We start from the raw sequence: 57671 nt of genomic DNA, 5'->3' as shown, positions 1-57671 counted from the left end.
TTTAGAGTAGAAAATTTATTTCACTTGGAGAGAATTTTAACAAATCTTAGTGGAATTTATTTTAGCCTTTCTTTATTTTTGAAGATTATTTTTTTTATTTCTCCGATTATCGTAGTGCAATCTTTCCAATTGTATAAAAAAGAAATGGAGATTTTAAATTTTAAATCCCTTCATCCATTGGTTCTAATTAGCCTAATTATTTTGTTTTCAGTGCAATTTAGTTTGTTTGGTGTTTTTGAACATAGAGAATTTTTCTATTTTCAATTTTGATTTTTTTTCAATTAGATTTCCTTTTTAGATAGTGGTTTTGATCTTTAGTAGAGTTTTTAGTATTTCGCGTTTAGTGCAGTTTTTGCACTTTTCGTGCAAAAATGTGGGATCTCCACTCTTTTCAGTAAAGTGTATGTTTTATACCAATTGTTCACCTTTTCTGCACAAATGTGGGAACTCCACTTTTTTGGGGGATTTCAAGAGATTACGCATTTAGTGCAGATTTAGGACTTTTTCTGTAAAATTATAGCTCTATGTCGCAATAGGCAAAGGGCAGGTGATAGGAGGAATAAAGTTTTAATTCAAGTAAAAAAAACTATAAATTGAAAAACCTCACTAAAAAAGAGGTGTTCCCACTTGAGTGTAGCAAATCTTCAGGCAAGTACACTGATTACGAAGTGGTTATGAATTTAAGAAACCTTAATATTATTGAAGGCAGTCCTCCTAAAAGTTGCCATTCACCAGCTTCTTCACTTACAATATACTTATATTATCACAAATATTTTTCTCTATTCCGACCTTAAAATACAGAAAAGCCGAAATAATCATTTGTAGATGTTCCGATTATTGTGCTGTTTGCTGATGTGGCGGCCGTAGTGGTTACCCCTGAACTTCCAGTTGAGTGAAAAATATAGGCTACTCCTTGACCTACTATGCCAGCATTACGGGCATAAGCTCCCACTGTCACATCAGCGTAGCCATCACCATTTACATCTCCCATGGAAACAGAGTAGCTAAAAGTATCACTTGAGGATGTGCCGGCTATAATAGTGCTTGCCGATGCGGCCGCGGTGATGGTTACACCAGAACTTCCAGCCGAATGAAAAACATAAACAACTCCTTGGGCAGCTCCTGCTCCTGCATTTCGCCCATACGCACCAATGACCACATCAGCATAGCCATCACCGTTTACATCCCCCGTGGTAACGGAAAAACAGAAGTTATCAGATGCGGTCGTGCCAGAAATGATAGTGGTTGCCGAAGCGGCGGTTGTAATGGATACCCCAGAGCTTCCAGTTTAATGAAAAATATAGCCACGTCCTTGATTTGACCCAGCACTAAAGCCTCTTGCACCCACGATCACATCGGCGTAGCCGTCCCCGTTCACATCACCCGTGGCAACAGAACCACCAAAAGCATCACTTGCAGATGTCCCCGCGATGATAGTGGTTGCCGATGCGGCAGCAGTGATGGTTACCCCAGAACTTCCAGCTGAGTGAAATATATAGGCAACTCCCTGGCTTACCCCGGCACCAGCATTACGTGTGTAAGCACCCACGATCATATCGGCATAGCCATCGCCGTTTATATCTCCCGCTGCAACCGAATAGCCAAATTGATCGCTTGCAGCCGTGCCAGAAATAATTGTGCTTGCCGAACCGGCAGCTGTGATTGTCACACCGGAACTTCCAGCCGAATGAAATATATAGGCAACTCCGGCAGTACCATTACGATTTCTTGCACCAACAATAACATCGGCGTAGCCATCCCCGTTCATATCACCCGTGGCAACGGAATTGCCAAATTGATCACTTGCAGCCGAACCAACAATAGTTGTGGTTGCCGATGCGGCAGCAGTGATGGTTACCCCAGAACTTCCAGCTGAGTGAAATATATAAACTGCCCCTGCTGCAGAATTACGATTATAAGCCCCCGTTACCAGATCCGCGTACCCATCACCATTGATGTCCTTGTTTGTGCCCTTTCTCACAGTAATTGCCGTGGTTTCACAGGTTCCGCTGGAAAGAGTCGCTTTGATTTTCAAAGTATGTGAGCTATTTTGCTTCCAGGTAGAACTGCCGCTCGGCAGTTTGTAACTCTAGCTTGAGGTTCCGGTTGCTGATGCGTAGGTTCCGCTATCGATACTCACTTCGATCTTGGTAGTGCCTGATTCGGCAGTACCGATCATGAACCCAGTTTCCACAATGCGTTTGTCTTTGATATTCGTAATGTTTGCCTGGGCTGAAGTGCAGGTGGTTGTTCCACCGCCCCCACTGCCGGACAACAGTAAAATCCAAAAGGGAGGTATATCTTTTTTTTTCTTAGAAATGAGATTACAGGAGGAGAAGTTAAAAAGAAGTGCGGAAATCGTAAAAAAAATAATTAGTGTTGTAAAATTAACACGTTGAATTAAGCCCTTTTGTCTGTCTGTCTGTTTGTTTGTTTGAAAAAGATCATATCATCTCCTTTTTGCTTGTTGAATAATAAAGTTTTTCCCAACTGGATCAAAATTTGATACCGGCAGTATGCGTACTTTTTTTCAAAAGCAATTTTGTTATAAGACTTCGTTTACCAATTTTTGAAAGTTCATTATTAATTGTCAAGATTTTATAAAAAAGTAGGAAATAATTTCATTAAAATTTTTAATAAGTTAATTTTTAACCGCTATTTCAAAAAATCTTCCAATCGAAAATAAATTTCAGAAATTTCTTTAGAAGTAAAAATCCCATCTTTTGAATTTTTTGTAAATGAGTATTTCTCATTGGCTGGATCGGAATGGTATTTGAAAGTTGTATTTTGTAAGTTTACGATTATGTATTCGGGTGCAACAATTTTTAAATAGATTGAAGACTTGGCTCTGTTGATTTGTAGTGACAAGTTTGCAAGTGAACTTTTCTTCATAGATTCAGCCTTACTCTTAAGTATTTTCAGCCGATTTTACCAGACCTAATCTCGTTTTAAATTTTTAGCTTAACTTCGGTTTCAATTTGAAATAAAATAAAATAAAATACTGATCATCTATATGGAAAGTTAAAGTAATAATTATCGAAATAGATTCTTATAAAATCCAAACCTTGAACTTAAATTGGAACAAAATAAGTCAGAAAATCTGGGGTGGACTATTGGTTGAACAACCGGACTTATCATCGCTCAGACTGGAATCTTAGCAACAGCCATTAAATTTTTCAAATAGCAATATCGAGCCTTGAGTTTTTTTTAACGAATTAGGCAAAAAAATTCGTTGCTTACCGAGGTGTTAAGCGGATATAAAATTTGTGTTATCAGTAAGCACAATCGAATCTTATAGAGCAAATATAAAATAAAACTTCAATTCCTACAAATTCAGTAGTAGTGAAAAATGCAGTTATCCGGAGGACTGCATTTTAAACGGGAACTCCAATTCGGAGGACTGATGACTGAGGTCTGAAGACTGGAATAGTGGAGTTGGAAATCTTTCTCTAATAGGTTTATCTTTTACGATAGAGGTTTTGATTTTTAGTATAGTTTATAGTATTTCGCGTTTAGTGCAGATTTTACACTTTTCGTGCGAAAATGTGGGATCTCCAATTCAGAGGACTGATGCCTCAAGTCTGAGGTCGGAAATCGTAGAGGTAGAATCTTTGCAAATAGGTTCATCTTATAGGATGAGGTTTTGAGCTTTAGTAGAGTTTTTGAAATTTCGCATTTAGTACAGATTTTTCACTTTGTATGCAAAAATGTGGGAACTCCACTTTTTGGGGGGATTAAAAAAAGATTTCGCGTTTAGTGCAGATTTGGGACTTTTCTATAAGCTAAAAATTTTCCAAAATTGCAAAATTTTTTCTAAAGCTAGCTTTTTATATAAAGGAGAGTAGAAAAATTTACTTAAGGAGAAATTATGAATCCTAAAAATATGTAGAAACACAATCGAGCTTGCTTGTTCCAGCAAAATATATGGACGAGTTCAATAGAAGAACAACGGGTTTTTCGAGACGAAAATATTTGCACGCATTGCTGAACAGATACAGAAACGTGATTCTTTGGGGGACTTTTGAGAAGATGGATAGAGTGAAAAAGGCTTACCAAGAAGTCGGACAGAATTTGCAGAAGAAGAATTTTACCCCGAATAACGAGGACTGGATTGAGCTTGGCATTCTTGCAGATTGGCTTGGTACCACAAAGACCGCTCTTTTTACACTTTTATTGGTGCTTGACCTTGCCGAATGGGACATAATTCTCCCCACCAGATTCTTCGAGAATGGAGTTCCCACCCCGGTAACCACGATTGCGGGGGGAGCTTACCTCTCCAAGAGAAAAACTACCCGATATAATAGACTAAAACGACATAAACCCGACGAATAGAAGAAAACAACCCCGACGAAAAAAAACAAAAAAAATCGGAAAAATCAAAAAAAAGTTTGTACTATTTAGCCGTAAATAATATTATGTCACATAATTTCGATCTGAGGAAAATATGCCTGAACAGCTACAACGAATTTTAGAACAAATTAAAACTCTACTGAATAAAATTGATAGTACGAAAAAGATCATACTTGGAACAGTATTTGGCGTGATAATTGTTGCGGTGATTATATTGTCCAGTATATCTCTTCAAAAGAATTCCGTGATATTATTTAAAGACCTCCCAGCCAAAGATTTCTCTGAGATAACGAAGAAATTGGATGCTATGGGGTTTAAGTATTCAGCGAGCGATACTTCAATCATTAGTGTTGAATCCGACAAGAGGCAAGAAATTATAACAAGACTCGCTCAGGAAAATTTAATTCCTGCAGGTGTTCAAGGATGGGAATTGTTTGATATAGAAAAATTCACTGAAACCCAGTTTGACAAAGACATAAAAAAATACCGAGCCTTAAAAGGTGCAATAGAGAAATCTTTAATGACTTTGCGGTCAATAGAGAAGGCAGATGTAAATATTGCCTTTCCAGATGCGGAGCTATTTGAAAATAATCAGTCTCCAGTCAAAGCCTCAGTGATACTCCATTTTATTCCGGGGGTAGACTCTCTGTCCAAAAAGGAAGTTAAGGGAATTGTAAATCTTGTAGCGAGAGCTGTTCCGAAATTAAAGTTAGAGAATGTAAGTGTTGCTGATGCCGATGGAAAGATCATCAGTGATTTTGAAGAAGACTTAGAAAAAGAAAAACTTGAATTGAGGATTGTTCAAGAAAAACTCAGGATAGAAGAAGAGCAGAGAGTAAAAAGATTAATAGATATTAGAAATACTTTAAGGTGGAGTCTTGGCGGTGAGGATCGAGTGGATATTACAAGGTTTGAGTATGTATTGAATTGGGACAAAGAAACATTTAAAGACAATTCAGTCTCCCCTGTAGTAGCCATACCGGATGATCCAAATACACCATACTCTGAGTTAAAATTAGTGGATGGCTATTCATTAAAAGTATCGTCTAAAGAAACTTCTGAAAAATTTGCAGGCAAGGGATTTACACCAGATGGGCCCGCAGGAACTGAGCCCAACCTGCCTCCAGGGTATAAAGATACAGATTACCAGAAAGCAGAATATACAAAAAATGAAAACATTAACAATTATGAATTCAACAGAAGAGTTCGTGATGTTCAAAAGCAACCTTGGAAGATCGAGAAAGTTTCTTTGTCTGTTGTAATAGACGGGGTTTGGACTAAAAAAGAAAAAGCAGACGGGACTGGATTTGATCGAACCTACCATCCTGTTACTGATGATGAACTGAGATTAATAAAGAAAAATTTAGAAGCAGCAGTCACTTTAGATAAAGCTCGTGGAGATCAGATTAGCGTAATTACAATCCCAAGAGATAGAACTTTACAGTTTGCTCAAGAAGATGCAGAATTTGCAAAGCAAAGAGCCATGAGAAATATGATTGTGGCATCACTTATCATTTTGATTGTCCTTGTATTGGTTGTGCTACTATACAGAACTATTAAAAAAGAAATGGCTCGAAGAAGAAGATTACGTGAAGAAGAACTTGCAGCTCAACAACAGATGATGAGAGAGGCAGCTCTTCGAGTAATGGAGGAAGGGGGGGCTGAGGTAGAGCTATCTTTAGATGAAAAACTCCGTAGAGAACTTCTCGAAAATGCGATTAACTTGTCTAAGGAAAAGCCTGAAGATGTTGCACAGTTAATTAGAACATGGCTAAGTGAAGAGGAAGGCAGTTGAAAACAATTTCTTCCAGAGTAAAAAATAAATCAGCGATACTACTTGGGATGCTTGGGGATTCACTTCCCCAAGAAGTGTATTCTTATTTAAAACCTGAGGAAATAGAAAAACTTCTCGGAGAGTTGGATTCTGCGGGTGCAGTTTCCAAAGAAGACGAGAACAAGGTTCTAAAGTTATTTGGAAAGCATTTTCAAAATCCAATTTCTACACCAAAGAAAGAGAATACAGATTTTGCGAGAGAGATATTAGCAGAGATTGAGAAGATTGTAAAAGATGCTAAAAAGGAAGAATCTGTAGTTGAATATTTAAAAAGGACGAAGAAGAAAGAACTTTCTAAGTTAGTGCTTGGTGAGTCTGCGAAAATTGTTGCCCTGATTATGTCATATACAGATCCCGAAGAGTCTTCTCTGCTTTTTGAAGAGTTTTCGGATAGTTTTAGAGAAGAGGTGTTAGAAGAGATACAAGCATTAGATTTTTATTCAGATAAAAATGCAGATGAGTTAGAGAGGTTTGTTAAATTTAAAAAAGCATTGATTGAGAGAGAGCTATCTCCTACCGTAAAAAATCGAAATGGCCGAAAGGTAGCTGACATTTTAACAAAGGTTAGTCCAAATATTTCGGGTGATCTAATCTCTAAAATTAGGGAAAAAAATCCCGAGTTTGCCGAAAATATAACAGAGCACTATTTTGATATGAATGATCTTTTGAAAATCGGGAGAAATTCTTTGACTAAATTTCTAGAAAAATTTCATCCTATTGTAATTGCCTCTGCCTTGAAAGGTGTTGAGACTTCTTTAAAAGAAGAAATTTTTTCTTTAATTGATAACTGGTTGAGAAAAAGCGTAAAATGTGAGATGGATTCAATGGGACCTATTTCTCTCGCTGAAATTGAAGAAGCTCAAAAAGGTATTCTGGGTGCACTACGATTGTCGGTGGATTCCGGTTATATCAAAATATGGAAGATAAAATAGATGAGTAAACTTGTATTCAAACCTGTTCAGATTGCTGATATCCAAGATCAAGTAGAGCTTATAATCCCCGATAAATACAAAAAATTTCACAGAGATGAAGAAGCAGAAGAGTTCGAGGTCGATCAAGAAGGAAATGTAATCGAACAGTACCAGGGACCTTCCATCGAAGAAATTGAAGCCGAGCTTGATAGGTATAGACAGGAAACGGAAGAACAGGTTCGACAGTTATTAGAAGATGCAAGAAAAAAAGCCGAAGCAATAGAAGAAGAAGGAAAGACTCGTGCTTTCCAGATGATACAGGATTCAAAAGAAAAGGTAAAATTAGAAGAAGACTCCGGAAAAGCAAAAGCCGATCAAATCATGGATCGCGCTAAATTAGAAGTAGAGAGAATGATCAAAGAAGCCGAGATGAAAGTTGCCGAGGTAGAGCACGAAGCCTATCAGAAAGGGTATGATGGCAGTAGGAGCATTTCAAAAAAAGGGCAAGGAAGTTAGGCTTATCGACAGATTAGTACGATAGTCTGAAAAGCAATAGATATTCGTGAAGATATAATTAAAGCATCCGAAAAGCAAATGGTGGAAATGATACTTATCATCGCAAGAAAGGTTATTAAAGATGAAATCATAGAAAGGAAAGAAATTGTACTTAACAATATTCGAGAAGCGCTTAAGAGAATCAAAGACAGAGATAGAGTTGATATTCGTGTGAATTTTGCTGACCTTGAACTTACTGCGGCTCATAAGGACGAGCTTATAAAAATGATGGAATCATTGAGAAAGGTAAATATTTCCGAAGACTCAAGAGTGGATCGAGGTGGAGTCATTATCGAAACCGACGTTGGTGCAATTGATGCACGTATCAGTACACAATTAAAAGAAATCGAAGAAGCAATCAGAAACGCTGAGCCAATTTAAAATTAGACGTTATGCGACATACTTCTTTTATAAAACTTAATGAGACATAAACCCGAATGATTGAGAAAAAATTTACAGAAAAAGTAGATGTGCTCTCCAAATACCAATTGGTTTTAGACAAAACTGAAACTATTCGGAAAAGCGGGCAGGTAGTTGAAGTGGTCGGAAACGTAATTTACTCTCAAGGTCCACCAGATTCAAGAATTGGTGAAATTATGGATGTCGAAAAATTTGACAAAAAGGGTTATCTACAGTGTGAGATTATAGGATTTGACGGTCATAAATATACACTTATGCCTTTTGGTGAAGTAGAGGGAGTTTTTCCTAAGGCTTTTGTTTTTTCCTCAGGAAAAAAACTACTTGTAAATGTTGGAGATGAGCTTTTGGGAAGGGTTTTGAACGGGGCAGGCAAACCGATTGACGGGAAGGGGTTAATTTTTACTAACGAAGAAAGGCTTCCTGATAACGATGTAGCCAATCCTCTTGAAAGACCAATTATTAAAAATATTTTATCAACTGGGATTCGTGCGATAGACGGAATCCTAACTGTAGGCAGGGGGCAAAGAATTGGAATTTTTTCGGGTTCGGGTGTAGGGAAATCCAGCTTACTCGGAATGATTGCAAGATACACAGATGCAGATGTGAACGTGATTTCGCTTATTGGAGAGCGTGGAAAAGAAGTAAATGAATTCTTGGAAGTAGATTTGGGAAGAGAGTCTTTAAAAAAATCGGTAGTAGTAATTGCAACCTCGGATAATCCAAAAATTCAACAAATGAACAGTGCACTGATAGCAACTTCCATAGCAGAATATTTCAGAGACAAAGGGCTTCATGTCAATCTACTCATGGACTCATTGACAAGATTTGCACAAGCCAACAGAGAAATCGGTGCGTCTTATGGAGAGCCTGTAATTACAAGAGGATTTGGTCCGAGTGTATTTGCAAAATTGGCAAAATTAGTAGAGAGAACAGGAACTTCAAAGACAGGTGGAACAATTACTTCATTCTATACAATCTTGACAGAACCGGATGAAATGAATGATCCAATTGCAGATGCAGTGAGGGGGCTTTTGGACGGGCATATAGTTTTGACAAGAAAACTCGCAGAGAAAAATCACTATCCTGCTATTGATATTCCGGCTTCAATTTCAAGAGTAATGCCGCGAATTGTATCGGAAGAACAACTGATGTTTGCAGGTTTAACAAGAGAGTTGATTTCCATTTATGAGAATAGTGAAGAGTTGATTAAGTTAAATGCTTATGTGAAAGGCTCTGATCCAAAGACAGACATTTCAATTGAGAAAAAAAACATCATAGACGAGTTTTTAAAACAAAAAATCGAAGAAAGAAGTTCTTATACAGCAACACTTTCCTCTCTCAAAAATATATTTAAAGAGAACAAGGAAGAAGTATTTTGAAGAAGTTTAAATTCCATTTAGAAACTGTTTTGAGACTTAGGAAAATGAAGTTGGATGAAAAGTTCCGGGCACTTGCAGAAATTGTAAGTGTAGTGAATTCATATAAATTGCAGATTCAGGAAAATGAAAAAGAAATTGAAATATCCAGAATGCAATTAAATGAATCTGTACAAGCAGGAGCCGACCTAACTAATTTTCGAGCGTTCGATGCCTATATGAAAAGGCTGTACGTAGAAATTGAAAACTATTTTGTGGAAATAGAAAAACAGAATTCTGCTTTGAATCAAGCAAGAATAGAAGTAAATGAAGCGATCAAGCAAGTCAGAATCATAGAAATACTAAAAGAGAAAAAAATTAAAGAATTCAATGATATGGTTTCTAAAGTTGAAAGAAATGAAACTGAAGAATTCAACACGATAAGTGCATTAAGGAGAAAGCCAAATGGAGATAACAAGGATAAATTTTTCGGTTTTGTCGGATCTGCGACAGAAGAGTCAGATGACCATGAGCGAGAATTTACAAAAAAAGAATCAAGTGAGTTACAAAAACTCTACAATAGATTTGCATAATTCGTCAGAAAATCGTGGGGCTTTTTGGAAACTTTTTGAAAAAAATCTTACTGAAACAGAAGTTTTAAAAAAATCTCTTGTTTCTTTGGATTCCAATGTAGCAGAGCTTCATAGAAAAATATCAAAAATGGATTCAAAATTTAAAACTGAATAGTTATAAGGAGATAGCGTATGAGTGGAATTACTGAAAAAGCAAGAGCATTCTATTTAATTGTATTAATTTTATTTTTAATATCAATTGGATTTTTTGTATTTGATTACTTTCAAGTGATCAATGCAGATGAGATATTTCCATTTTTGTCCAAGAAACCTGCCATAGTAAATCAAGATGAAGAGTCTCCCACTGAAATTGAAAAAATAGAAATACGGAAGAGTAAAGAAAGATTATCTGAAGAAATTGAAGAAGTTGAAAATATCAGAAAATCACTTGCGATGGAAAAAGAGAAATTAGAAGCAGAAAGTGAAAAATTAGAGCAAATGAAACTCGGAATTCGTCAAAAAGAAAAAGAAGTCAAAGAAAAAGAAGAGGCTGAAAATTCTAGAAAGAATAAAATTAAAGTGTTAGCGAATAAGGTTGCTAACATGCCTCCAGATTCTGCGGTAGGGATGTTAAAAAATTGGCCGGACAGCGACATTATCGATGTGTTTAAACAGATGGATAAAGACGCAGAAGAAGAGGGAAAACAAACGATCACTACATATCTATTAACATTATTTACACCTGAGAGAAGGTCGGTGATTACAAATAAATGGTTGGATAGTGAGTCTGATAAAGTAGTGGATGAAAAGATCAGTTTTAGTAGCGAGGAAAATAAATCAAATTGAAAACGGTTGTAAAACTTATATTTGGAATTCTTATATTTCAAACTTTACTATATTCAGAGAAGAAAACGCCCTTGCAAAAAGTTACTATGAGCGATAGTGTTTATAATAACTTTAAATTAGCTAAAGGAAAAATTATTGAGGTTGAAGGAGAGGTTATTCATGTATTGTATTCGGGTCAATCTGTTCGATTTGTAATGGCAAAGAATTTGAAGAACCCGGTAGTGATTGAGTCTTATGACCCGGAATTAATAAACGGTGCAAAGGTGGGGTACGGTTTTCGGTTGTGTGGGGTGTTTTTAAAACATAGGAAATTTACAATTCAAGAAAAAAAAATGAGACTTCCAGTAATTTTGGTAGAAAGCAAAAAATGTTCGGAAGGGCAATAAGATAAGTTTGTATTTTTTTTTAAGATGAGACATAGTATTTATAAACAGGAAGATAAATATTTAAAGATTTTTTGAGAAATAACGATGTTCTTTAAGGGAGATCGTTATGAGCCTTGTAAGGGAAGTTGGTCATTCAGATTTTTTGAAAAAGGAAGAAGCTCTTCCATCATCACAATTAAAAAAAGAGAATTCTGGAAATAGTTCTTTTTTAAATATACTAAAAAATATTCAGTCCTCTGCACAAATACTTATTAGCGATACTAATATAAAAGCAAATGAAAGACTTTCTAATGAAAAACACGAGTTTGAAAACTTAGAGAATCCTATAGTCAAAAAAGAAGAAATAGAAAATAAAAAAACAGAAACTTCCTCTGATGATAAACCTGACACATTAGAAGAAGAGAAAGAAGAAAAAACAAATTCTAAACAAAATAGATATTCTATTTTTAAAGGACAGATTGAAAAGGCTGCATCTAAATTGACTGAGGTACTGGTGGCAAAAGAGCCTTCTGAAAACTTAGAGAAGTCAGAGTCAAAACAGGAAAAGCAATTTGATTTTCGAGAATTTGTAGAGAATCTGTTGTTTGAAAAAAAAGTCTCTAAGACAGATGAAATAAAAATAGATAATAACATTTCCGACGAAACAATTTCAGAATTTGAAGATTCAGAAAATGAAGACGATTTTTTAATAGATGATCCTCGGTTTTTCAATTTAGAACTTTTTCAATATTCGCAGGAAATTCTCGAAAAGGATTTTTCAAATGATTCAATTGCAGGTGAAGAATCTATAGATGAATTTGAACATAGAGAAAATCCGAATAATTCAGAAACCATAAAAATATCATTTAAGCAAGATATTTCTTCTCCAAAGAACAACGAAGGGTTAAACGATTTTTTAGACAGTGAAGATGAATCAAAAACAATTGAGATGAAATCGGAAAAACTCCAAGAAGAAAAATCACTCATAGAGAATGGTGCATCTGAAAAAAAGAATAATACACCTGAAAAAGAAGTAAATGTTTCATTTTTAGATAAATCGAAATGGCAAATTAAAAGAGAAAAAGAAGAAATACACAATTCTGAGAGAGTGAAGTCAGAAAACTTGGAAGCCAAAGGCATAAACTCCTTAAAAGATTTTAATTCATCTAATGAAAAAGAAAGAGGTAGTTTTGACGATAAAAGATCGGGTCAGTTCTTTTTTCATAGTACCGTGTCTTTGAAGGACAAATCGACACAAAAAATACAACCCAATGAAGAGATGTTGAAATCTGAAAAGTTTCAGAAGTCACTGAATAATTTAGTGCGTCAGGCGAAAGTGCATATTGTTGAAAATGGAAAAAGCTCTGCACAAGTATCTTTACATCCAAAGGAACTGGGAAAAGTTTTATTGAATGTAACAATTGAAAAAAACAGAGTAGAAGGAAAAATCGTGGTGGAATCAGAAACCGTAAAAGCTGCGGTAGCTACTGAAATGGCAAATCTAAAAATTGAGTTGAAATCTGTTGGTTTGAGTTTAGACAATCTTCAGATAGAAGTAGGTGGCAATGGGAATTTTATGAATTTTGCAAAAGACGATAACTTTGCAGAAGAAAAAGAGGGTAGTTTTAGAGGTAACAATAAACTACAAGAAAAATCTATAGAAGAAAATGGCATTCTGGTTGAATCACTTTCTTCAAATATTTTGGATATAAAAATTTAATTCCTTGGAGAAATAATTCATGCCTGATATACAAACAACTCAAAATTCTGAAGCAGCAAGAGCTAGGTATTTAGATTCGGATAAAAGATTCGATCTAAAAAAACATCTTGAGAATTTAGATAAGGAAGAAAAGGGAGGGTTGAAAGGAATCGAAATTCGATCCGGTCAAAAGCAACTTGGAAAGGATGATTTTCTGAAACTTCTAATCACACAATTGTCCCATCAAGACCCTACAAGCCCTGTGAAAGATCAAGATTTTATTGCACAGATGGCGCAATTCTCCAGTCTAGAGCAAATGAAAAATATTTCTTCTGGAATTTCTAAGATGGAGTCAAGGCAGAGCTATTCTTTAGTAGGGAAAATAGTGTCCGGTCCTGATTTTGTGAATGGCGAAAGTATTGTTGGTATAGCGGGAGCTTTATTTTTTGATTCGGATGGAAAAACTTTTGTCCGTGTAAACGGGAAAACAATCGATGTAAATCAGATTACTCTCATTTCTGATCCTGCAATATTAAACAAAGAAGAAAAACCTGTTTCGGTATCGTTTCCTAAATCTGATAAACACGACCCAAAGTCGCCTAACGTCCAAACTCAAGGGAGAGAGAAAACTGAAGTTATGAAAGAAGACGCTAAAGTGAATGAAGCAAATGAAAGTTCCAATAATTTAAAAGAGAAAACTTTGGAAGATTGGAACTTCCCGGGCAAAAACAATTCTAGTGGAAAAATATATGAATAAAAATAAAAAATTTTGGAGAGGTAAAAATTTATGATGAGATCTCTTTATTCCGGAGTGTCTGGATTAAAAAACCATCAGGTAAGAATGGATGTGATTGGAAATAATATTTCGAATGTAAACACCCATGGGTTTAAAACGGAAAGAGTCACGTTTCAAGACATGATTTCACAAGAGCTTATGGGCGCATCTGAGCCAAAGGAAAACATTGGTGGTGTGAACCCTCATCAGGTAGGGCTTGGTGCTCTAATTGCAACGATTGATAAAATTATGACTCAAGGAGCTTTGCAAACAACAGGAAAGAACACTGACGTTGCAGTTTCTGGTGAGGGATTTTTTATCGTGAAAGATGGAGATAAATCTTTTTATACTCGCGCAGGCTCATTCAACGTGGATAAAAATGGGAACTATGTGAACCCTGCCAATGGTTTAAAGGTACAAGGATGGAACAGTCGTTTGGATGAGAATGGAAATAAATTTATCAATTCATCTGCATCAGTAGAAGACATTGTAATTCCACTATACTCCAAAGAAGCCGCTAAGGCAACTAAGCAGGTAGATTTTCAATCTAACTTAAATTCATCTGTTCTATCTGTTCCATCAGATGCCACAGAAGAAGATCGTTTGAAATTTATAAATGACCCCGATCCAAAAAAAAGAAGAGGGCATGTTACTTCCATTAATGTGTTTGATGATCAAGGAAATGAAAGGCAACTCAGAATGGAGATGTGGAAGGTTAGGGATAATGTTTGGAAAGCAAGAGTATCTTTAAATGAAGCCTCTCAGGTTTCGATTGATGTCGCTGCGACAGGTGGACAAAATACACAAGTGCCCGGAAATACAGAAATCGAACTTGGATTTTCTCCCGATGGCAAACTTGTATCGGTTGGTGATGGAACAGACACGCAAAATACCGGAAAGCTGTCGGCTAACGTATCATTTCGGATTGATGGAAATCCTGCTGTTCAAACTTTTTCTTTAAATTTAGGTGAAGCCAACAAGATTACAGGTGTTACTCAGTTTTCTTCTGACTTTACTACAAAGGCGGTAAAGCAAGACGGCTACCCTATGGGTTATATGGAATCATTCTCTATAGATAATTCTGGAACAATTACTGGAGTTTTTTCAAATGGAGTGAAGCAGCCCTTAGCAAGAATTGCAATGGCTACATTTACAAATCCTGCCGGATTGAATAAAGCCGGAGATACCATGTTTAGCTATTCCATAAACTCAGGTGAGCCTAATATCGGTGAAAGTGGAATTGCAGGTAGAGGAAAAATTAATGCGGGTCTGTTAGAAATGTCAAATGTAGATCTTTCTGATCAGTTTACAGACATGATTGTAACTCAAAGAGGGTTTCAAGCAAACTCTAGAACGATTACAACATCAGATCAGATGATTCAGGAAGTGCTTGGTCTAAAACGATAATAGAAGAAATAAAATAATTTGAAAAATGCTTTAATAGATGACGCGTCTGCAAAAAGTCTTTCTTGGAAATAGATACGATGAAATACTTAGAAAAATCGACATTTACTAGCGTTGCCCGGCTCTTTGCTATCAAAGGACTGGGCAGTAGCGTCATAGAAAATTCTATTAAAGCACTTTTTTTTAAGAAATAAAAGGGAATAGGAGAAAAATTTAAAATTCTATCGAAATTTCAAAATTTTATGAATAAATATTTAATAAAATTTAGAAAATTAGACATGTCTAATTATTGAATTAAATCTTATAAAAAAAATAATGGTTTTTAGGAGATTATTGGAGAAAGAATATGAAATATAAAATCGAAATCAATAAACTAAAAAACGGTTATATTGAAGCGAAACTTATTGATACAAATACCAATAACCCGATTGAATTTAGAATTTGTGATACTGACGAGTATGTTCAGTCTCAAATTGCAGATTGGCACAAAAGGTTTAGAATGAATGAACCTACGGATGATGGCAAATAGACTAATTCTTTTTTTTGTTGTTTTTTCTTTATCCTTAGGGTGTTCATCCTTCAATCGTATTTTTCAAAAAGACAATTATAATTACTACTCAACTGAATTTCAGTGCTCGGATAAATCAGGCTGGCACGATGCAGCTAAATTTGAAGCCTTTCACACAATTTGGAATTTAGTAAGAGCCACATACAGAGAAGAAAATAAAAAAATAAAAAATTCGGATGTAGTCATTGTGGGCAATAGTTTAGTTCACCTATTTTTACCGGAGTTAGTAAAACAAGAATTTCCCGGAGTCAGTATTGTTCAAAGAGGAATCGGTGGAGATATGAGTGATTTACTCATCGAAAGGATTTCGGATAACGTACTCAATCTAAACCCTAAAACCATAATTATTGAAATTGGTGGAAACGATCTGATAAACGGAAAATGTCTATCCTATCTTGAAAAAAATATTTTAACTCTAATCGAAAAAATTCGTAAGGAAGGCCCTGCTGTAAAAATCATTTTTATTTCAGTCCCTCCTACAAAAAATATTTCCTTAAATTCTATTGTGCCCGTTTACAATCTATTTTTATCCGGTCTCCCTAAGAAGTTTTCATCTTTATATTTTGTTGATGCTTGGAGTGAAATGAGAGAAAAGGATTTACCTATTATCAAGGAAGAGTTTACCAGACCCGGAGATAAAATTCATTTCAACGAAAAAGGATATGGAGTCTGGGGTCGTCTCATTCGGCCACTTTTGTAAACCCTTATTCCTTCGATAGTCTGACAAGTTTTTCTAAGATTTTCATAGAGTCCAAAGGGGTTGTCTCATTTAGATTCAATTGCTCTAATGTTTTTAGTATTTCTTTTGTAGAAGGATTTTGGTCATCGTTTTTTGTTGGGAATAACAATTGCTCGGTGGTAGAGTGAAATTTGATTTCGCGTTTTTTAGATTCTAGTCCAATTAAAATATCTCTTGCTCTTTCTATAATTTCTAAAGGGATTCCTGCAATCTTGGCTACATAGATACCAAAAGATTTTTTTGCTTTTCCTTTTTTTACTTTTTTTAAGAATATAACCTCATTATCTTTATCCGTTGTGTCTAAATACAAATTAAAGATTCCTTCTTCTCTGTCTAATTCAGTCAACTCATGGTAGTGGGTTGCAAAAATAGTTTTTGTTCTAACTTCGTTTATCTTATTTTTACTCAAAAATTCCAAAATTGACCATGCTATACTCAAGCCATCGTAAGTTGAAGTTCCCCTTCCTACTTCATCAAATAAAATTAAACTCTCCGAAGTTTTGTTGTTTAGGATATACGCAGTTTCTTTCATCTCCAAAAAAAATGTGGACTCTCCCTCTGTTAGATTATCCCCTGAACCGATTCTTGTAAATAATTTATCAACAATAGAAAGATTTGCGTTACTCGCTGCAACGTACGATCCAATTTGAAATAAAATTTGGTTGATTGCAATTTGACGCATAAAGGTAGATTTTCCTGCCATGTTGGGTCCGGTAAGAATGGCGATAGCATTTTTCTCTCTGTCTAAGTCTAAGTCATTTGAAATAAATTTTTCCCCAATTGGAAGATAGTTTTCTACAACAGGGTGTCTTGAGTTTGTAATACTGAGTTTTCCTTGGTCGTTTACTTCCGGGCGAATCCATCTATATTCATCTTTGCACAAAGAGAGAGAAAGTGTGTAGTCTAATTCACCAAGCTCTTCAGAAAGTGAAAGAATAGAGTGAGATTCAGAAAGCACTTTTGTGACCATTCGGTCAAATTCTTCTTTTTCAATTTCTTGTATATCGGTGTCTGCACTTAAAATTGTTCTTTCGATTTCTTCTAACTCAGGGAATGTAAATCTTTCAGAGGTAACTAAGGTTTGCTTTTTTAAATATTTTTTTGGAGCTGACATTCCTTGTGCTCTGGACAACTCGACAAAATACCCAACGATTTTGTTGTAACGAATTTTTAAAGTGCTAAGACCAGTAGAAATTTTTTCTTTTTCTTCTAACTCAATGATCCAATCTTTTCCTTTCGTTTTCGCCTCTCTAGATTTATCCAATTTTTCATTAAAGCCCGATTTAAGAAAAATTCCATTTCCTAGTACAACTGGAATCTCTCCTTCGTGTAATCTTTCTTGGATATAATTTTTTAATTTATCTAAATTGGAAACAGGAAACTGAAATGGATAGTCTATTTCATTCAAATTTTTTGAAATCAAAAATCCGGTCTCTATGTTTTGAATGATTGTACGAAAATCTCTCGGAAGGGCTTTTTGTCCTCTAAACCTAGAGAGTATTCTTTCTAAGTCGGAAATTTCTGAGAGTAGATTTTTGATTTCGTTTTTTACTCTTTTGTTTTGTTCAAACTTTTGGATTTTTTTCCATTGATCATGGATTAGATTTAGAGATCGGGTAGGAAAAAGAATTTTTTTCTTTAAGACTCGTTTTCCTTTTTGAGTTTTGCATTTATTCAGTATAGAAAATAGGGAGTGGTCTTTTTCGTTTTGTCCTTCAACTAAGTTTAGATTTCTCACCGTATCTTCGTCTATTTCTAAAGTTTCTGTTTCGTCCATGAACTTTGGATTGTTAAAAGTAAAATCAATATTTTGATAATTAAAATTCAAATAGGCTTTGAGAATTTTCTCTATTAAGGTAAAATCATTCATATTCTCTAAAGAATCTTTTTCTAAAATGGGATCGTTTAAAATAGAGACCATTGCCATCTCATTCGGAAAATTTATATCCCAGATATTCTTTTGAGAATTCAGAATTACTATTTCCTTAGGAGAAAATTTAAAAATATAAGATTTGAGTTTGATTATATTATCTGAGTGTATTTTTATATACTCTAATTCAGACGTAGAAATATCAGCCAAAGCTAAGAAATTATATTTGGTGGAAAAAAAAATAGCACATAAGAAGTTGTTCTGATAACCCGAAAGAAGGTTGTCTTCTATAACTGTTCCAGGAGAAACCACTCTTACAACTTCTCTTGAAAGTAATTTTGTATTTCCGTCAGTTTTCTTTTGCTCACAGATAACTATTTTTTTGCCTGCACTTAGGAGTCTTGAAATATAGTTATCGGCTGCATGATAGGGGAGTCCACACATGGGTATTTGATTTTGTCTTTTAGTGAGTGCGATATCTAAAATAGAGGAAGCGATAATTGCGTCATCTAAAAACATTTCATAAAAATCTCCCATACGAAAAAATAAAATTCCATCAGGGTATCTTGATTTAATTTCAAGAAATTGCTTCATTGCCGGAGTGTTTAGTGCTTCAGAATCTTTTTGCATTTTTGATAAATGTGCTAATTTTCTCCTTGTCTTTTATTCCTCTTGTCCTTTCTACTCCACTTGCAACATCTACTCCAAATGGCTTTAACAACTTCACGGCTTCAGCTACATTTTCAGGAGTTAGCCCACCTGCAAGAAAGTAATTTCTCCTAACGTCCTTGATATGACTCCAGTCAAAAGTCTTTCCTGCTCCTCCACCTTCTCCTTTTGTGTAAGTATCTAAAATAAGTAGCTCAGTTCGAAATTGAGTTAAATCGCTGTCTGAAATTGAGTTTTGTACTCCAATAGAATAAATTATAGGAGTGTCTAACTTCAAGGTTTCTGTTTTTATAAATTTGTCTTCGGCAATCAACTGAACATAGTCACACTGTATTTGATTGCAGGTTGAATAAATTTCTTCGGAGGTATTTTCGAAAAACAGATTTACTATTTTCATATTTTTCTTTTCGGAGTGCTTAAAATATTCTTGGATCGAATTTAAAATTTCTAAAGCAGTTGACAACGAGATTTTTCGCGGGCTTTTTGGAGAAAAATTTAAGCCAATAAAATCAGCTCCTTCTTGCGCACAAAACACGGCTGTGTCTATATCCATGATCCCGCAAATTTTTACTTTAGTTTCTTTTGGCATAGATTTCTTATCTGAAAAATTAGATTTAAGATGGGTAGAAAAATTTCTACATAAAAAAATCGTTTATGATAAATTTTCTTTAATTGGTTTTTTTTTCTTAGAGTGAAATTCTAATGGCATTATGGTATTGAAAAAATTTCAAACTGAATATGGTAAAATTCATATACAAATTTTAGGTCAATCGGATTGGAAAATTGATAACAATTCCAAAATGGAAAATACGCAATTTATAGGCATTAGAGATTTTATTCATAACGCTGTAAATCATCCACACGACAAAATGTATTCTGCAAGGCAAGTTCATGGTGGTAGAATTCTGAATAGCTCTGAATTGCAATCCAATACAGAAGAGGAGGGAGATGGCTTGTGTAGCTACCACACGAGTCATCTTTTGTATATAAAAACTGCAGATTGTCTCCCATTGTTTTTTTGGTCAGATACAAATCCTGTTTTTGGAGTTTTGCATATCGGTTGGAAGGGTGCGAGTTTGCATTTTGTAGAAGACTTTTTTTTAAAAATGAAGATTGAAATGCCTGAGATTTCTTTTTGGAATATTTTATTCGGTCCAAGTATATCTATGAAAAATTATACAGTACAGGAAGACGTTGCAGTATATTTTCAAGACGGTGTAAACTCTCTTCAAAAATTTACTGATGGGTTCAAGTTAGGTGTGAAAGAATACGTGAATGAAAAATTAGAGAACTTGCCTTGTTCGTTTCATTTTTATGATTTAGGAATTTGTACTTACGAGGATAATAATTTTTTTAGTCACAGAAGAAAATGTTTAGGAAGAAATTTGAATTTAATTTGGACTACTTAAAAAATAGAATCTTCAAAAAAACAAAGAAATCAAATTGAATGAGGGGCAATGAATTTTACTATAATTGATGTATTTGTGATAATAGGATATTTTGGATTTGTTTTGTATATTGGATTTATATATAGAACAAAAAATACCAGTACCTCAAAAGATTTCTTTTTAGCTGGAAAGAATATGTCGTGGCCTTGGATAATGCTTTCTATAGTTGCGACGGAAACATCTTCTCTCACTTTTTTAAGCGTTCCGGGAATGTCTTTTAAGTCTAACTTTGCCTTTTTACAGATTGTATTCGGATATATTGCGGGCAGAGCATTTGTAGGCTATGTAATTCTTCCAATGTATTTTAAGGGGGAATATTCAACTGTTTATGAATGGGTCGGGATTCGTTTTGGTAAGTCGGTTCAAAAAGCGATGTCTTCTATATTTTTGATTACAAGAGTATTGGGAGATGGGGTGAGACTGTACGTTACCTCTATTCCTATCGCACTTCTTTTAAAAGCATTCTTACCGGATTTTAGTGAACACTCTATTGGAATTATGACCTTATTATTAATTACAATTGCTACCTCTCTTTACACGGTATTTGGTGGTTTCAAATCTATTGTGCTGACTGACTCTTTTCAATTTTTTGTGTATATCGCAGGAGGAGTTTTTGCTTTTTATTTAATTTCAAACTCTCTTTTAAACTCCGAAACTTTTACCGGTTTGTTTTCCAAAGGTATTTCGGATAGTAAGCTGAAAATTTTTCATTTTGATTACGAGAATTTATTCAAAGAGCCTTACTTTTTTTTAAACGCATTTTTCGGAGGAGCTTTGATTTCTATTGGATCGCATGGAGTAGATCAGATGATTGCTCAGAGAATTCTTGCTTGCAAAACAAAAGAAGAGGGAAGACTTGCTTTAATCGGATCAGGTATCTTGGTGCTCTTACAATTTGTATTATTTCTTTCAATTGGTTTCATGCTATTTTATTTTTATAAAAATACTGACCTTATACCGGATAAGGTTTTCTCAAAGTATATTTTAGAGAATATTCCTACAGGTATCTTAGGGTTGATTATCTCTGCAATTTTAGCAAGTGCTATGTCCACTCTATCCAGTACAATCAATTCACTTTCTCTTTCTTTTCTTGTGGATATAAAAAGTACTTCAGTTGAGTCCGGAGATATTAATGTAAAAGATTCCAGACTTGCCAGTCTCTTTTGGAGTGTATTGTTATTTTTTAGTTCCCTATTTCCTTTTTATTTATCTGGAAACTACCAAGAAGGACTACTCGAATTAGGTTTAAAAATTGCATCCTTTACTTTTGGTCCGATGATAGGATTATTTTTTCTTGGAGTGTATTTTAGTAAGCGCACCAAAGTTTTCCTTCACCCAAAAGGCATACTTTTTGCTCTATTTTTTGGGCTTATCTCCACAATGGTATTTGTGCATATTTGGAAACCTGCATTCACATTGGTGATTCCATTTGGAATTATTTTTTTCTATATTTACTTGATTGTATTTTTTGTAATTTTAAGAAGTCGAAATCGGAAGCTCTTATCCTGAGATTAAGGATTCAAGATCAGAAGTTTCAAAAAAACTCACCCCTGTTCTCGAATCTTCTAAATAGGCAAGAGTTCCTTCTACATAATCATCTAAATAGTGCTTAGTATTTTTATAATTTTTTAATATTGATTCTAACTTTAATTTTTCTTCTTCGGTAAGTCTATTTTCCACTAATAGTTTGGATAAGGCAATTACCCCAAATGAAGATTTGTATTCATCGTTGGAATTTGCGAGTTCAAGAAGTTCACCCACGTCTATATCGCTAAATGAAGGTAGAAGTCCCGAAACCAATTCAATTGCACCGATTGGAATTCCCCTATCCATCGACTTGATATAATTTATAACAATCCGGTACGCCTGACTGTCTCCGATATGACTTAGAGCATAAAATATTCCTGATAGTAGCTTATTGTGTAAAGCCCAAATGAGTTTTCCTGAATCAGCATCTCTCATAATTTGATAAATCGCCGACCAGACATCTTTATCGTTTGCTTTGGCTCTTTTTTCGAATTCTTCGAAGACTTCTTTCGTGAAAATACCTTCAGATTCTTTTTTTAATAGGTCGATTATTTCAAGGCTATTTGAGGGGAGCTTGATTTTACCAGATTTCATTTCGGTCAATTATAGATCAGGCACTAAGTTTTTGCAAGAAAAAATATAATAAATCACCGATACTTTTACTAATGAAACAAATTTTTGCTACAATAATCAAGTTTCTTCTGAGTGTATTTTTCTTTTTAAGTGCGATACTCGTGACATCATTTTTAGATGCCCAGAAGTCAGTTTACTTTGAAAATTCTATATCGTCTGAATTATTGGCAAAAAGAGATATAGGCATAGAGCTTCCTTTTCCTGAAATTGAAAAAAATATTTTTAATAAACCGGAAAAAGACGAAAGTGGAGCTATAGTAAATTTATTACCCAATGATATACAAAATAAAAATATTATTGAAAAAGAAAATTCTGATATTCAACCCAAAAAACACCATAAAAAAAATGAACAAATAAAAAAGGAACTCAATCCTTTAAAATCTAGGACTCAATCCAAGGAAGAGATTTCAAAAAAAGAAAAAACAAAAGAGCCCAAAATTCAATCGAAAGAAAAAGAAGTCGTAGTAAAAATAGAGAAAGCGACAAAACCTACCGAAATAAAAAAAAGTATTGAAAAAAAAGAAGATTTGAAAATTGAAAAATCGGCAGAAGAGAAACAAAACGAAAGTCTTTCAAAAAAAGAAGAAGAACCTATTATAAAAATCAAGAAGGAAGAAAAAGAAAAAAAGTTCCCGGAAAATTTGCCAAAGTACATTCAAGGAATTTATATTACAAACCAGACTTTGTTTGATAAAGAGAAATTTTCCGAGATTCGGAAAAAAGTTAAGCTATTTGGAATCAATACTTTAGTAATAGATGTTCAACCTAAGGCTATCCCAAAAAAAATTTTAGACGATATTCATAAGGATAAAATTTATACAATTGCAAGAGTTGTTAATTTTGATGGTGGTTTGAAAACAGAACAGCCATCACAGAAAAAAAAAGATGCTCTAAAAAGTGCGGTTGTGTTTGCATGTGAATCCGGGTTTCAAGAAATCCAATTTGATTATATAAGATATTCAGATACAAACCACAAGGGTTTGAATATCGGAAAAAAATATCTGAATATAGAAAAATTTATAGAGGAATTAAAAACTGCTGGGAGGGGTTGTAATAAAGATTTGTTGTTCGGTGCGGATATTTTTGGGAGAATTCCATTTGTAAAGCACGATAGGATAGGGCAAAACTTAGAAAGGTTTTCAATATCGGTTGACGTACTCTATCCGATGCTTTATCCATCTCATTTTTATGGAGATAGAAAAAAAATTAACAATCCATACAAAACAGTTTTCGACGGAGTTGTGAATTCTTTTAAGAGATCTAAAAAAGATACAAGAGTCGTGCCTTACATTCAAGGTTTTTCTATGTCGATCAAAGGCTCTAAATTAGATTTAAAGGATTATATCTTGGCACAAATGAAAGCCGCCAAAGAAAGCAATAGCAACGGATTTATAGTTTGGAATGCAAAGAACGATTACAGAGAAACTTTTAAAGCAATACAAAAATTGAATTAAAAAAGTTGAATTTTATTTTCCTACACAAAACTTGCTGAAAATTCTACCTAAGATTTCCTCAGTTTCAATTTTTCCGTTGATTTTTCCTGTCTCTAAAATTGCATAATCAATTTCTTTAACGGTGATTTCCGGAGGGGCATTTTTTTGGATAAGTTCAAAAGTATTTTCTAGGTGAAATATAATTCTACTTATGTGGTGTTTAATTCTTTCTTCGATTAGAACATAGTCTTCCGTCGGCTCGTTCTTTTTTAGTTTTTCGGTAATTTTTTGAATCAGTGTATCAATTCCTATTCTTTTTTTACAGGAGATTTCAATACAGTCAAAATGAGTTTGGTCTAAAAATATTTTTTGGTCGTACGAAGGACTTCGAATGTCTATTTTATTTGCGACAAGTATTGAGTTGGTGAGTTTTTCTTTGTTGTCAGAAAGAAATTTTCTCCAGTCTATTTCGCATGACGTATCTATTAGAAACAATCGGATGTTGGCATTGGAAAACTCTTTTTCACTTTTTTCGATGCCTGCTTTTTCTATTGTATCTGAAGTTTCTCTGATTCCTGCTGTATCGACCAATTCAATTGGGATTCCCTCTAAATAGATTTGTTCAGAAATAAAGTCTCTGGTAGTGCCGGGGATTTCGGATATGATTGCACGGTCTTTACCTATAATACAGTTTAGTAAACTCGACTTCCCGGTATTGGGAGCGCCATAGATAACTACTTTTGTTGTAGAAATAATCTTGTTGGCTATTTCTGACTTTCTTAAAGTTTCCTTGCAAATGTTTAGAATCGCATGAATTCTTTCTTTTCTCTCTTCCATAGATTCGTAAGTCAAGTCTTCTGTAGAAAAATCAATTTCTGCTTCGTATTCGCTTTTTAGAGAAATCATTCCGCTTCTAATTCGGGACGTTAGTCTGCTCATTTCTCCGGTTAGATTTTTTTGTGAGAGTTCTAACTCGAACTTGGATCTGGCTGAGATGAGTCTCCCGATTGCTTCTGCCTCACTGATAGAAATTTTTCCGTTAAGATACGCCCTCTTGGAAAATTCTCCTTTTTCCGCAGGTCGAACATGGAGCTGAAAAATTAAATCCAACACTGAATTGAGTAGAATCGGATTTCCATGAAGGCTAATCTCTAAAAGGTCTTCTCCTGTAAATGAATTTGGAGCCTTATACCAAATTGCTATTACTTGGTCTAAGATTTTATCTTTTTCATAGACCTCACAATAAATAGCATTTCTTTTATTTTTTTCAAAAAACTCAGAAGTGAGAGTTTGACCATTTTTTTTTAATATTTTTGTAGCAACATTTATAGTCTCACTTCCACTAACTCGAATAATTCCGATTGCACTCGGAATCTGGGATGTTGATATTGCTGCTATTGTTTCAATCAAATTCTAAATCAGATTCTGCATCTTCCGGGAAATGATTTTTTGTTTTTTCTAAATCTTTGTACTTGTGTTTGTCTTTAGAAGGTATAACTCGAACTTTTTTAAATGTACCGTTTCCTTCGCTTCTTGTAAAGACTCTTGAGTCGTCTTGAAGAGTCATGTGTATAATTCTTCTTTCATAAGGATTCATAGGCTCTAAGAGTTTGGATTTCCCTGTTTTTGCGACACTACTTGCGATAGATTTTCCGAGTCTTTTCAGTGCCATTTCTCTTTTGTCTCTGTAGGATTCAATGTCTAAAACTATCTTTCTGCCGTGTCTGATTTTAGAGTCAACCATTAGATTAAGTACAAATTGGAGCGCGTCTAACGTACTTCCTCTTTTTCCAATTACGATTCCGGATTCGTCACTGGACAATTCGATATAAATTTTTCCGTCAACATCTCCCATTCCTACAACTTCTGCTTCGATCCCCATTTTCTTTAGAATGGTGATAGTGATTCCATGAATAATTTTTTCTGCGGGAATATCTGTTGAATTGATAAAGGTTCGAACAATAGCGGGTTTTTTATTTGTGATTCCGAGAAACCCACCTTTTCCTGAATCTACTATCTCAAATTTTACGTCTTCATCATTCAGTCGTAAAGTTTTTAAAGTAATTTCCTCGGCTTCTGATTTTGATTTTGCTTCAGTTTCAAATATGTAATTTAGCATATTTTCTCCTATTTATTTAGATTTCTTTTTAGATTCAGGTCCGAATTTATTCGTCAAGACCTGCTGAATGATGGACAGAAAATTTTGTAGTGTCCAGTATAAAGTCACACCGGACGGCATAGACCAGAAAAAGTAAAGCATGATGACAGGCATAAGATACATCATCGTTTTCTGATTAGGGTCGGCAGAGACAGAAGTCATTTTTGTTTGAATTGCTTGAGAACTAACCATGATAAGCGGAAGGATATTTAAACTGATGACTCCAATTCCAAAATCTGCAATAGTATATACAGTGTCCGGCTCGCTAAGATCTGAAATCCATAAGAATGGAGTTCTCCACAATTCGATAGTATCACTGAATGCAGTATAGAGAGCAATAAAAATCGGAATTTGAATAACCATTGGTAAGCATCCACTCATGGGGTTTGTGCCATTCTTTTTGTAAAGCTCCATAATTTTCTGTTGTTTGACAGTTGGGTCTTTCGCATAACGCTCATTAATTTCTTTAATCTGCGGGCTTAGCTCTTGCATTTTTTTCATGCTCTCTGCTTGCTTCTGATTTAAAGGATAGAAAGCCAATTTGAATAGAATCGCAAAAAGAATTATACTCCAACCATAATTGGAGATAGTGTATTTATAAAGTTTTTTTAGAACCCAGACTATACCGTTTCTAAAAGGTGTAGTTAGACCTTGGTTGAAAGATTTGTCTAATTTATCGCTTAGACCGGAGAAGGGAGTATTTTCGGTTTCCAAAGGATTTAGAGTTTTGTCTCTAAAAGCCATTCCATCTGCTTCCCTGATACCAACATAAGCACCAAAATCCATTGAATAAGATTTACCTGATTCAATCGTAATATTATCATAAGAGGCGACAACACCGGTATCGTTATTTTTCCTGTTGTCTAATAACACTCCAGAAGGCTTATGCTTTAATGGGTCTAAGACTGCAATAAAATACCGACTACCTGTTCCAAGAAAATCTAAACCATCAGAAGGGTTAGAAATGAGTTCAAAGTGTTTTTCTTCTTCAGTTTTTTTGCTGCCGAAAAAGTTAGAAAAAAATCCTTCCCCTGATACACCATCAATCATATCCTTAAACGATCCGTTCAAATAGTAAAATCGGAAATAGTGGACTTGGTCTTTTTCTAAGATATGATTTCCAGGTCTAGTGGGTCCAAGGCTTCCGAATGATCTAAAAAAAACGTTATCCTTAGAGTCAGCTAAAACTATCGTATTTTTATCTTTGTTGTTTATAGTCAGTTTAAATTTGAAATAGTTTTCTTCTGGAAAAAATTTATATTCTTTTGTAATTGAATATTTTTTATCAGGTGAAAGAACCTGAAAAGTAAGTGTTTTGTTTTGTTCATCAAAATTTGAAATAAAATTCAGTGTATTAAAAGGAGAGGAAGCGATTTCATCTTTTGTAAAAGAAGGGTTAAAATCAAAACCCTTTCCTCTGGAAATTTCGATTGCTTTATACTGATTTCCCTGAAACTCAATCATTTCTTTGTCTGATTTTATGATTCGAACTTCTTCATTATTTAAGTCTTTGTAGTTACGAATGTAAAATTTTTCGATTCTTCCTCCAAGAGAAGAAAACTGCACTAAAAAAGAAGATGTAGCTAAATAGAATTGTTTGATTTCGGATTTGTTAATTGAAATTGGGGAAAGATCAACTTTTTTTAGAGTTTCTTTTTCTTTTGGTTTTTCTATATCTTTTGGTTTAACAGTCTCGCTAAGTGTTTCTTTTTTTTCTGCAGTCTTGGGTGGTGGCGGCAAAGTCGGAAATAGGAAATAGTTTAGAGCCATCCAGACTCCGAGGCTCAGTAGTACTGCTAAAAATAATCTGCTTTGTCTGTCTTCCATTATTTGTGTTCCTTATGTTTGCAATTTTGGGATACGTACGGCAAGGGATCAAAATATCCCTTGGATAGTGGGTTGCATCTGAGGATGCGCTTTATAGTAAAATAGGTCGCCATAAAAAAATTGTAATTTTGATACGCTTGCAAAGAATACTCTGAACAAGATGGATAAAATCTGCACACCCCCGGCAGAATAGGAGAAATAAAAGTTTTATAAATTTTAATAAGAAGGATGGCTAATTTATTCATAAGTTAAAAGTAGTAAGGCTTGTTTTATTTTTTTTACTCTAACAGAATATTCCAATTTAGTAAAATTTGCATTGCAGATAATTGCAATATCATATCCTTGGGGAATATCGTCTTGTATTTCTTGAATAACAGATCTTTGCATACGTTTTATTCTGTTTCGTTCAACTGCATTTTTAGCACTGCGGTCTGCACAGAACAGAAATCTGTTTGAAGTTGTTTTGTTAGTTATAAACAAAATCTTAATAGGAAATTTTTGAATTTTTTTTCCTTTTGTAAAAATAAAACTAATTTCTGTTTTGTTTTTCAGAGCCGAAGGCTTTTTATTCAATAAATCCTAGAATTTTTTCCCTGTTTTTTCGTCAGAAACAGTTAGCTTATGACGACCCTTTCTTCTCCTTCTGGAAAGTACGGCTCTTCCCGCTGCACTTGCCATTCTGGAACGAAATCCATGGGTTCTAGCTCTTTTGATTTTACTCGGTTGATATGTTCTTTTCATAATTCATCCTGATTTCCGGCTAATAAAGCCGGCTATAATTGCAATATAAGCCAGTCTCCAAAAACTTGGAATACTGTCAATGTATTATTTTAGAGCATTTTTCAATAATTCTCGTTGCTCTTGGGTAGTCATTTCTTTGCCAGATTGCTCCATTCTGGTTCTGTGGTAGGTTTGCTTCTTACTTAAATTTTGGATTCTATCCAATTCTTTCTTTAATTGTTCTTTTTCGTTTTTTTGTAATTTTTGAGCGTATTCGTGCTCCTTATGCTCTGTTTCTGTCTCTGAGCTATCGAGGCTCAATTCTTCATTGTGTGAGTTTCGGTTTTGGTTATTGTCTTTGGGATTTCTTTTATTTTCTGAAACTTCGTTAGTGTTTTTTTTCTCATCGGGATAGTTGGATTTTTTCTGATTGGGGTTTTGAGAGTTTTCTGATTCTAAGTTTCGGGACGATGGGTTGTTTGAAAATTTTTTATTTTGCTCAGATTTTGTTTGAGTATTTTCACTATTATCGTTTTCTCTTTTTTTATTTTGTTTAGAAATGTCATCTCTGTTATCAGAAAGTGAATTATTTAGTTTTTCTAAAAAATTTTGAACATTTTTTATTTTTTCTGCAATCGTCTTGCTTAGTGAGTCTTTATCTTTCGAGTTTTCCTGACCCTGATTTTTATTTTGTTTTGTGTTTTGGGAATTATCATTTTTAGATTCCTGATTTTCTTTTTCCTTGACTGGTTTCAATGAGCTATTTTTATTTATAGAAGAATCTTCATTTTCTTTGGAATTTGTGTTTTCATTTTTTTCGTTATTCTTTGTATTTTGGGAGTTTGAGTCTTCTGGGTTTTTAGGCTCTTTTTCTTTGTTGCTATTTTCTTTTTTGCTTTCAGATAGATCTTGATTTTTGTCTTGTGAATCTTTGGATTTTTCTTTGTCAGACGATTTTGATTTTGAATCATCATTTTTATCTTCGCCCTTAGATTTCTCTTGTAAGCATTTGTCTTTCAGTGTTGCAATACTGTTCTGAACAATTTTTAGGCTCTCGTTGGAATTTTCAATCAGAGGGTCATCAAGGAATTTAAAAAAGCCTTTCATTTTTGAAATTTCTTCAAATACTCTAAGCGATTCTTTCCAAAAAATCATTACTCTTTCTGTATTGCATTTTTCAGGATTGAATTCGCTTTTTCCCCATTCAAAAAGAGTGATCCCGTCATTGAATTTTGCAGGAAGATAATCTCTTTCGATTTCTGACACTTTTTCAAAATAATCGTGTGCTAAGGAATATTCCTTTTTTTGCATTGAATTAATTCCAAGATTGGTAAAAGGGATATGCTCTTTATATCTATAAGAAATAGATTTTTGAAAATTCAAATCGGATTCAGTGAAATTTTTTTTAGACGACTCGATAATTCCTTTATCGTTTAATTTATTTGCCTTGATACAGCTTAGTGAATTTATACCAAAAATAATTATAAATAAGAGAATGATTCCGCTTGAAGCTACTATTATTTTAGTTTTCATAGATATATTTCTTTTTTCTAAAAAGTATAAAAGAATAAATTATAAATAAAATAGATGAAGCTCCAATAAGGAACCGAGAAATGCTTTTATTTTCTGTGGATGATTTTTTTCTTATCACTTTCCCATCTTTGAATTTTAGATAGTTTTTAAATTCATCAACGTATTCGTGATTTTCTAAAATTATATATTTGCCTTTAGTAAAACTTGTGATATTTTTTAGATCCCTGTCTTCTCTTTTTGTAGTGATACTTTTTATAGTTTCTTCCTTTCTATAAACTTTTTTTTCTCCTGTGGAGTCATCATTTTTACTATGTTCATTTTCCTCGTTTTGAATATCGTAGTAATGCAAGAAGTATCTTATAGAGCCTCCTTTTTTCGTGCCTATCCCAATAGCGTGAATTCTGACTCCGAAATTTTTTAAAGTTTCTAACTCCTCTAAATAGTTTTCTTTTTCTCTTGTTACGATTTCTCCATCGCTTATAAGCAATATTTGGATATCCTTTGAATCTGATTTGGATAGTAAGTCTATTAATTTCTGAAATATTTTTTTATAGCTGCTTCCGCTCCACTCAAAACGATGAATTTTTATGGATTGTATAATAGTTTTTGCCAAAGTTATATCTTTTTGAGGAGGGGTAAGAATCACTGCTTCATTGCTAAAGCTCATCACTCCATAAAAATAATTTGGGTATAGGTCTATAAAATCTTGCGCAACTTCTATGCTTTGAGAAAATCTGTCGTAAGGCTTTTTTTTTGTAATTGGATGATCTATTGTGTCCCCTGCCCACATACTTTGAGATGCGTCTATGATTATCATAAATTCACCTGAAGACTTTATCTCTTCTTCTTTGCCGGAAATTACTGGATCTGCAAAAGCCAAGATTAATAAAACTCCAGAAGTGTAAACAAGAAGAAAATAGAAATACAGTTTGTAGGATTTTTGTAGAGAAGTAAATACATTTGTAAATCTTTCGGATACGTTAGCATTAATCCACAGAACAGAAGTTCTTGTCTGAATCAATATCCATACTATTAGGAAACTAAAGGGTATGATTAAATAGAGAAGATAGGGAGATTGAAATTCTATCATTTGATTGGTCTCCTGATAGAAAAATTTAAAATAAGAAGGAATAGGAAAATTAGGAAGCTAAGTCCGGCTATATAAATATTTTTTGAAACTTTTTGTTTGTAACCTTCTACTTCAATAACTGTACTTTCTAATTTGGTAAGCTCATTAAAAATATCAGTCAAGATACTTTGGTTTTTTGCATGAAAATATTTTCCTGATGCTTCTTTTGCAATATTTTTTAACTCATCGTCTTGAAGAGAGGTTGTAAGAACTTTTCCTGATGGCGTAAGATAAGGTTTGTTATTTACATAGACCGGGATATTTTCTATGCCTCCAAGCCCAATCACATACAATCGAATTTTATTATCATAAATATATTTTGCTGAGAGTAGTGGAGATACTCCTGTCGTATTTTCTCCATCAGTAATTAAGATAATTACTTGATCTCTTGAGTGAGTCTTATTTTTTATCAGTTGATCAGCAGAGGTGAGTAGTGCATCTCCAATTGCAGTTCCACCACTCTCATTATGCTCTATGCTATGAAATGAAAGGCTTTGGATTAGCTCGTTTAAAATTTCATGGTTGTTTGTAAGTGAAGATTGAGTAAATACAACACCTGCAAATGCAATTACACTAACCCTATTCTTGCTACTTCGCTTAATAAAGTCTAAGGTGATTTCTTTCATAAAGTCAAGTCGAGTTGGTTTGAAATCGCTTGCCTGCATACTTGCGGAAATATCAAGTACTAAGCTAACGTCTATGCCTTTCTCCTCAAATCCCTTCTTCTCCAATGTAGAGTAAGGAGAGGCAACTCCTATGATAAATAGTGCTAATAGAATAGATTCTAAAATTGGTTTTATATAAATAACAGGGAATTTCCATTTGTTATTTTCGTAGGCTTGAATTACAGGAAATCTGAGGAATTCATTTTTTAGTGTTATAACCCGATAAATAAAAAATAATGGAATTATTAATAAACCTAGAAGAATAAGAGGTGTTTCAAAATAGAGATTCATTTTGGCAAAAATCTCTTTCTGTCATTGATTAGGGAAAGTGCTTGAGAGCACATTTGTTCAAAGTTTTCTTTTGATGTGTTTGTTTTTTGAAATTGATACTTAGACAGTAACCTTAAAATTTCTCTTGCACTATTGTCGCTAAGATTTTTTTCAATTTCGGTTACCGTCATTTCTTCAACATCTTTTTTATAAATTGTTTCAAGAAAAGTTTTTAGAGTTGCAGAAATTTCAAAACAACCTTCTCTGTAGAGCTGGTTTTTAATATGGTAGGTGCGAATAAAATTTAGTTTATTTTCATAGTCAAATTTTACTGGAAGTGGTTTTGGGGTCATTTTTTTTAAAAATGGCCTGAATATTTTCTTATCTGAAAAATAATAGATTGCACCAAATACAATGACAAGAAGAATCAATAGAAATAAAACGATCTTAAAATATAAAATTTCTCGAGATGAAAAAATTTCCTGATAAGGGGTGATCGTTTGTATAAGAGTATTTGCTAAAGTAGATTGAATCAAAAGTGCACCCTTTTTTTTATCAGAAAATATTCTCTTAACTTTTTATCCAAATCCTCAATAGTGGAAATAGACTCATAGATAATTCTGTATTTTAGAAATTCTTGTTTCAAAAATTTTGTAGAGGCTTCAAGATCAGAAATTTTATCAATCCTGAAAATTCCTTTGCTGTTATCTTTTTCAGGAGAATATACAGGGAACCTTAGAAATTTTTGGTTAGTGTATTCTAAAGGATCGTAAATATGGAGCATATTAATATCGTGGCGATTTTTAATATATTTTAAATCTTCTGGAATATCCCTGTCTAAAAAATCTGAAATCATAAATACAATAAATCTTTTGCCTCGAAATTTTTGTATTGCATGGATAGCTGCGCGTATATCTGTTCCACTTTTCTTTGCAGGCTCTTTTAGAGATATTTCGTAAAATCTTTTTAGTACATTGAATAGATGTTTTTTGCCTGTGCCCGGTTCGATCACCTCTATGGCAGTATCATTGAAAAGGATACAACCAAGTTTGTCTTTGGAAAGAATTGCAGAATACCCGATTGTTGATGCAAGCTCAGTTGCAAATTCTATTTTCGTTTTCTTTTGCCAGCCTGCATACATGGAGGAGCTTACATCCAATGCGATAAAAACTTCTCGCATTCTTTCTTCAGTAAAAATTTTTATATACGGCTCGCCTAGTCTTGCGGTCATGTTCCAGTCAATATGCCGAATAGATTCACCTATCACATATTTTCTGGCTTCGTGGAAATCCATTCCCCTGCCGGGAATAGCTGTATTGTAGTCTCCAGTTAGAATGGAATAAGCATTTTTAGATGCAACAATCTCTAATTTTTTTATATTTGCAAGAAAGTTACTTAAATCAAATGTTTTTTCTTTCATGGTACTTTGATTTTTTTTAGAATCTCTGTGATGATTTGGTCTGTTGTAATTCCATCTGCGTCTGCGTGGTAAGTTAATATAATTCTGTGTCTTAATACGTTATGCGCAATTGCTTTGATATCTTCTGGAGTTACGTTTTCTCTTCCTTCGATTAATGCTTTTGCTCGAGCCGATATAGTCAGATTAATGGAAGCTCTTGGAGAAGCTCCGTACTGAATGATGTTCTTGTCGATTCCAGAATTTTCAGGAAATCTTGTAGCAAATACGATATCAGTAATGTAACGAATTAGCTTTTCGTCGATGTAAACCTTACGAGCAAAGTTTTGGATTTCAGAAATATTGGTTGCGTTGACAATTGGGTCAATTTCAGGAAGTTTGACTTCGTTCATAATCATCTTTACTACGTTGATTTCTTCTTCTTTTGAAGGGTAGTCAATGATTAACTTCATCAAAAATCTGTCCAACTGTGCTTCGGGAAGAGGGTACGTGCCTTCTTGTTCCACAGGATTTTGAGTGGCAAATACAAAAAATGGCCTCGGCACCGGAAAGGTTTCTTCGCCGATGGTTACTTGCCTTTCCTGCATAGTCTCGAGTAGTGCAGATTGAACCTTTGCAGGTGCTCTATTGATTTCATCAGCTAAAACAAAATTTGCGAAAATTGGTCCCTTGCTAGTTTCAAATTTTGCAGTGGACTGATTGTAAATTTTAGTTCCTACAATATCCGCAGGCAATAGATCTGGAGTGAATTGGAGTCTCTTAAAACTTACTTTGCAAATCTTGGATAGTAGATTCACAGCCCTTGTTTTTGCAAGACCGGGAACTCCTTCAATGAGCAAGTGTCCATCAGCGATTAATGCAATTAGTAGCCCATCGATCAGATTATCTTGACCAATAATGCCTTTGTGAATTTCTTTTTTTATATTAGAGAGCACATCTTGAATTTCTGATAAATTTTTATATTCCATAATTCCTCTTGATGCAATTTTAATTTTTATATATGAAAAAATGCAATGTAAATTTCTATTATTTTTTTAATAAAATTCTATAATAAAAAATCTAAAATATTTTTTTCAGGCACTAAATAGTGATATTAATGACCTGCCTGCAAAAATTCAATAAATAGTTGAATGAAAAACTTGTTTTTCATTCATATACTCTATGTTTCTGCAAAATACCCATCACCTTCAAGGCAGTCTATTGGATCCTGAACAAAATTTGAACAGTACGTTACGAGGCGTATTAAAAAACAATTGGTCCCAAACTTTTTACGAGAAGATATTTAAGAATATCAACGAGAAGGATTTTAGATGCTTGTATCATCCTGTTTTTGGTCGAAGTAATTTTCCTGTAAATATTTTGGTAGCCATTGAGATCATAAAAGAGATGTATTCTCTGACAGATGAGCAGTTGTATGAAAATTATCAATTCAATTATTTGTATCAGAAGGTGTTAGGAGTCGATGATATTAATCGATATAGTTTTGCGATTCGAACAATGTATCATTTCAGGGAAAATTATTGCGAATATGAAGAACGAACGGGTATAAATCTTTTCGATCGAGTTTTTCAAGATGGCCGTGATGCAATTATTGAGGAACTTGGCTTGAAGAATTCAACGCAGAGAATTAATTCTGTGATGCGGCGAATATCGAGCGGATGAATCGCCTAACGTTATTCTATAAAGTTCTGAGTAATCTGATGAAAGTTTTGCAAGAATTAGAAATTAAGCCTTCAGATGAATTGGATTCAATTTTGTCTCAGGAAGAGGACGGTTTCTACTATCGTTTGCCCAAGTCTCAAGTGTAAGATCGGACAGAACAACTTGGAAATTTTCTGTTTATCTATGTGAAACGTTTCGAGAATGACGAAAAAGTCAATAAACATAAGCTTTTGTTGATGCAACGAGACATTTGAAAGAGCAATGTAAAATTCGAAAGACAATAAGATCGAACTACTCGAACCGAAAGAAATCAAACCCTGTTCAGGTAATTACTCATGTCGAGACAGTGAAAAATAATGTAGATGATGCAAAGGTTTTATCCGACACAATGTCCGATAAACTATTATCTGTAGTAGTTTCGAATCTTTTATTTTAAACAACACTCTTGCAGTCTGTCTTGCCACAGACTTCAGTCATCCATCTGAATGGGTGAGCGACGGGGATCGAACCCGCGACAACCAGGACCACAACCTGGGGCTCTACCAACTGAGCTACGCTCACCGTGTTCTGGAATTGACCCGGGCGAGATTCGAACTCACGACCCCCTGCTTAGAAGGCAGGTGCTCTATCCAGCTGAGCTACCGGGTCAAAAATTCGTCGGGATGACTGGATTTGAACCAGCGACCCTCTGCTCCCAAGGCAGATGCGCTACCCCTGCGCTACATCCCGATTGATACAGACATTTTTTTTTAATGTGTTCACAGGTCAAGAGTTTGTTTTGTATTTTAAGAAAAAGAAAAGCATAAATGCAGGTTTATTTAAAACTGATTATTGACTAAAAAAAAGATTTCTTATTATTCGTAAATAATAGCATGAATTCAACCAAAAAAATCGGAAACAGTATATTTAGGTATTCAGAATTGAAGGAAGAGTATTTTCCTCTAAAAATTTTGGATAAGTACCTGTTTGGAGAATTTGTTAAAACATTTCTTGGGACTTTGATCATGCTGACCGGGATTCTTGTCATATCTCAGGTTATGGACAATTTAAAAGTATTCCTTGCATCCAAAGAAGCATCATACCATGCGTATTTCTTCATATTGTACAGTATTCCGAAGATGGCAATTGCTGTAATTCCACCTGCCTTGATGTTTTCTGTTTGTTATATAGTCGGACAGTTTAGCGTAAATAAAGAGTTAGTTGCAATGATGGCGGTAGGGGTTTCGTTTTACAGAATTGTTAGCCCTCTTATTTTTTTTGGAGGAGTTTCGTGGATTCTTGTTTTACTCGTTAGTGAGTTTGTAGTTCGACCGTTGAATTCTTTTGCACAGTCAGAATTTTCTATAATTCAAAAAGGAGTTGGAACCAAATCTGACTTAGTTTATCAATTGCACATCAAAGGAAAAGAGGGATTTTATTATGTGTATTGGTATGATGAGCCGACCAAAAGCGTGAAAGGTGGATTCAACTATATTAAAGTCAAATCAGATGGCTCTGCCGAATATGTTATTTCTGCACAAAATGCGAAATACAACGCTAATGAAAAAAATTGGAAGTTAGAAAAAATTGAAGAAATTATTTTTGATGAAAACATGAATTTGAAAACCTATTCAAAATTTGCAGAGAAAGTTTACAACTTTCCCGAAAGTGCAGATTATTTTGCAAAGCCTACCCGAAAAATAGAAGAGATGGATTTTTTAGACTTAACCGAAGAAATCAAGATTAGAAAAAATAAAGGTATTCCGTATTTTGATTTAGAGGTAGAGAGACATTCTATTTTTGCCATGCCTCTAATGTGTCTAATTGTAGTTTTGATCGGCTCTATTGCAGGAGCGTTTACAAAAAAATCAGCAGGGGTTGCCTCTCTTGGAATTACAATAGGGGTGGTGTTGCTGTATTATATTTTTTACTCAACAGGTCGTTCTCTAGGAGAAAATGGAGGACTTCCACCGTCAATTGCGGTTTGGTCAACCTCGGTACTATTCTTAGGAATCTCGATTACGCTTTATAAAAAATTCAATCTTTGATTAATTTTTCAACTTTACTTCCGGAAATGGGTTTCAATGAATGGATTCCGATTTCTCCGAGTTTTCTGATTGAATTTGTAAAAGAGTTTGAGTCTCCAAGCATTCCTATAGAAAAAATATTTTCACTTTCTACTTCTAAAGATTTGATCTTAGTCATAATTTCATCTTTAGACTCTAAGGTTTCTTGGGTTATTTTTTCTCTGTCAAACGCCTTCAAGTCGGCTTCAGAAAAAAGAGGAGTATTCCCAAAAAGTATGTTGATCAAATCGTCGTTGTTAATTCCTTCTTCGGATAAAACGCCTAATTTTGTTTGCTCTTTGGAAAGATCGTTTTGAAGTTCTCTAAGTTTATTTTGGACTACAGTGTATTTTGCTGCAAGTCCTGAAGAAAACTCCAAAGAGTCCGTTGACAATTTGTCGGATGAAATACTGCCTGAAGTTTCGGTGTTGGGAGATTTCTTGTCTTTGAGCAACTCTTTTGCTGAGTTGATGAAATTTACTATTTGAACATCCATGTTATTCTCCTTTAGGGTGCCCCTATTTTTCCTCTGCCATTGTTACATAAAATACTCTGGTATCAGGGTTTGAATTTATGTCACTACTTTATTTTTTCTCTATTAATCCTTATTTATTCTATTCGACAAGAATCGTTCTAAATATGAAATTTTTTTTCTATTATTAAAATTTTTTTTTTAGTATGGCAGTTTTTATTTCTATTTCAAATTCTTCTAAAGTGTCAATCTGGGTTTGAATCGGGACATAATATATGTTTTCAAAAAGAGGCAAGTCTTTATAGCCTTCTATTTTGACATAATCCTTTTCGGTGCATAATATAAAATCATAATCAGAGTTTTTGGATAGAATATTTTTAATTTCTGATTTTGTAAATGGGTGGTGATCTGAAAAAATATTCGTATGAATTTGACTTGGTTGGTGAATTTGAATTGTTTTTTGAAAATGTTTTGGGTTTGCGATCCCTGTAAAGATTAGAATTTTTTTCCCGGCAATTTTTTGAATACTGAACACTGTATTTTGATTTTTGATAAATTTTGCAATATATAGAAATTTGTAGAAGCTGAGTTTTGGATTTATTTTTTTAAAGTTTTTTTCTAAATCCAACAAATTCTCTTTTTGGACTTCTTCAATTTTTGTAAATACTACAGAGTTTGCTCTATTTAGAGATTTAGGTTTTTCTCTTAAAGAACCAATCGGTAGAGTAAAATTGTTTCCGATATTTTTTTTTAAGTCAATGAGTACAAAATCAAAATCTCTGTTTAGCTGATGATGCTGGAATCCGTCATCTAAGATTATGATTGTTTCTTCGACTATAGATTTGCAAAATTTGTGGAATGCCAAGTATCTGTCTTTACCTACAATTACATCCGCAAAAGGGCAGGCTCTTTTTATAAGTAAAGGCTCGTCTCCTGATTCTTTCGGATTAGAATTTTCTTGGACTACCATTCCCTCCTTAGTTTTTTTCCCACCATAGCCCCTCGTTAATATTACGATTTTTCTATTTGGGAAAATTGAGTTTATAGTGTTCGCAAGATAAATCGTGAAAGGAGTTTTTCCTGTTCCGCCAATGCTTAGATTTCCGACACTTATTACAAACGAAACAGGTAGAGATTTTTTTTTTGTGAATGTTTTATTTAAGAAAAATAAAAATTGGTATAAAAGACTAAGAGGGTAAAGTAAAACTTGGAGTAGGTATAAAAAAAATTTCATATTTCTTAAAAAGAATGGCTCGTTGCAAAATCGGAAAAATTCTTTTTTGCTTTTTCAATTCAGATTTTTATAAGTGAAATTTTAATTCAATTGATTTTTTTTTAGGGATTTGTAAAAATAGATTCATGTTCTTTCTTCAAAGTGCACATTCTTATCTCCAGCTTGCTTTGGCTTCGGTTAAGTCAAGGATGGAGTACCGAGCCAGTTTCTTTATTTTTCTATTTACCCTTGTTAGTTTTTACACTGCACAAGCTTTGACTATCGGAATTATTATTCACCGATTTAAAGTAATCGGAGGCTGGTCAGTTGGAGAGATAGCATTTTTATACAGTCTTCTGATTTTGTCTCAAGGAATAGTGTCATGTCTATTTTCCGGTGTAGTAGAATTTGGAAATTTTATTCGAGAGGGTACTTTTGACAGACTTCTTGTAAGACCTCTATCGCCTTTGGGGCAGGTCATTGCAAGTGGGTTTGAGTTAGTCGGGTTAGCGCACTTGATTTTGGGACTTATTACTTTTTTTATAGCCAATTCACTGATTCGGATTTCGTGGAGTTTTTTTGATGTTGTGATTTTTATTACAGTCATTTTGGGTGGCTCGATGATACTTGCAGGAATTCGAATCATTATTGCTGCAATTGCATTTTATGCAGTGAATAACAATTCATTAGTTCATTTGTTCGTATTTTCTTCCAGAGAATTTTTACTCTATCCGTTGAATATATATTCTAAAGGTGTGAAATTTTTACTTACATTTATAATTCCTTTGGGTTTTGTGAATTTCTATCCGGCTCAATATTTTTTAAAAAAATCCGGGGAAGGAATCTTTCATGAGTATATAGTCTATTTTACCCTACCTATCGGGGTTTTGCTATTTTTGATTTCCATTTTGTTTTGGAGAAAGGGTCAGAAAGATTACGAATCTGCAGGAGGGTAAGCCGACTGGAAATTCATAATTTACAGACGGCTTTCTCGAAGTTATATTTTTAGTAACCATAAACGTCGTCCCCTATATCGTTTGGTTTAACAAGAGGTTTCGATAAACTCAATATACAGTTGTCCATGAGTCTTTGAATGTCTATCCTAAGCCTTTGCGAAACTTCTTCTACAGTTTTCTTTTTATCTTTTTTGTAGGAGTCATAGTATTCTGATAATCGAAATGGTTTTGCAAAATACACGTACGCTTTTCTGGATAAATGAGGCCTTTCTCCTCCTAGCATTCTTGGGGTCTTGTCCAAAATATACGCTTCAAGTCGAATCAACCATTCATAGAATCTTTCTGGAGAAGGGTAACCCATCAAGTATTCTGGTTTTATGACTATTAAGTCAAATGCTTTTAGGCATTCTTTTCTCGCCCACTCCAAATCTTCCTTGGTCATCTTTGGAAGTTTTGGGTCAGGGTAGCCTACAAGAATCATTTCCAAGATTGCAAGAAGTTGTCGCAGCTTCATAATAGCGTCTTGTTTTCTGTCGTAAGATTGAATGTTAAATTTATCGGCTACCCCATCCAATATCGCATGACGCACTCTACCGATCCTGAAATCCCAAACACTGTCTTTCGGTGACTCTACCTTATATTCTCTCTCAGCTTTTTCTAAGGTATTTCTACCGATTGTCAAAAATCTTCTCAGGATATTTTTATTTCCCGGAGCGATTCCTAATTTTTTTTCCAAATTTTTCGCAGACTTATCTAAGTGATTTCGGATTTCTTTTTCTTCTTCGTTGATTACGTATTTCATAAAAGCAGGTAATACTGTAATGTCTGCATTCGGATCCAATTTCTTAGCATCCTCGTATCCCCAAAAACCAAGCTGGGCTACTCCGGGTTGCAATGGCATGAGGCTGTCGTTTTCACCACTTGTAGGCTCTCCTTCGGGGAACAGAACTAACTTCCCTTTAGGCTCGGATAAAATTTTCCTAGATTGCTTCAAAGATTCTCTATCAGAGGTACCGGCTAATACAGAGAAGGCACCAATGCTGGAAATGAGCTTTCCGACCATTCCGTAATCCCAATCAAAGACTTGCCTCGCAGCCATGTAATGAAATCTTGCTCCCATGATATTTGAGAGGTAGAATGAAATCGGTGGCTCGGCAGTAGTGGGGTGGTTACTTGCAAAAATCATTCTATCGTTTCGGAGTGATCTGAGCATTTCTTTGTCTTTTTCTGAAACGATTACTTCATCAATATTTTGAACAATTTTTAATAGTGATGGAATAGCGAAGTCAATCGCCCAAGCTAAAGGATAAATTATAGAAGGTGGGATAAACGCTTGCATATATTTCCTCTATTAACCAAAATAAGATTTTAAAATCTGCATTCCTTTTTCTTTGTAAGGAAGGTCTTCGTTTTTGTGTTCCTGTTTCGGCTCTGCCTTGGACAACCATTCTAAGTGCTCTTTTGCCTTGTCTTTTTTTCCTATATCAATATACAGCTCAGCCAGAAACACTCTGTTGTTAAAAAACTCAGGCGCAATTTGAACTGCTTTTTCTAGATGCTCTAAGGCTTTGGACTTACTACCGATAGAAATAGGCCAACCGGGTGCTTGGTGGTATAGCCTTCCGAGTGCCCTGTGGGGCCCTGCAAAATAGAAGTTTTCATTTTCTTTTAGAACTACCTCCATACTTTTTCGGAGAGGCTCAATAGAAGCAAGAGAAGCCATGATCCCCCTACAAAGACCGAGCATCCCTACATTGGAAGCATACCAAAAATTCCCGTAAACATCTTTCGGATTCATTGTAATGGATTCTTTGCCATAGTTTGTTCCGTGTTCGTAGTAAAGCTCTTGTTTTTTGGGGTCTTTTTCAAATAGCCCCTTATAAAAAAAAGCACTGGATAACTTTCCGCAGATTATTTCGTTGTCCGGGTGCTTAGACTTCAAATCCAAAAGTGCTGCAACTGCTTTATCTAAATATCCTTCCGTTTCTCTTTTGTCGATATACTCGTTTATTTCTTTGAACATTTCGCTCATAACAAATCCTCTCTTAACGGATAGCCATTGTACCTGATCGAAAAAAAACGTCAAAGTATTTTATGGAGGTTTTAGAAAAATATTTTCAAAGTAAACATGCAATATCTTTATTGGTTTTGTTCAAATATATTTGTTTTAATGAAAAAAATATTTTACTTGATTTAGATTATGGTTTCTAGATTTTGAAAGAATTTTATAAGAACACATTGATGTAATGATCAAGATAAGAATACTTGCGAAATATTCCTATAAAAACAATTTTACAGAATTCCCAGATGCAGAGATTTTTATCGAGGACCAGGAAAATCTAAAAGGGGGAGTCGAAGAAATTCGGGTTGTTAGCGGCGCATTAATCAAGAATTATATTAAGGAATGGAATGTATATGTAAAAAGAATTTTAATCTTGAAACAAAATTCTCCCGATGATTTATTAGTAGATAAAGAAATACAAAGTAAACTAATAAAAAAATCCAATTCTTTAAAGTCACTACTCTTTCAAAACCTTGAGCCTTTTGGATCAATTCACAAATTGAATTCATCAAGACCAATCTTATTTGTCACCGACCCTGAATTTGCGGCAGTCCCCTATGAGATTCTTCCATCAAACAAAAATTTATTATATAAAAACAACCCTGTTATACGGCAAATTCGTTCAGAAAGAGTGGAAAAGAGTCGCCATAAAAAAAAAGGGATTTTGTTAGTTTCGAACTTTCATGAAAACAAAATCATTACAGAGTCTGTTAAGGAAGAATGTTACAAAATCAAAGAAATTCTTTCTTCGAAATTCAAGGAAGATGACCTTATTTCCCTATCTGACCGAAATTTAACCCGGAGCCGGTTCTTGGAAGAGTTGCCAAATATTTCTTATCTGCATTACGCAGGTCATTCAGAAAGATCAGGGATTCAATTTTCAGATGGGGAAATGCTTACAGACACAGAAATCGGAAAACTAGGACTCGGAAACCTTAAGATTGTATTTTTCAACAGTTGCTTTTCAGGTTTTCACTCTAAGGAAATTGTTGGACTGGCGGCGGCTTTTTTGAAGAGTGGCGCGACTCATTTTATCGGATATTCACAGCAGGTATCAAGCGATGTCGCCAAATTTATAGGCGTTAGGTTTTGGAATAAATTTCTCACCGGCGTAGCCATCGAAAAGATTATTTTTGAAATGCGAAAAGAAATTTCAGAAAAATTCGGAGAAGGAGAAACAGCTACTTTTACATTGTGTCATTTCGGTCCGGAATTCCGGAAGGATAAGTGGTTTGTATCGCGAAAACTTTTTATCTCTGCTTTAGCTTTGTTCATGGCATTGATTGCTGGAAGTTATCTCTTATGGAAGAATTTTAATACTGGGGATGTAACTAACGTAGCATACAGAGATATAATCAAAAATAGTAAATCCGATGCAGCAGGGAAAATTCCATTGAATGAAAATTTTGAGAATAATCCAAAATCGTCAAAGAATTTATCAGGGAACAAGTTTCATAAAGCATTCAAAAGAAATAGAAAATATCCAAACTATGAAAATGATATTTTTGAGGAAGTGAAAATAGAACAGCCGGCAGAAGTTTCAAAATCAAAAGACTCGGTAACCAGGACAGTTAAAAAAGAAAATCCTCCCTCAATTTCTAAACCCTATATTCCAAAAAATCTGAAAGAGATGATCTCTGAAATAAAATCTCCTCAATTGAAAAATGCAGTGGAAAAATTTTTGAACGAGGAGCATACGTTAATAGGATTTGAAGTCCGAAAAAGAATTGTTCAGGATATTCTTCAGCTGGATGAAAATGAAGATTTTAAATACTATCAATTTAAGAATAAAACAGGATTTTCCAATTGAAAGTACAAATTTCAATTTGTATTATTTTATTTTTCTCCTCCTGCATTGCTTTTCCATTAAGCGCAGAAGAAGATAAAGAATATCAAAACTTTCTATTCCAGCAGGAATTTGATCGAAATATTAATGAAATTTACAGAATGTATAAATTTCCATTGATCGCACCTGTATCACAAGGAGGTAATAACCTGCCGTCTGAAAAAGATCCAAAAAAAATTGAAGAACGATTAAGAGAGATCCAATGGCATCGAGAACAATGTAAGAGCGCAATAATAAATTTGTACACAGATTTTCTGATGTTTTTATACAATGACCCGGAAATTCATCTCTATGATTATTGCAAGGAGATAAAAGATAAAACAGAAGAAAGCATTCTAATTGGAATAAAAGCAGAAATTTTTTCCAAAATAAAAATAAGATCCTTTATTTTTTTAGAAAGTCAGTTTCCTGTGAATGAACTGAAAAACATAGCACGCAAATGTTATGACTTGGCTTTGGAAAAAGTAACCCATTATCAAAATTTCGGCATACGTTATCTGATAGAACCGCAGACAAATAACGAAATAGAGAAATGGGCAGACAGGATAGAATGGATGTACAAACCGATTGACAAGTATCCGGCAAACTGGTTAAATGCACTGCATAATGAATGTTCTACTAAGTGGACAAACGACGATTGGCTTAGTACTCAATTTCAGGCTGCAAATCAAGATAGATACATACTACCCGGAAAACAGAATGAAATTTTCGTTAAAATGTTTAAAGAAAAAGTAGCTCTCATAGAAACCAGCCCAAGAGTTTCCTCCATCGACAAACAGAATTTAAAAAAAACAATCAGTTGTTTCGAATCCTGGCCGAAAGAACATTTTGATTACTTGAGCCTTGATTATTACTCGGGATTTTTTTTGGATTACGGACGTAAATTTGAGTACAAAGACCCTGAGAAGATTGATCCGGAGTTTTCTAAAGTGCTCGATTTTTACTACAAATCCCTATATCAAAACGAAATTTTTTCTATGCGATTGGGAGATGTATTGAAAAATTGCCTGAGATTGGCAAAAATTCCATCAAATGAATTTTCTTATAAAAAGCTTTTAGAAAAGTACTACCGTGAAAAAAAATCTTCCTCAACTCCTGAATGAATGCGTGCAAGGCAATGAAGGGGCATGGAGAATTTTTATTGAGAAATACCACCGTCTAATAAACGGGACTGTAAGTAAATATTCCAACGGCACAGAGGTTGACGATATCGTGCAACATGTGTATGAAAAACTGATTGAGAAAGATTACAATTTGCTGAACAATTTTCAGGGTGAAAGCGAAGCAGGATTTATCGTTTATCTGAAACGCATTTCGCAAAATATTGCGCTTTCAGAGTCCAGAAATCATAATAGAAAAGATAAATATATTAATGGCGCTGAACATGACCTTGTTTTTTACGCTGACAAAAGAACGGGACACGAGATTCTTTTAGAAGAATTCATGGAAAATAAAAATATACAGGAGGCAATCATGAAACTAGACCTGCCGTATAGAGAAGTCATTGTTCTTAGAATGGAAGGGTATAAATTCAAAGAAATTGCGGAAATCGTAAATGCGCCACTGAATACAGTATTGACCCAGTTTGACAGGGCAAAAAAAAAGTTAAAAAATTTTCTCCCGGATGAAATAATTTCGTGACGGCTGGTAATTAATAGAATGGAACCGAAAGAACTAAATGAGAAAGAAATTTCACTCTACATCAAGGGTGAATTGAGCAAAGACCGGGCAAGATTTGTAGAGGAAAGAATCAGAAATTCCAAAGCAGATTTTTTAACATACATTACTTTAAAAGAGGCAATGTTTCTTATGGGGCAAGGAAAAATGGCAACGCCGAAAGAAACGGATTTGATTCTCAGTAAAGTAATAAAGGCGCAAGTTCCTCATATTCAGATTATCATAAGGTTCCTGAAAGAAAAAATATTAATCAGTTCTTCAGATCAGGAAGAGTTGGAATACCAGGGGATTATGGCAAATTTTGCATTAAGGGGAAGCGAGCCAGGACCGGTGTCTATCACAAGGAAATTGGATGGAAGAGATATCACTTTTACTCTCACACCAGGTGCGAAACAAAAAGAGTATTTTCTATCCGTAAATTTAAAGAAATCCGAAAAGTTGAAAGTGGTTTTACATCTCGACGGGGAAGAAACAGAAACGACAGGCGACATCTCAACAAAAAAAATGTTTGATACACCTCTCCCAAAAAAAGGCACTATCGAATTGAAATTTTACAAAAAAGATAAAGAGTTGTTCACAGTCGGACTGACACTGCACTCTGAAGGTTGATTTTTTTTAATTCAAGGAAATTATTGATCCTTCGTGAAGGGTTTTTCTTTTAGATTAACTTGGGGAAGAAATATTACAGATTTTGATATTACACATTTAGCCAGGATTTGAGAGTTTTCGTGCACAAATGTGGGAACTCCAATCCAGAGGACGGAAGACTGAGGGCTGAAATGTTGCGTTTTAAGTGCAAAACCTACACTTTTTATGCAAAAAAGTGGGAACTCCATCGTTTTCGGGGATTACACATTTAGTATAGATTTGGAGCTATTTATGTAATTGTAGGGAAAAAATTTAGAAAATTGAAAAAAATTTATTCCTATTCGTGTATTTTTTCCCTTTACAAAATGCTCATTACCGGTTTTACGGCAGTAGCTTTTTTTACAATTTCACTAATTTCTTCATGCAGTTTTGAATCTATTTTAACTGTTGTTGTCACCATATTTCTGAAACCTCCTTTTGAGAAATTTCGAGTAGTTCTATCGTCAACCGCAATCATCATTGATCATGTCCGGCTTACTTCTCGTCCGCGGATATTTCGCCTTGAAGAATGCTGATTTTCTAAAACTGTATTCCATAGCATTAATCAATTTATTATCATTCATTTTTGTTTTTGAAGCATTGTATAAGTTTCTATTTTTCAAATGGGTGATAGACAGCATGGAATTTAGGGAATTACTGCTCCAGATAGCTTCCGGAGGAACTTTGTCGATCTGTTTTGCATTTGGGATTTTTAGTTTCAACTGCAAGCCACGATATTTTCTTTACGGATTTTTCATCCTGATGCTTTTTTGGGTCCTATGCGGATATCCGCAGTTGTTTCCCATGGAGATAAAAAATCCTGTAATGATCGGCAGTTGGAGGTTTACGGAGTATCCTTGCATTCTTCCTGTTTCACTGTCTTTAGATGAAGTTTATCTGGTCAACAGGTTAGCGAAGGTATTTCTGTTTTTGTTTTATTTCAGCCTGTATGATACGATACCGGAAGATTTGAACCGGAAAGAAAAAACTTCTACAAAAACAATTTTTCAGAATTTTCAGATGCAGAGATTTTTATCGAGAACAAGGAAAATTTAAAAGTGGGAGTCGAAGAAATTCGGGTTGTTAGCGGTGAATTAATAAAGAATTGCATTGAGGAATGGAATGCATTTGTAAAAAGAATCCAAATCCTGAAAATAAATTTTCCCGATGACCTATTAGTAGATAAAGAAATACAAAGTAAACTAAAAAAAACCAATTCCTTAAAATCGCCTCTGTTTCAAAATCTTGAGCCTTTCGAATCAATCTGTCTCTTTGAACAGAGATTTCCCGAAACTCCCTAAAAAAATGACTTGAATCGGAATCGAAACCAATAGAAAATAGCCGCATGAGAAGCGTTACAATTTCAATATCCGATAAGGAATTCGAACAATATAAATTTAATTCTGAAAATATTGCATTTCAGGAATTGTTGGATATAATTAGTTTAGAACTAGCGCAGCAAGCCTTAATCAAGTGTCATGAAATCGCGAAAAAGACAGGATTATCAGAAATGACACTGAACGAAATAAATTATGAAATTGCAAACGTAAGAGCAATTGCTAAAAATCGTCATTGATGCAAATATAATTGTTTCTGCATTGATTACCGAAGGCTTCTCCTCGAAAATAATCACAGATCTTGTGTTGAATAAAAAAGTTCTATTATGTATTTCGGAAGCGGTCTTTGACGAGTATGTCGATGTCTTAAATCGCCCAAAATTTTCAGTGTATAGTGAGTTTCAAAGCAGGGCAAATTTTGTTTTGAATGCAATCAACAATGTTGCTTTAAAATTCTTCCCAGATATCAAGATAGATTTGATTTCAGACGAGTCTGACAATAAATTTCTTGAGTTAGCAATTTTCGCAAAAATCGATTACTTGATTACAGGAAACACCAACGATTTTATTGAGACTTGTTACGAAAATATAAAAATTGTTACTCCTCGAGAATTTTGCGAAAATATTATTATATAACCGGTTTTACTCACTAACCCACTACTTTTTTCCAAAAACCCTAAAAAAAAATCCCTCTGACTGAAATAAAATTGTCCCGGGCGGACATTAATAATCATAACCCAAAAAATTCCGGCCTTATTTTAGGCGGCTTCGGTGCAGATTCTCTCCAACCATTGATATGCGCCGGGAAACAGAAGAATTTTTCGGCTACAAGAATGTATGAGGATCACTTTATGAGTAAGATGAGCACAATAGTTATTATAACCATTATTGTGGTTGTTGCTGTTTCCACTAAGAACAAAGAAAAGAGTAAATGTTCAACTTCATCTGCATTATTGTGCGGGCAAATTTTTTGTGATGAAGAGATACCGAAACTTTCAAATTGGGAAAAGAATATTTCATTTGATATCTGTAATTGTTCGGCAGTGAAAGAACAAATTGCTCCAGCAAGATTTTTTATTGGTGCAGTGTATAACGATATTTTAAAATGTAAAGTTCGTATTCACAATAAAAACAAACAAAAATTCAAGAATGATTTCTTAATTACATGGCGGGGACTTTCTGCAACTGGGGTTGAAGTAATGTCCAAAAGCGGTTATGTAAAAGAATTTCTTTTACCAGAAGCAAAATTGGACTGGAAGGAAAGAGATGAATACTTTTTAATTTCAAACAAAGAAGAATTCCAAAGAGTAAAAAAAGTAGAATGCACTGTAAGTAGATTGGAAGCGGTCAATTGACTTGTATTCAGAGATGCAAAAATAATTCGGTATGGTTTTTGCTAAAATTTAATCAAACGATTTGATTTATAAAATTTTAAAAAAAAAGGAAAATTCAAATGAAAATCAAACTCACACTTACGATAGTCGCCATCGGTTTCTGGTTCTGCTCTTCACCTCCTCCTGTAAAGGAAGAGGCGGTTATTGAAAAAAAGGCTCTTACAGAGGAGGAAAAGCAAGAAAGATACAATGAAATAGTCAATGAGTTAAATACATATGGAGATCAAAGGGATAATTTATTCAAAGAGATAAAGGATCTATTTCCCGATTCTGATTATGGAATTTACAGTGCGATAAGGAGTGATTGTTTCGCATCAGATGCAGAATATGATTCGAATTGCATTTCGTTGAAATTAACGGATCTTGAAAAAAAGCATCCAAAATCTTTTTTGATATCATACACAAAGGGGAAAGCCCTTCACGCAGAAAAAAAATATAAAAAAGCCATTTCACAATTTAATAAAGCCGCTTTATTGAATCCGGAATTTTCAAGAATCTACCAGTGGAGATCAGAGTGTAAAAACTTCCTTTCTGATTTAGATGGTGCGATTGCGGATATGCAGGAATATTTGAAAAGAAGCCCTGAGGATGGAATGAATTGGTTTAACATTGGGGCTTTTAAACAGCAAAAAGAACAGAAAGCAAAACGTGATGAGCGGGAATACTGCCTGGATTTTAAAAAAGCAAGCGACCTGGGGTTTACTCATCAGAATCAAGATACCGTTATCCGCAATCACTGCGGAGATTTTTCGATGCCGATGTATTCGCTGAAATGGTTCATGGCCATCCCTTCTATTTGCTCAAAGCCGCAACCTGCAGCAGTTGTAACACACATGATAGACAATGGATGCAAACTGACCGCTAATGCTGAAAATGCTCCCGGCTTAATACATCTTGACTGCAAGGAAAATCCAATCATCGCACAGACGGGAGAATCTACTGTTGTCTTCGTAACTTCACAGGAGAAATGCAGAACTATTTTGAAAGTTATGAAAGATATAGATAAAAAAAGTAAATAAAAAAAGCAAAAATTTAGAAAAAAATTACAAAACAAAATTTAGGAGATTAATATGAAAGTAGATTTAAGAGAAAAAGTAAGCAAGTTGCAGGAGAAGTTCAAGAGCGAATTCGGAATTGGAATTCGTGTATATAAAGGTGCCAAATTTGCTCCCGATGTTGCAATAAAAGAACTGATTGAGCCTGGTCATTCGGGTGAAGAAATTGAAATCGCCGGGCAAATGAAAGTAGGAAATGTCGAAAAACTTTTCATGGATAAATTTGGAATCAAGACTCAAATTGAAGATCAGAGTGGAAATTTGGCGGATAATTCTGCGACTATCGCATCGTTGAGGAAATGATATGTTTGATTCTCTTATAGATAATTTCAAAAAAGATGAATTTTCGTGCCATTCCAAAATGTTGGTAAAGAATTTTAAAACCGCATTAAAAAATGCTCTCGGAATTGACGTTCGGGTATATATTAAGAACAGTAATTTTCCGGCAAAAGAAGATGTAACATTGGCATCCACCCGGTCTGATGATTTTAAAGGTTCTGCCGAAGAAGTCTCATTTAAATTATCAAATACAGTTCAGGAAGTCGAAGGTTTATTCAAATCCAAAATGGGAATTAAAATTCAGATTTTAGATAAGAATAATCAACTAGCAAACAACGATATGACTATCGGAGCATTAAAAAGGAGTTAAATCATGGAAACTGACACCAAATTTTCATTCTGTCGGGAAGTGAGAACTCCAAGTTCGGAAATTTACTCCATCTTTTCCAATGATAACGATGAAATTCAGGCGAGATTGGATATCCACATAGAGTCCAGAAATATAGTATCCGGTCTTCTATCAATTTTTTCAGAAAGAAACGATGAAGAAGTCACTGCTCTTATTAAGGAGATTGATGATTCCATAGTAAACATGGCTGATATTGATAAAGGAAATTTTTATATTGAAGTGTATACGGTCATAGATCGCCGAGGTTTTGGTAAGGACAGGAAGATGGAGAATTAATTTATGGGATGGACATATAAAGCAAAAGAAAAGAAAAACTCAGGATTTAATTCAAGCTATTCAAAACGCGGCTTAAATGTGAGCTATACGATGGATTTTGGATTCTGTAAAGTAAATACTCCTCTTATAGGAAAGCGCCGAAAGAAGAGGGTCACTGCAAAGGGTTCTGGTCTATTTAGCCGCTTTTTTTAAAAATCAAAAAAGGGATCTGAAGTGAAAAAGACTACATTCTTAGTCCGGGAAATCTTAAATCCTTTTAAAGAAGTCAACTGGGAAGAGGAAAAATGTTTTGGCCGCATGCTACTTGAAAATGACAAAAAGGAAATTTAAAGATGAACTCGGGCTGATTGCATTGTTAAAAATATTCACAAAAAAATAATTAGCAAATTAAAAGGAGACAAACAATGATAATAAAAACAATAAAACTTTATGGAGCCATCATCGGGTCGGCAATTGTCCTTCCGGCGGCGGCAATGGCATTGGCAGTGTTTGCGATCGGGTCCATATTTCAAAGAAATGCGCACTCCGGATTTGAAATGGCTCAAATTCTAAGTATCATGACAGTCATCGGTGCATTCGGAGTTCCCGCTCTCACTGTCGCCAATTTCGTAAAACCGGATAATGAACTGAGAATCGTCTCGGCAAGTATTGTAACGTTGGTTGGCTTGATTTCAACATCAAGTGTTGTTTACACTCTTATGAAAGATAATAGTCCTCTCCAGTATGCCGTGCTTGTTGCCGCCGTTCTTATTTTAGTCAGCGGAATACTTCAATTTAGGAAGGAATAAAATAGACAACAGGGAATTCCATTCTTAACGATGGGATTCCCCTGGGTATTTCAATTACGTTTATAATAATTAATAAGGATTATTCAAATGAAAATCAAACTCACACTTACGTTAGTTGTCATTGGTTTCTGGGCTTGTACTTCGCCTCAGGAGCGCGCATCAAAAACTCCGGTAAAAAATGTTTGTCCGGATTTAGGGAAGTTAGACGAAAAGCAAATCAATCCCGAAGCGATGTTCCAGGATGAACATTCAAGGGAAAAGTTGATTGCAGTTCAAACCAAGGGAAATGGCATCAAATTTTATGACTCTTACTATTTTTTTAATGCTTTAAAAATCACCGAAAAATTCGGCTTTGATAAATTTACCCAAATATACTTAGAAGTATGCGGAGGAGAATCACCGAATATAAATTCAATCCCGTTTGTCATTAGTGAAAAAGAAAAACGGGAGAGGTTTGCCAAAGAAGAGACCGAATGGAAAAAAATTCTAAAATCAAAAAATCTGAAAACTATTTATGACTGGAATCCATCCGAAGAAAACACTGATTTAAAAAAGATTGTAGATAAAGATTGGTCCGAATTGGTCAATGCCAAAGTCTTAAAATATTGTAAAAAAACTTTTCCAGCATTTGCATCTAAATGCGAAATGTCAATTGTTGATTCAGGGGGCGATACGGGTTATCAGCTATATCATTTGTTTCGAATATCTGCATTGGCAAGAAATCCCAACACGGGTGAGAAAATAGGGAAAGAGGAACAAAAATTAATCTCAACAAATCTCGGGCTTGAAGTTTATTTTAACAATGACGGTAGAGAAGTTTCAATTGTCTTCAAGGAATTCAGTCGGAAATTAGCCATCAAAGGGATAAAAGCCAATGGCGACTATAATCCAAATGGATGGGAATTTTTAAAAAACCCATTGTTCGAATCATTGTCACAATATCCAAAGTCTGATTCTTGGGATTTTGAATTTATCGACAAGATTTAAAAATCTTACAGAAAATATTTTTAGAAAAATTTAAGATAAAAATAGATAGGATAAAAAAAGGAGCCATAGATGACTAAGATGAAAAATAGCCAAAAATCAAAAAGTAAAAAGTCAACAAAGGCCAATGATAAGAAACTCAATGCAAAATGGTCAAAAACAATTCAGAATTTGACTCAAGAAGTATTCACAGATTTGAGAATAGAATCATTTTTTAGGGGTTTTTGCGTATTAAAATCAGATAGTGGGTTTGGAAGAATAACCATAGAGGACGCAATGAATGATAAGTATATAATTAGGGAAATGAAGAGCGATATGATTGTTTCAGAGTTCAAAAAGATAGATTTATTAATAAAAGCTGGATGGGTAGTTGATTAGATATAGGAATAAATTTAAAAAAATTAAACAAAAATAAAAAACTTATAGCCACGGAGGTTTCAAAAAACTATAAGTATCAAAACTTATTTTCTATCGCTATTTCACATTTTGTGTCTTTGAACTATAAAATAAGAAAAAAGATTTTTTACTTAGGATGGCATTGATCTTTTTTCCAGTTTTCAATTAATTCGTCGCTTTTATGTTTATTTTTTAATTGAAAATAGATACCCAAAAGAGCAAAGCTAAGTCCGCTTGGACCTGCGACCCAGGCTGCTGCCCAAGATCCTGCATATATAGCAGATTGAATTAATCTATTTGTAATTTGTATTTCCCGAATGTTACGATTTAAACTAAAAATAGAAGAAATACATGTTGAGGTTTCAGAGGCAGGTTTTTCTTGAAGTGAAATACAGTTTGAGTAGAGTAGTATCAGAATCAAAAAGAAGAGTTTAGAATTTTCGCACATTCTTCCATAGCCTCTAAATTTACTGTTTCAATCATTTTTTCTATCCCCCAAGTTCTAAAAAATCCATATAAGTCGACAGTATGTTCTGAATTCCTGATTATTTTTCCTGTCAGTTCTTCTTCCCCATCCTGGTTGAAAATTTTATATTCTATTTCTAAGCTATACTTTCCAGTTCTTTTTTGAAACGGCCAATAGGCTGTAAATGGATATATTGCTGGCCATGTCCACCACCAATTGTATTCACTTTCTAATTTTGGACGTATGTCTATATCAATGATAAAATAATCAGTTGGAAGATTTGCAAAATCCTCTGGAAGAGACTCTACATTTTTAAATATCCTATGGCTTTTAACTATTGACTCAAAAGAGTATTTCCATGCTTTAATAAATAATTCTCGGTCTGCCGTATAGATATCAAATTTACCAAAAAATAAAACTTTATCAATTTTAGATATAGGGCTGTTGGAAGCTCTAATTGCAGGGACTTGCTTTATATCAATTGTGCATTGATTTAAACAAATTAATAAAAAAATATAAACTAATTTCACTTTATTTTCTTTATAGAATATTTCTTTACTTTTATTGTAATTTATGGGTGTAGGGTGAATTTTGCAACTAAAAATTTTAAATAAAAAATTGGGTATATTGAGATTCGTATAACGTATATTTTGACTAAAATAGGATAAGCAATATTACTAGAATGAACTTCTTTTTTTGAATTAAAATAAAGAACTATTATTTTAATTTACAGAAAAACTTGGTTTTTTGAAATAAGGATAATTATAGAAATGGAGATAAATATGAACTTGAAACAAAAACTTAAAATTTTCGTGATATGTTTTATACTTGGTTTTGTTGCCTTTTGTGGACATGAAACAAAATCAGCAATAGAAAAATTACAAAAAGATACATCCATAGATGATGCTACTGCAATTAAGAAAATGGCAGAGGCTTCTTGGATTTACAAAGTAACTGATAAGTCCAGAGACTATAAAGCCACTAAAAATAGCAGCGGTAAATTTTTACTTACAGCAGCTACTTTTGATGAATTTACCGGAACCTATAGTAAGACTGTAGCTAAGTTTGTGTCAAATAATATGTTTGATGATGCAAAGTATATTCTTCGCTTAATTCAGGGTGCAGAAAAGCGAGGCTTAGAGGAAATAAGATACTCTCATTTTATAATGGTTGCCGGAAGTAAACTCGAGCTATATAGAGTATATATTTCTATACCAATGCTTGATTCTAAAATTCCGGGGTGGAGAGAGGCTCTTGTTTATGATGTAGGGGACCACGATATTTTAGATAATGAAGTTGCAAAAAAAGTAGTAGAAGAAGTGATGAACAACTGGAAAATAGAGGTAAACAATAGTTCACAAATAAAGCTATAGTCATAGCTTGTTTAAAAAAATATTTCCGAGTAGTTGTAAAAAACACTCGGAAGTATTTTAGGATTTTTTCTTTACTACAATTATAGATAAAATTTCTAAAATGCTTCTAATCCCAAGTGATTTCCCAATAGTGTCTAAATTTCTTGCGATAGACAATATAATGTCTCTGGAAGATTTCAATTGCAAACTTTCAGATTTAATTTTCTTTTGAATTTCATTTAATATAGTAGCACTATTTGTATTTAGAGGAGTCAGGATTCGATCAGAAACAAAAATCATGGAGTCCCCCTTTGAGATTTTAGAAGTTTTGACTTGAGAAACCTGTCTTTCAAAATTAAAAAATTCTCCATTGGCTTGAACTGTTTTTACCGAGTCGCTCTGCAATAGAAAGATCGGATTTTTTTGGTATTGAATCGTTTTTAATTCTCCACTCATTGAATCTAAAGTAAAAATTGTTATATTCAGATTAGAGATTTTTATTTTACGAATGGCTGAGTCTATATAGGAAAGTATTTCGTCAGAAGGGATGGAAGTGGCTTTCTCTGCTAAAGATAAAATCCCATGGAGCCTGAATTTCATGCTGGCTTCTTGAATATCGTTTGTCTGAAACCCGGCCATTATTCCGAGGCAACCGTTTGCAGTTTCAATAACGCTTACAAAATCACAATTTGCATTTTTACTTGTGATGGGTAGAACAGATATGTCCAATCGCTTTATTGGTTTTAAAGGAAATGTAAAAAGTTCGCTTTGAAGATTGTTGGAAACTTTTTCTGTGTTGAGTGAAAGCAAATCTTTGACCATTGAGTCTTCTCTTTCTTTATTCTGAAAGACTGCAATCTTAAAAGACCTAGCAATCTCAGAAATTTCTTCGTCTTCGATTTCTTCTGATTCTTCTTCGAGTTCTTGAAAATCTCCATCGGAAAGATTTTGTCCCCACTCTGTGATTAGAAGATTCAGAGTTTTTAGAGATTTTTGAATAGAATAGATTAGAACAAAAGACATCAAACTCGAAATGGAAGAAAGTGAAATCGCCAGAAAAATTTTTCCGGCGTAAATTTTTCCGATACTGTTAATCGGAGATTTTGACATCAATATATCTTCGGTTATTATAAAAATAATATAGGTCAGAAGGGAAATCGCAAATATAAAAGTAGGGATACGATATTTATGGAATAGATTTTTTTGCATAATGTTGTAAATTATATCAGGTATCTCTTTTTTCAAGAATTTTCATAATTACCAAAGAAAAACCAAACAAAAAAGTAAGGGGGACAAAAAGCATCATCATAGAAAAAACGTCGGGGCCTGGGGAAAGTACAGCCGAAAAAATAGAGATTATGACTACAGCCTCTCTCCATCTTTTTATTAGAAAATTTGAGCTTAGTATTCCTATTCTACCGAGCAGAATCAATACAACAGGCAATTGGAATGCAAGCCCAAAGATTAAATGGACATTAAAGAACAAGTCGTAGTATTCATCAATCGGGAGCTTGGTTTCTATATCGGGTGGACGAAGGGCTACCAAAAAAACTTTTAGCATACTTTCAAATACTGTGAAATAGCAAAGAGCCAACCCAGCCCAGAATAAAACTGTCGAAAAGAGTATTAGTAATTTTCCTGATTTTTCAGTCTTTTCATCGACTGCAGGCGCAATAAATCCCCAAAGTAAATACAAAAGCACCGGGAATGTGACTAAAATAGCAATCATAAAGGAGGTTTGAAGATACATCAAAAGGGGTGCCATTACCTTGATTTGATAGAAATTTGCATTTTCTCCTAATACATTCTTATACGGTTGAGCAAAAAATTTGTGAATATCTGATGCAAAAAATAGTGCAAGTGTGGTAGTACCACCGAGCGTGATTAGAATTCTTATGATTCTTTGTCGAAGCTCTTCTAAGTGCTCGCCAAGAGTCATAAATTTTTCTCTCTCTAAGGCGAGTTCTTCTTTTTCAACTAATATTATTTCTTGAGCTTTAGGCTTAGTTTTTTTAATATTTTTCGCAGATTTTCCTGTGCGAAAATCTGTAGGTTTACCCATTTACGCTTTTTTTTGTTTTTTGGTTTTTTCTATTGTTACAGACTCATTATCCGGTAGAGCCGATGGAGGCTCTTCTGTAGAAAATAGAGACTTGCGAAATTCTTTAATCCCTGATCCTAAATCTTTTGCAAGTGTAGGTAGTTTTTTTCCTCCGAATAGAAGGAGTGCCAAAAGAGCAATAAGTCCGATTTCCCAAGGACCTAAGTTAAAAGCTAAAGGAAAAAGCATTTTTGTTACCTCAGATTTTAGTTATTTCTATCCAAGTTTTTCTGTCAAATAACTTAACTTGTGTTTTTGGGTATAGTTCGCCAATAGCTTGTTTGGGGTGTTTGTTTTTTTCGAGTTGTTTTTTTGGCTCTTTCGTGCTTTATCGCATCTTATGTCGTATTAGCCTATTGTATCGCGTTGTTTTTCTCTTGGAGAGATAGACTCCGACCGCAATCGAACTGATCTTGGGTGGAACTGCAACGTCATAGAATCTATCGGGGATGATTATGTCCCATCCGGCAAGGTCAAGCAATAGCAAAAGAGTAAAAAGAGCTGTCCTAGAAATGCCAAGCCATTGAGCAAACTCTCCCAACTCAATCCAATCAGCATTCTCAGGGCGAAAATTCTTCTTTT

65 protein-coding genes, 3 tRNA genes and 1 pseudogene (2 of these 69 running past the window's edge) are annotated in these 57671 nt (G+C 34.2%); 37 read left to right on the top strand and 32 right to left on the bottom strand.

Annotation, left to right across the window (positions count from 1 at the left end; genetic code table 11):
- On the top strand, positions 1–270 hold the 3' portion of the coding sequence (locus HS129_08750) for an MBOAT family protein (protein MBE7412131.1). Its footprint begins 1140 nt before the window's first position; the window shows 270 of its 1410 coding nt (coding positions 1141–1410); the start codon falls outside the window, past its left edge; it ends in the stop codon at positions 268–270.
- A 520-nt stretch (positions 271–790) separates the two neighbouring features.
- Here HS129_08750 and HS129_08745 read toward each other — a convergent pair.
- The 3 genes from HS129_08745 to HS129_08735 form a co-directional block, all read right to left on the bottom strand.
- Complete coding sequence (locus tag HS129_08745; GenBank protein MBE7412130.1) at positions 791–1159, bottom strand: FG-GAP repeat protein; 369 nt, start codon at positions 1157–1159, stop codon at positions 791–793.
- 129 nt (positions 1160–1288) lie between these two features.
- On the bottom strand, positions 1289–2035 hold the full coding sequence (locus HS129_08740; GenBank protein ID MBE7412129.1) for an FG-GAP repeat protein: 747 nt from the start codon (positions 2033–2035) through the stop codon (positions 1289–1291).
- Between the two features lie 620 nt (positions 2036–2655).
- Positions 2656–2892 (bottom strand): hypothetical protein, encoded by a 237-nt coding sequence (locus tag HS129_08735; protein MBE7412128.1) that lies wholly within the window; start codon positions 2890–2892, stop codon positions 2656–2658.
- Positions 2893–3903: 1011 nt separating this feature from the next.
- On the opposite strand from HS129_08735, the gene HS129_08730 reads away from it, so the two are divergent.
- The 14 genes and pseudogenes from HS129_08730 (at position 3904) to HS129_08665 (ending at position 16354) form a co-directional block, all read left to right on the top strand.
- Positions 3904–4332, top strand: a complete 429-nt coding sequence (locus tag HS129_08730; GenBank protein ID MBE7412127.1) for a DUF1564 family protein — start codon at positions 3904–3906, stop codon at positions 4330–4332.
- A gap of 112 nt (positions 4333–4444) precedes the next feature.
- Complete coding sequence (gene fliF / locus HS129_08725) at positions 4445–6145, top strand: flagellar M-ring protein FliF (GenBank protein ID MBE7412126.1); 1701 nt, start codon at positions 4445–4447, stop codon at positions 6143–6145.
- A complete protein-coding gene (locus HS129_08720; protein MBE7412125.1) occupies positions 6142–7116 on the top strand; it encodes an endoflagellar motor switch protein in 975 nt (324 codons plus the stop codon). Before fliF ends, HS129_08720 begins: the two co-directional genes overlap by 4 nt.
- Positions 7117–8031: pseudogene (fliH, locus tag HS129_08715) on the top strand (flagellar assembly protein FliH).
- 56 nt (positions 8032–8087) lie between these two features.
- On the top strand, positions 8088–9449 hold the full coding sequence (locus HS129_08710; protein ID MBE7412124.1) for a FliI/YscN family ATPase: 1362 nt from the start codon (positions 8088–8090) through the stop codon (positions 9447–9449).
- Positions 9446–10018: a flagellar export protein FliJ gene (gene fliJ / locus HS129_08705; protein MBE7412123.1), complete on the top strand. Its 573-nt coding sequence runs from the start codon at positions 9446–9448 to the stop codon at positions 10016–10018. Before HS129_08710 ends, fliJ begins: the two co-directional genes overlap by 4 nt.
- On the top strand, positions 9984–10172 hold the full coding sequence (locus tag HS129_08700; protein ID MBE7412122.1) for a hypothetical protein: 189 nt from the start codon (positions 9984–9986) through the stop codon (positions 10170–10172). The genes fliJ and HS129_08700 overlap by 35 nt, the downstream gene beginning before the upstream one ends.
- 17 nt (positions 10173–10189) lie before the next feature.
- Entirely contained in the window at positions 10190–10843 is a 654-nt protein-coding gene (locus tag HS129_08695) for a flagellar protein FlbB (protein MBE7412121.1), read from the top strand.
- The gene (locus HS129_08690; protein ID MBE7412120.1) at positions 10840–11229 is read left to right on the top strand and encodes a transporter; all 390 of its coding nucleotides are present in this window, start codon (positions 10840–10842) and stop codon (positions 11227–11229) included. The genes HS129_08695 and HS129_08690 overlap by 4 nt, the downstream gene beginning before the upstream one ends.
- Before the next feature lie 106 nt (positions 11230–11335).
- Entirely contained in the window at positions 11336–12928 is a 1593-nt protein-coding gene (locus tag HS129_08685) for a flagellar hook-length control protein FliK (GenBank protein MBE7412119.1), read from the top strand.
- A gap of 19 nt (positions 12929–12947) precedes the next feature.
- Positions 12948–13664: a flagellar hook capping protein gene (locus HS129_08680; GenBank protein ID MBE7412118.1), complete on the top strand. Its 717-nt coding sequence runs from the start codon at positions 12948–12950 to the stop codon at positions 13662–13664.
- 30 nt (positions 13665–13694) lie between these two features.
- Complete coding sequence (flgE, locus tag HS129_08675) at positions 13695–15089, top strand: flagellar hook protein FlgE (protein MBE7412117.1); 1395 nt, start codon at positions 13695–13697, stop codon at positions 15087–15089.
- Positions 15090–15432: 343 nt separating this feature from the next.
- Positions 15433–15615, top strand: a complete 183-nt coding sequence (locus HS129_08670) for a hypothetical protein (protein ID MBE7412116.1) — start codon at positions 15433–15435, stop codon at positions 15613–15615.
- On the top strand, positions 15605–16354 hold the full coding sequence (locus tag HS129_08665) for a lipase (GenBank protein MBE7412115.1): 750 nt from the start codon (positions 15605–15607) through the stop codon (positions 16352–16354). The genes HS129_08670 and HS129_08665 overlap by 11 nt, the downstream gene beginning before the upstream one ends.
- Positions 16355–16358: 4 nt before the next feature.
- Here HS129_08665 and mutS read toward each other — a convergent pair whose 3' ends face one another.
- Entirely contained in the window at positions 16359–18893 is a 2535-nt protein-coding gene (gene mutS, locus HS129_08660; protein MBE7412114.1) for a DNA mismatch repair protein MutS, read from the bottom strand.
- Positions 18877–19521 carry a phosphoribosylanthranilate isomerase gene (locus tag HS129_08655; GenBank protein ID MBE7412113.1) on the bottom strand — a complete coding sequence of 215 codons (645 nt, stop codon included), beginning with the start codon at positions 19519–19521 and terminating at the stop codon, positions 18877–18879. The genes mutS and HS129_08655 overlap by 17 nt, the downstream gene beginning before the upstream one ends.
- A 121-nt stretch (positions 19522–19642) precedes the next feature.
- Here HS129_08655 and HS129_08650 point away from each other — a divergent pair, with 121 nt between their 5' ends.
- A complete protein-coding gene (locus HS129_08650; GenBank protein MBE7412112.1) occupies positions 19643–20341 on the top strand; it encodes a polyphenol oxidase family protein in 699 nt (232 codons plus the stop codon).
- Between the two features lie 48 nt (positions 20342–20389).
- The gene (locus HS129_08645) at positions 20390–21889 is read left to right on the top strand and encodes a sodium:solute symporter (protein ID MBE7412111.1); all 1500 of its coding nucleotides are present in this window, start codon (positions 20390–20392) and stop codon (positions 21887–21889) included.
- Here the strand turns inward: HS129_08645 and HS129_08640 are convergent.
- A complete protein-coding gene (locus HS129_08640; protein ID MBE7412110.1) occupies positions 21881–22501 on the bottom strand; it encodes a hypothetical protein in 621 nt (206 codons plus the stop codon). The two genes, HS129_08645 and HS129_08640, sit on opposite strands and share 9 nt — an antisense overlap.
- 71 nt (positions 22502–22572) lie before the next feature.
- Between HS129_08640 and HS129_08635 the strand changes: the two genes are divergently transcribed.
- Entirely contained in the window at positions 22573–23994 is a 1422-nt protein-coding gene (locus HS129_08635; protein ID MBE7412109.1) for a glycosyl hydrolase, read from the top strand.
- A gap of 12 nt (positions 23995–24006) precedes the next feature.
- On the opposite strand, the gene mnmE is transcribed toward HS129_08635, so the two are convergent.
- The 12 genes from mnmE to HS129_08575 all read right to left on the bottom strand — a co-directional run bounded on the left by mnmE (position 24007) and on the right by HS129_08575 (position 34660).
- Positions 24007–25383 (bottom strand): tRNA uridine-5-carboxymethylaminomethyl(34) synthesis GTPase MnmE, encoded by a 1377-nt coding sequence (mnmE, locus tag HS129_08630; protein MBE7412108.1) that lies wholly within the window; start codon positions 25381–25383, stop codon positions 24007–24009.
- The gene (locus HS129_08625) at positions 25376–26092 is read right to left on the bottom strand and encodes a Jag N-terminal domain-containing protein (protein ID MBE7412107.1); all 717 of its coding nucleotides are present in this window, start codon (positions 26090–26092) and stop codon (positions 25376–25378) included. The genes mnmE and HS129_08625 overlap by 8 nt, the downstream gene beginning before the upstream one ends.
- A gap of 12 nt (positions 26093–26104) precedes the next feature.
- Positions 26105–27958, bottom strand: coding sequence for a membrane protein insertase YidC (yidC, locus tag HS129_08620; protein ID MBE7412106.1), 1854 nt, complete (start codon positions 27956–27958; stop codon positions 26105–26107).
- Positions 27958–28203, bottom strand: coding sequence for a membrane protein insertion efficiency factor YidD (gene yidD / locus HS129_08615; protein ID MBE7412105.1), 246 nt, complete (start codon positions 28201–28203; stop codon positions 27958–27960). Before yidD ends, yidC begins: the two co-directional genes overlap by 1 nt.
- Entirely contained in the window at positions 28196–28531 is a 336-nt protein-coding gene (gene rnpA / locus HS129_08610) for a ribonuclease P protein component (protein MBE7412104.1), read from the bottom strand. Before rnpA ends, yidD begins: the two co-directional genes overlap by 8 nt.
- A gap of 6 nt (positions 28532–28537) precedes the next feature.
- The gene (rpmH, locus tag HS129_08605) at positions 28538–28699 is read right to left on the bottom strand and encodes a 50S ribosomal protein L34 (protein ID MBE7412103.1); all 162 of its coding nucleotides are present in this window, start codon (positions 28697–28699) and stop codon (positions 28538–28540) included.
- A gap of 84 nt (positions 28700–28783) precedes the next feature.
- Positions 28784–30211: a hypothetical protein gene (locus HS129_08600; GenBank protein MBE7412102.1), complete on the bottom strand. Its 1428-nt coding sequence runs from the start codon at positions 30209–30211 to the stop codon at positions 28784–28786.
- A complete protein-coding gene (locus HS129_08595; GenBank protein MBE7412101.1) occupies positions 30201–31301 on the bottom strand; it encodes a VWA domain-containing protein in 1101 nt (366 codons plus the stop codon). Before HS129_08595 ends, HS129_08600 begins: the two co-directional genes overlap by 11 nt.
- Entirely contained in the window at positions 31298–32296 is a 999-nt protein-coding gene (locus HS129_08590; protein MBE7412100.1) for a VWA domain-containing protein, read from the bottom strand. The genes HS129_08595 and HS129_08590 overlap by 4 nt, the downstream gene beginning before the upstream one ends.
- The gene (locus HS129_08585) at positions 32293–32811 is read right to left on the bottom strand and encodes a hypothetical protein (GenBank protein ID MBE7412099.1); all 519 of its coding nucleotides are present in this window, start codon (positions 32809–32811) and stop codon (positions 32293–32295) included. The genes HS129_08590 and HS129_08585 overlap by 4 nt, the downstream gene beginning before the upstream one ends.
- Entirely contained in the window at positions 32808–33695 is an 888-nt protein-coding gene (locus tag HS129_08580; protein MBE7412098.1) for a DUF58 domain-containing protein, read from the bottom strand. The genes HS129_08585 and HS129_08580 overlap by 4 nt, the downstream gene beginning before the upstream one ends.
- Positions 33692–34660: a MoxR family ATPase gene (locus tag HS129_08575; GenBank protein MBE7412097.1), complete on the bottom strand. Its 969-nt coding sequence runs from the start codon at positions 34658–34660 to the stop codon at positions 33692–33694. The genes HS129_08580 and HS129_08575 overlap by 4 nt, the downstream gene beginning before the upstream one ends.
- A 193-nt stretch (positions 34661–34853) precedes the next feature.
- Between HS129_08575 and HS129_08570 the strand changes: the two genes are divergently transcribed.
- A complete protein-coding gene (locus tag HS129_08570) occupies positions 34854–35354 on the top strand; it encodes a transposase (protein ID MBE7412096.1) in 501 nt (166 codons plus the stop codon).
- Between the two features lie 488 nt (positions 35355–35842).
- On the opposite strand, the gene HS129_08565 is transcribed toward HS129_08570, so the two are convergent.
- From HS129_08565 to HS129_08555, 3 genes are all read right to left on the bottom strand, one after another.
- Positions 35843–35915: transfer RNA gene (locus tag HS129_08565), tRNA-His, on the bottom strand.
- A gap of 13 nt (positions 35916–35928) precedes the next feature.
- Positions 35929–36002, bottom strand: a tRNA-Arg gene (locus HS129_08560).
- A gap of 9 nt (positions 36003–36011) precedes the next feature.
- Positions 36012–36083, bottom strand: a tRNA-Pro gene (locus HS129_08555).
- A gap of 143 nt (positions 36084–36226) precedes the next feature.
- On the opposite strand from HS129_08555, the gene HS129_08550 reads away from it, so the two are divergent.
- Positions 36227–37381 (top strand): YjgP/YjgQ family permease, encoded by a 1155-nt coding sequence (locus tag HS129_08550; GenBank protein ID MBE7412095.1) that lies wholly within the window; start codon positions 36227–36229, stop codon positions 37379–37381.
- On the opposite strand, the gene HS129_08545 is transcribed toward HS129_08550, so the two are convergent.
- Together HS129_08545 and lpxK are read right to left on the bottom strand one after the other, a co-directional pair.
- Positions 37371–37895 (bottom strand): hypothetical protein, encoded by a 525-nt coding sequence (locus HS129_08545; protein MBE7412094.1) that lies wholly within the window; start codon positions 37893–37895, stop codon positions 37371–37373. The two genes, HS129_08550 and HS129_08545, sit on opposite strands and share 11 nt — an antisense overlap.
- Before the next feature lie 163 nt (positions 37896–38058).
- Positions 38059–39105 (bottom strand): tetraacyldisaccharide 4'-kinase, encoded by a 1047-nt coding sequence (gene lpxK, locus HS129_08540; protein MBE7412093.1) that lies wholly within the window; start codon positions 39103–39105, stop codon positions 38059–38061.
- Between the two features lie 125 nt (positions 39106–39230).
- Here lpxK and HS129_08535 point away from each other — a divergent pair, with 125 nt between their 5' ends.
- A complete protein-coding gene (locus HS129_08535) occupies positions 39231–40040 on the top strand; it encodes an ABC-2 family transporter protein (protein MBE7412092.1) in 810 nt (269 codons plus the stop codon).
- 49 nt (positions 40041–40089) lie between these two features.
- Here HS129_08535 and HS129_08530 read toward each other — a convergent pair whose 3' ends face one another.
- Both HS129_08530 and HS129_08525 read right to left on the bottom strand, forming a co-directional pair.
- A complete protein-coding gene (locus HS129_08530) occupies positions 40090–41379 on the bottom strand; it encodes a 1-acyl-sn-glycerol-3-phosphate acyltransferase (protein ID MBE7412091.1) in 1290 nt (429 codons plus the stop codon).
- A 12-nt stretch (positions 41380–41391) separates the two neighbouring features.
- A complete protein-coding gene (locus HS129_08525; GenBank protein MBE7412090.1) occupies positions 41392–42072 on the bottom strand; it encodes a tetratricopeptide repeat protein in 681 nt (226 codons plus the stop codon).
- Between the two features lie 214 nt (positions 42073–42286).
- Here HS129_08525 and HS129_08520 point away from each other — a divergent pair, with 214 nt between their 5' ends.
- From HS129_08520 to HS129_08505, 4 genes are read left to right on the top strand one after another with little or no spacing between them, the layout of a single operon-like run.
- Complete coding sequence (locus HS129_08520) at positions 42287–43912, top strand: CHAT domain-containing protein (GenBank protein MBE7412089.1); 1626 nt, start codon at positions 42287–42289, stop codon at positions 43910–43912.
- On the top strand, positions 43909–45051 hold the full coding sequence (locus HS129_08515) for a hypothetical protein (GenBank protein ID MBE7412088.1): 1143 nt from the start codon (positions 43909–43911) through the stop codon (positions 45049–45051). The genes HS129_08520 and HS129_08515 overlap by 4 nt, the downstream gene beginning before the upstream one ends.
- Complete coding sequence (locus HS129_08510) at positions 45020–45589, top strand: RNA polymerase sigma factor (protein ID MBE7412087.1); 570 nt, start codon at positions 45020–45022, stop codon at positions 45587–45589. Before HS129_08515 ends, HS129_08510 begins: the two co-directional genes overlap by 32 nt.
- An 18-nt stretch (positions 45590–45607) precedes the next feature.
- Positions 45608–46234: a hypothetical protein gene (locus HS129_08505; protein ID MBE7412086.1), complete on the top strand. Its 627-nt coding sequence runs from the start codon at positions 45608–45610 to the stop codon at positions 46232–46234.
- A 337-nt stretch (positions 46235–46571) separates the two neighbouring features.
- On the opposite strand, the gene HS129_08500 is transcribed toward HS129_08505, so the two are convergent.
- On the bottom strand, positions 46572–46733 hold the full coding sequence (locus HS129_08500; GenBank protein ID MBE7412085.1) for a hypothetical protein: 162 nt from the start codon (positions 46731–46733) through the stop codon (positions 46572–46574).
- Positions 46734–47056: 323 nt separating this feature from the next.
- On the opposite strand from HS129_08500, the gene HS129_08495 reads away from it, so the two are divergent.
- From HS129_08495 to HS129_08445, 11 genes are all read left to right on the top strand, one after another.
- Positions 47057–47308 (top strand): hypothetical protein, encoded by a 252-nt coding sequence (locus HS129_08495; protein ID MBE7412084.1) that lies wholly within the window; start codon positions 47057–47059, stop codon positions 47306–47308.
- Between the two features lie 289 nt (positions 47309–47597).
- Positions 47598–47828 carry a hypothetical protein gene (locus HS129_08490; GenBank protein ID MBE7412083.1) on the top strand — a complete coding sequence of 77 codons (231 nt, stop codon included), beginning with the start codon at positions 47598–47600 and terminating at the stop codon, positions 47826–47828.
- Positions 47809–48225 carry a putative toxin-antitoxin system toxin component, PIN family gene (locus HS129_08485; GenBank protein MBE7412082.1) on the top strand — a complete coding sequence of 139 codons (417 nt, stop codon included), beginning with the start codon at positions 47809–47811 and terminating at the stop codon, positions 48223–48225. The genes HS129_08490 and HS129_08485 overlap by 20 nt, the downstream gene beginning before the upstream one ends.
- Positions 48226–48440: 215 nt before the next feature.
- Entirely contained in the window at positions 48441–48944 is a 504-nt protein-coding gene (locus HS129_08480; GenBank protein MBE7412081.1) for a hypothetical protein, read from the top strand.
- Between the two features lie 98 nt (positions 48945–49042).
- Positions 49043–50002, top strand: coding sequence for a tetratricopeptide repeat protein (locus HS129_08475; protein MBE7412080.1), 960 nt, complete (start codon positions 49043–49045; stop codon positions 50000–50002).
- Between the two features lie 51 nt (positions 50003–50053).
- Complete coding sequence (locus HS129_08470; GenBank protein ID MBE7412079.1) at positions 50054–50341, top strand: hypothetical protein; 288 nt, start codon at positions 50054–50056, stop codon at positions 50339–50341.
- Position 50342: 1 nt separating this feature from the next.
- On the top strand, positions 50343–50687 hold the full coding sequence (locus HS129_08465; GenBank protein ID MBE7412078.1) for a hypothetical protein: 345 nt from the start codon (positions 50343–50345) through the stop codon (positions 50685–50687).
- 3 nt (positions 50688–50690) lie between these two features.
- Entirely contained in the window at positions 50691–51002 is a 312-nt protein-coding gene (locus HS129_08460) for a hypothetical protein (protein ID MBE7412077.1), read from the top strand.
- Positions 51003–51406: 404 nt separating this feature from the next.
- Positions 51407–51790: a hypothetical protein gene (locus tag HS129_08455; GenBank protein MBE7412076.1), complete on the top strand. Its 384-nt coding sequence runs from the start codon at positions 51407–51409 to the stop codon at positions 51788–51790.
- Between the two features lie 87 nt (positions 51791–51877).
- On the top strand, positions 51878–52777 hold the full coding sequence (locus HS129_08450) for a hypothetical protein (GenBank protein ID MBE7412075.1): 900 nt from the start codon (positions 51878–51880) through the stop codon (positions 52775–52777).
- Positions 52778–52846: 69 nt separating this feature from the next.
- Positions 52847–53152, top strand: a complete 306-nt coding sequence (locus HS129_08445) for a hypothetical protein (protein MBE7412074.1) — start codon at positions 52847–52849, stop codon at positions 53150–53152.
- 145 nt (positions 53153–53297) lie between these two features.
- On the opposite strand, the gene HS129_08440 is transcribed toward HS129_08445, so the two are convergent.
- Positions 53298–53618, bottom strand: coding sequence for a hypothetical protein (locus HS129_08440; protein MBE7412073.1), 321 nt, complete (start codon positions 53616–53618; stop codon positions 53298–53300).
- The gene (locus tag HS129_08435; protein MBE7412072.1) at positions 53588–54166 is read right to left on the bottom strand and encodes a hypothetical protein; all 579 of its coding nucleotides are present in this window, start codon (positions 54164–54166) and stop codon (positions 53588–53590) included. Before HS129_08435 ends, HS129_08440 begins: the two co-directional genes overlap by 31 nt.
- A 252-nt stretch (positions 54167–54418) precedes the next feature.
- Between HS129_08435 and HS129_08430 the strand changes: the two genes are divergently transcribed.
- Positions 54419–55009 (top strand): hypothetical protein, encoded by a 591-nt coding sequence (locus HS129_08430; protein MBE7412071.1) that lies wholly within the window; start codon positions 54419–54421, stop codon positions 55007–55009.
- A 57-nt stretch (positions 55010–55066) separates the two neighbouring features.
- Here the strand turns inward: HS129_08430 and HS129_08425 are convergent, their stop codons facing one another.
- The 4 genes from HS129_08425 to HS129_08410 form a co-directional block, all read right to left on the bottom strand.
- A complete protein-coding gene (locus HS129_08425; protein MBE7412070.1) occupies positions 55067–56233 on the bottom strand; it encodes a hypothetical protein in 1167 nt (388 codons plus the stop codon).
- Entirely contained in the window at positions 56214–56927 is a 714-nt protein-coding gene (tatC, locus tag HS129_08420) for a twin-arginine translocase subunit TatC (protein MBE7412069.1), read from the bottom strand. Before tatC ends, HS129_08425 begins: the two co-directional genes overlap by 20 nt.
- A 123-nt stretch (positions 56928–57050) precedes the next feature.
- Positions 57051–57278 carry a twin-arginine translocase TatA/TatE family subunit gene (gene tatA / locus HS129_08415; protein ID MBE7412068.1) on the bottom strand — a complete coding sequence of 76 codons (228 nt, stop codon included), beginning with the start codon at positions 57276–57278 and terminating at the stop codon, positions 57051–57053.
- Between the two features lie 139 nt (positions 57279–57417).
- Positions 57418–57671, bottom strand: the 3' portion of a protein-coding gene (locus tag HS129_08410; protein ID MBE7412067.1) for a DUF1564 family protein. The gene runs 208 nt beyond the window's last position; 254 of the gene's 462 nt are visible here — the last part of the coding sequence; its start codon lies beyond the right edge, outside the window; the stop codon is at positions 57418–57420.

This window comes from Leptospiraceae bacterium (assembly GCA_015075105.1).
In the GTDB taxonomy this organism is placed as follows: domain Bacteria; phylum Spirochaetota; class Leptospiria; order Leptospirales; family Leptospiraceae; genus JABWCC01.
This window is presented reverse-complemented; position numbering and strand designations above follow the sequence as displayed.

What these genes read in the sequence shown, in the direction of transcription:
- HS129_08735 (MBE7412128.1), bottom strand. Translation starts at nt 2,892, where the DNA reads ATGAAGAAAAGTTCACTTGCAAACTTGTCACTACAAATCAACAGAGCC.
- fliF (MBE7412126.1), top strand. Translation starts at nt 4,445, where the DNA reads ATGCCTGAACAGCTACAACGAATTTTAGAACAAATTAAAACTCTACTG.
- HS129_08710 (MBE7412124.1), top strand. Translation starts at nt 8,088, where the DNA reads ATGATTGAGAAAAAATTTACAGAAAAAGTAGATGTGCTCTCCAAATAC.
- HS129_08695 (MBE7412121.1), top strand. Translation starts at nt 10,190, where the DNA reads ATGAGTGGAATTACTGAAAAAGCAAGAGCATTCTATTTAATTGTATTA.
- HS129_08685 (MBE7412119.1), top strand. Translation starts at nt 11,336, where the DNA reads ATGAGCCTTGTAAGGGAAGTTGGTCATTCAGATTTTTTGAAAAAGGAA.
- HS129_08680 (MBE7412118.1), top strand. Translation starts at nt 12,948, where the DNA reads ATGCCTGATATACAAACAACTCAAAATTCTGAAGCAGCAAGAGCTAGG.
- flgE (MBE7412117.1), top strand. Translation starts at nt 13,695, where the DNA reads ATGATGAGATCTCTTTATTCCGGAGTGTCTGGATTAAAAAACCATCAG.
- HS129_08670 (MBE7412116.1), top strand. Translation starts at nt 15,433, where the DNA reads ATGAAATATAAAATCGAAATCAATAAACTAAAAAACGGTTATATTGAA.
- HS129_08665 (MBE7412115.1), top strand. Translation starts at nt 15,605, where the DNA reads ATGGCAAATAGACTAATTCTTTTTTTTGTTGTTTTTTCTTTATCCTTA.
- mutS (MBE7412114.1), bottom strand. Translation starts at nt 18,893, where the DNA reads ATGCAAAAAGATTCTGAAGCACTAAACACTCCGGCAATGAAGCAATTT.
- HS129_08655 (MBE7412113.1), bottom strand. Translation starts at nt 19,521, where the DNA reads ATGCCAAAAGAAACTAAAGTAAAAATTTGCGGGATCATGGATATAGAC.
- HS129_08650 (MBE7412112.1), top strand. Translation starts at nt 19,643, where the DNA reads ATGGTATTGAAAAAATTTCAAACTGAATATGGTAAAATTCATATACAA.
- HS129_08645 (MBE7412111.1), top strand. Translation starts at nt 20,390, where the DNA reads ATGAATTTTACTATAATTGATGTATTTGTGATAATAGGATATTTTGGA.
- HS129_08640 (MBE7412110.1), bottom strand. Translation starts at nt 22,501, where the DNA reads ATGAAATCTGGTAAAATCAAGCTCCCCTCAAATAGCCTTGAAATAATC.
- HS129_08635 (MBE7412109.1), top strand. Translation starts at nt 22,573, where the DNA reads ATGAAACAAATTTTTGCTACAATAATCAAGTTTCTTCTGAGTGTATTT.
- HS129_08625 (MBE7412107.1), bottom strand. Translation starts at nt 26,092, where the DNA reads ATGCTAAATTACATATTTGAAACTGAAGCAAAATCAAAATCAGAAGCC.
- yidC (MBE7412106.1), bottom strand. Translation starts at nt 27,958, where the DNA reads ATGGAAGACAGACAAAGCAGATTATTTTTAGCAGTACTACTGAGCCTC.
- yidD (MBE7412105.1), bottom strand. Translation starts at nt 28,203, where the DNA reads ATGAATAAATTAGCCATCCTTCTTATTAAAATTTATAAAACTTTTATT.
- rpmH (MBE7412103.1), bottom strand. Translation starts at nt 28,699, where the DNA reads ATGAAAAGAACATATCAACCGAGTAAAATCAAAAGAGCTAGAACCCAT.
- HS129_08600 (MBE7412102.1), bottom strand. Translation starts at nt 30,211, where the DNA reads ATGAAAACTAAAATAATAGTAGCTTCAAGCGGAATCATTCTCTTATTT.
- HS129_08595 (MBE7412101.1), bottom strand. Translation starts at nt 31,301, where the DNA reads ATGATAGAATTTCAATCTCCCTATCTTCTCTATTTAATCATACCCTTT.
- HS129_08590 (MBE7412100.1), bottom strand. Translation starts at nt 32,296, where the DNA reads ATGAATCTCTATTTTGAAACACCTCTTATTCTTCTAGGTTTATTAATA.
- HS129_08580 (MBE7412098.1), bottom strand. Translation starts at nt 33,695, where the DNA reads ATGAAAGAAAAAACATTTGATTTAAGTAACTTTCTTGCAAATATAAAA.
- HS129_08575 (MBE7412097.1), bottom strand. Translation starts at nt 34,660, where the DNA reads ATGGAATATAAAAATTTATCAGAAATTCAAGATGTGCTCTCTAATATA.
- HS129_08570 (MBE7412096.1), top strand. Translation starts at nt 34,854, where the DNA reads ATGTTTCTGCAAAATACCCATCACCTTCAAGGCAGTCTATTGGATCCT.
- HS129_08550 (MBE7412095.1), top strand. Translation starts at nt 36,227, where the DNA reads ATGAATTCAACCAAAAAAATCGGAAACAGTATATTTAGGTATTCAGAA.
- HS129_08545 (MBE7412094.1), bottom strand. Translation starts at nt 37,895, where the DNA reads ATGGATGTTCAAATAGTAAATTTCATCAACTCAGCAAAAGAGTTGCTC.
- lpxK (MBE7412093.1), bottom strand. Translation starts at nt 39,105, where the DNA reads ATGAAATTTTTTTTATACCTACTCCAAGTTTTACTTTACCCTCTTAGT.
- HS129_08535 (MBE7412092.1), top strand. Translation starts at nt 39,231, where the DNA reads ATGTTCTTTCTTCAAAGTGCACATTCTTATCTCCAGCTTGCTTTGGCT.
- HS129_08530 (MBE7412091.1), bottom strand. Translation starts at nt 41,379, where the DNA reads ATGCAAGCGTTTATCCCACCTTCTATAATTTATCCTTTAGCTTGGGCG.
- HS129_08525 (MBE7412090.1), bottom strand. Translation starts at nt 42,072, where the DNA reads ATGAGCGAAATGTTCAAAGAAATAAACGAGTATATCGACAAAAGAGAA.
- HS129_08520 (MBE7412089.1), top strand. Translation starts at nt 42,287, where the DNA reads ATGATCAAGATAAGAATACTTGCGAAATATTCCTATAAAAACAATTTT.
- HS129_08505 (MBE7412086.1), top strand. Translation starts at nt 45,608, where the DNA reads ATGGAACCGAAAGAACTAAATGAGAAAGAAATTTCACTCTACATCAAG.
- HS129_08500 (MBE7412085.1), bottom strand. Translation starts at nt 46,733, where the DNA reads ATGATGATTGCGGTTGACGATAGAACTACTCGAAATTTCTCAAAAGGA.
- HS129_08495 (MBE7412084.1), top strand. Translation starts at nt 47,057, where the DNA reads ATGGAGATAAAAAATCCTGTAATGATCGGCAGTTGGAGGTTTACGGAG.
- HS129_08490 (MBE7412083.1), top strand. Translation starts at nt 47,598, where the DNA reads ATGAGAAGCGTTACAATTTCAATATCCGATAAGGAATTCGAACAATAT.
- HS129_08480 (MBE7412081.1), top strand. Translation starts at nt 48,441, where the DNA reads ATGAGTAAGATGAGCACAATAGTTATTATAACCATTATTGTGGTTGTT.
- HS129_08475 (MBE7412080.1), top strand. Translation starts at nt 49,043, where the DNA reads ATGAAAATCAAACTCACACTTACGATAGTCGCCATCGGTTTCTGGTTC.
- HS129_08470 (MBE7412079.1), top strand. Translation starts at nt 50,054, where the DNA reads ATGAAAGTAGATTTAAGAGAAAAAGTAAGCAAGTTGCAGGAGAAGTTC.
- HS129_08465 (MBE7412078.1), top strand. Translation starts at nt 50,343, where the DNA reads ATGTTTGATTCTCTTATAGATAATTTCAAAAAAGATGAATTTTCGTGC.
- HS129_08460 (MBE7412077.1), top strand. Translation starts at nt 50,691, where the DNA reads ATGGAAACTGACACCAAATTTTCATTCTGTCGGGAAGTGAGAACTCCA.
- HS129_08455 (MBE7412076.1), top strand. Translation starts at nt 51,407, where the DNA reads ATGATAATAAAAACAATAAAACTTTATGGAGCCATCATCGGGTCGGCA.
- HS129_08450 (MBE7412075.1), top strand. Translation starts at nt 51,878, where the DNA reads ATGAAAATCAAACTCACACTTACGTTAGTTGTCATTGGTTTCTGGGCT.
- HS129_08445 (MBE7412074.1), top strand. Translation starts at nt 52,847, where the DNA reads ATGACTAAGATGAAAAATAGCCAAAAATCAAAAAGTAAAAAGTCAACA.
- HS129_08440 (MBE7412073.1), bottom strand. Translation starts at nt 53,618, where the DNA reads ATGTGCGAAAATTCTAAACTCTTCTTTTTGATTCTGATACTACTCTAC.
- HS129_08430 (MBE7412071.1), top strand. Translation starts at nt 54,419, where the DNA reads ATGAACTTGAAACAAAAACTTAAAATTTTCGTGATATGTTTTATACTT.
- tatC (MBE7412069.1), bottom strand. Translation starts at nt 56,927, where the DNA reads ATGACTCTTGGCGAGCACTTAGAAGAGCTTCGACAAAGAATCATAAGA.
- tatA (MBE7412068.1), bottom strand. Translation starts at nt 57,278, where the DNA reads ATGCTTTTTCCTTTAGCTTTTAACTTAGGTCCTTGGGAAATCGGACTT.